The 50,483-nt window shown below is 66.0% G+C and carries 63 protein-coding genes (1 of these 63 running past the window's edge); 28 read left to right on the forward strand and 35 right to left on the reverse strand.

Annotated features, from left to right (window positions below; translation table 11 throughout):
* Positions 1–434, reverse strand: partial view of an amidohydrolase gene (locus tag AC0QDI_RS11495; RefSeq protein ID WP_474668221.1) — the 5' end (the start) only. It extends 847 nt beyond the left edge of the window; 434 of the gene's 1,281 nt are visible here — the first part of the coding sequence; the start codon lies at positions 432–434; its stop codon lies beyond the left edge, outside the window.
* Positions 435–888: 454 nt separating this feature from the next.
* Between AC0QDI_RS11495 and AC0QDI_RS11500 the strand changes: the two genes are divergently transcribed.
* Positions 889–1,491, forward strand: coding sequence for a hypothetical protein (locus AC0QDI_RS11500; RefSeq protein WP_474668359.1), 603 nt, complete (start codon positions 889–891; stop codon positions 1,489–1,491).
* A 47-nt stretch (positions 1,492–1,538) separates the two neighbouring features.
* Positions 1,539–1,991, forward strand: coding sequence for a magnetosome magnetite crystal formation protein family (locus tag AC0QDI_RS11505; RefSeq protein WP_474668222.1), 453 nt, complete (start codon positions 1,539–1,541; stop codon positions 1,989–1,991).
* A 31-nt stretch (positions 1,992–2,022) separates the two neighbouring features.
* On the opposite strand, the gene AC0QDI_RS11510 is transcribed toward AC0QDI_RS11505, so the two are convergent.
* Entirely contained in the window at positions 2,023–2,412 is a 390-nt protein-coding gene (locus AC0QDI_RS11510; protein ID WP_474668224.1) for a Rid family detoxifying hydrolase, read from the reverse strand.
* A gap of 188 nt (positions 2,413–2,600) precedes the next feature.
* Complete coding sequence (locus AC0QDI_RS11515) at positions 2,601–3,983, reverse strand: aspartate aminotransferase family protein (protein WP_474668226.1); 1,383 nt, start codon at positions 3,981–3,983, stop codon at positions 2,601–2,603.
* Between the two features lie 663 nt (positions 3,984–4,646).
* Between AC0QDI_RS11515 and dnaG the strand changes: the two genes are divergently transcribed.
* Positions 4,647–6,077, forward strand: a complete 1,431-nt coding sequence (gene dnaG / locus AC0QDI_RS11520) for a DNA primase DnaG (protein ID WP_474668228.1) — start codon at positions 4,647–4,649, stop codon at positions 6,075–6,077.
* A gap of 141 nt (positions 6,078–6,218) precedes the next feature.
* Here the strand turns inward: dnaG and AC0QDI_RS11525 are convergent, their stop codons facing one another.
* A complete protein-coding gene (locus AC0QDI_RS11525; protein WP_474668230.1) occupies positions 6,219–7,541 on the reverse strand; it encodes a DUF92 domain-containing protein in 1,323 nt (440 codons plus the stop codon).
* 159 nt (positions 7,542–7,700) lie between these two features.
* Here AC0QDI_RS11525 and AC0QDI_RS11530 point away from each other — a divergent pair, with 159 nt between their 5' ends.
* Positions 7,701–8,306, forward strand: a complete 606-nt coding sequence (locus AC0QDI_RS11530; protein ID WP_474668232.1) for an undecaprenyl diphosphate synthase family protein — start codon at positions 7,701–7,703, stop codon at positions 8,304–8,306.
* Here the strand turns inward: AC0QDI_RS11530 and AC0QDI_RS11535 are convergent.
* Both AC0QDI_RS11535 and uppS read right to left on the reverse strand, forming a co-directional pair.
* Complete coding sequence (locus AC0QDI_RS11535; RefSeq protein ID WP_474668234.1) at positions 8,303–8,698, reverse strand: DUF7344 domain-containing protein; 396 nt, start codon at positions 8,696–8,698, stop codon at positions 8,303–8,305. The genes AC0QDI_RS11530 and AC0QDI_RS11535 overlap by 4 nt on opposite strands.
* 158 nt (positions 8,699–8,856) lie before the next feature.
* Positions 8,857–9,789, reverse strand: a complete 933-nt coding sequence (uppS, locus tag AC0QDI_RS11540; RefSeq protein ID WP_474668236.1) for a polyprenyl diphosphate synthase — start codon at positions 9,787–9,789, stop codon at positions 8,857–8,859.
* A 249-nt stretch (positions 9,790–10,038) separates the two neighbouring features.
* Here uppS and AC0QDI_RS11545 point away from each other — a divergent pair, with 249 nt between their 5' ends.
* The 4 genes from AC0QDI_RS11545 (at position 10,039) to hemA (ending at position 13,654) form a co-directional block, all read left to right on the forward strand.
* Positions 10,039–10,455, forward strand: a complete 417-nt coding sequence (locus AC0QDI_RS11545; RefSeq protein ID WP_474668238.1) for a DUF5778 family protein — start codon at positions 10,039–10,041, stop codon at positions 10,453–10,455.
* Positions 10,456–10,548: 93 nt separating this feature from the next.
* On the forward strand, positions 10,549–11,625 hold the full coding sequence (gene ahbB / locus AC0QDI_RS11550; RefSeq protein WP_474668240.1) for a siroheme decarboxylase subunit beta: 1,077 nt from the start codon (positions 10,549–10,551) through the stop codon (positions 11,623–11,625).
* A 29-nt stretch (positions 11,626–11,654) separates the two neighbouring features.
* The gene (locus tag AC0QDI_RS11555) at positions 11,655–12,311 is read left to right on the forward strand and encodes a precorrin-2 dehydrogenase/sirohydrochlorin ferrochelatase family protein (protein WP_474668242.1); all 657 of its coding nucleotides are present in this window, start codon (positions 11,655–11,657) and stop codon (positions 12,309–12,311) included.
* The gene (gene hemA / locus AC0QDI_RS11560; protein ID WP_474668361.1) at positions 12,311–13,654 is read left to right on the forward strand and encodes a glutamyl-tRNA reductase; all 1,344 of its coding nucleotides are present in this window, start codon (positions 12,311–12,313) and stop codon (positions 13,652–13,654) included. Before AC0QDI_RS11555 ends, hemA begins: the two co-directional genes overlap by 1 nt.
* Positions 13,655–13,803: 149 nt before the next feature.
* On the opposite strand, the gene AC0QDI_RS11565 is transcribed toward hemA, so the two are convergent.
* Positions 13,804–14,136 carry a hypothetical protein gene (locus AC0QDI_RS11565; protein WP_474668244.1) on the reverse strand — a complete coding sequence of 111 codons (333 nt, stop codon included), beginning with the start codon at positions 14,134–14,136 and terminating at the stop codon, positions 13,804–13,806.
* 161 nt (positions 14,137–14,297) lie between these two features.
* Here AC0QDI_RS11565 and AC0QDI_RS11570 point away from each other — a divergent pair, with 161 nt between their 5' ends.
* Positions 14,298–14,558, forward strand: a complete 261-nt coding sequence (locus tag AC0QDI_RS11570) for a glutathione S-transferase N-terminal domain-containing protein (RefSeq protein ID WP_474668246.1) — start codon at positions 14,298–14,300, stop codon at positions 14,556–14,558.
* Between the two features lie 28 nt (positions 14,559–14,586).
* On the opposite strand, the gene AC0QDI_RS11575 is transcribed toward AC0QDI_RS11570, so the two are convergent.
* The 7 genes from AC0QDI_RS11575 to AC0QDI_RS11605 all read right to left on the reverse strand — a co-directional run bounded on the left by AC0QDI_RS11575 (position 14,587) and on the right by AC0QDI_RS11605 (position 19,576).
* A complete protein-coding gene (locus AC0QDI_RS11575; protein ID WP_474668247.1) occupies positions 14,587–14,784 on the reverse strand; it encodes a hypothetical protein in 198 nt (65 codons plus the stop codon).
* On the reverse strand, positions 14,781–15,107 hold the full coding sequence (locus AC0QDI_RS11580) for a HalOD1 output domain-containing protein (RefSeq protein WP_474668249.1): 327 nt from the start codon (positions 15,105–15,107) through the stop codon (positions 14,781–14,783). The genes AC0QDI_RS11575 and AC0QDI_RS11580 overlap by 4 nt, the downstream gene beginning before the upstream one ends.
* Positions 15,108–15,251: 144 nt before the next feature.
* On the reverse strand, positions 15,252–15,734 hold the full coding sequence (locus AC0QDI_RS11585) for an Lrp/AsnC family transcriptional regulator (RefSeq protein ID WP_474668251.1): 483 nt from the start codon (positions 15,732–15,734) through the stop codon (positions 15,252–15,254).
* A 94-nt stretch (positions 15,735–15,828) separates the two neighbouring features.
* On the reverse strand, positions 15,829–16,467 hold the full coding sequence (locus AC0QDI_RS11590; RefSeq protein WP_474668253.1) for an HAD family hydrolase: 639 nt from the start codon (positions 16,465–16,467) through the stop codon (positions 15,829–15,831).
* Between the two features lie 155 nt (positions 16,468–16,622).
* Complete coding sequence (locus AC0QDI_RS11595; protein WP_474668255.1) at positions 16,623–17,612, reverse strand: ABC transporter substrate-binding protein; 990 nt, start codon at positions 17,610–17,612, stop codon at positions 16,623–16,625.
* Positions 17,609–18,637: an ABC transporter substrate-binding protein gene (locus AC0QDI_RS11600; protein WP_474668257.1), complete on the reverse strand. Its 1,029-nt coding sequence runs from the start codon at positions 18,635–18,637 to the stop codon at positions 17,609–17,611. The genes AC0QDI_RS11595 and AC0QDI_RS11600 overlap by 4 nt, the downstream gene beginning before the upstream one ends.
* A 45-nt stretch (positions 18,638–18,682) precedes the next feature.
* Positions 18,683–19,576: an ABC transporter substrate-binding protein gene (locus AC0QDI_RS11605; protein ID WP_474668258.1), complete on the reverse strand. Its 894-nt coding sequence runs from the start codon at positions 19,574–19,576 to the stop codon at positions 18,683–18,685.
* Between the two features lie 83 nt (positions 19,577–19,659).
* Between AC0QDI_RS11605 and AC0QDI_RS11610 the strand changes: the two genes are divergently transcribed.
* Together AC0QDI_RS11610 and AC0QDI_RS11615 are read left to right on the forward strand one after the other, a co-directional pair.
* Positions 19,660–20,028 (forward strand): cupin domain-containing protein, encoded by a 369-nt coding sequence (locus tag AC0QDI_RS11610; protein WP_474668259.1) that lies wholly within the window; start codon positions 19,660–19,662, stop codon positions 20,026–20,028.
* Positions 20,029–20,118: 90 nt separating this feature from the next.
* Positions 20,119–20,547 (forward strand): VOC family protein, encoded by a 429-nt coding sequence (locus AC0QDI_RS11615; RefSeq protein ID WP_474668260.1) that lies wholly within the window; start codon positions 20,119–20,121, stop codon positions 20,545–20,547.
* Positions 20,548–20,625: 78 nt separating this feature from the next.
* On the opposite strand, the gene lwrS is transcribed toward AC0QDI_RS11615, so the two are convergent.
* The 4 genes from lwrS to AC0QDI_RS11635 form a co-directional block, all read right to left on the reverse strand.
* Entirely contained in the window at positions 20,626–21,018 is a 393-nt protein-coding gene (gene lwrS / locus AC0QDI_RS11620; protein WP_474668262.1) for an LWR-salt protein, read from the reverse strand.
* Positions 21,019–21,036: 18 nt separating this feature from the next.
* A complete protein-coding gene (locus tag AC0QDI_RS11625; protein WP_474668264.1) occupies positions 21,037–21,318 on the reverse strand; it encodes a 4a-hydroxytetrahydrobiopterin dehydratase in 282 nt (93 codons plus the stop codon).
* A gap of 105 nt (positions 21,319–21,423) precedes the next feature.
* On the reverse strand, positions 21,424–22,083 hold the full coding sequence (locus AC0QDI_RS11630; RefSeq protein ID WP_474668266.1) for a helix-turn-helix domain-containing protein: 660 nt from the start codon (positions 22,081–22,083) through the stop codon (positions 21,424–21,426).
* Positions 22,084–22,453: 370 nt separating this feature from the next.
* Entirely contained in the window at positions 22,454–22,606 is a 153-nt protein-coding gene (locus AC0QDI_RS11635; protein WP_474668268.1) for a hypothetical protein, read from the reverse strand.
* A gap of 197 nt (positions 22,607–22,803) precedes the next feature.
* Between AC0QDI_RS11635 and AC0QDI_RS11640 the strand changes: the two genes are divergently transcribed.
* Together AC0QDI_RS11640 and AC0QDI_RS11645 are read left to right on the forward strand one after the other, a co-directional pair.
* On the forward strand, positions 22,804–23,211 hold the full coding sequence (locus AC0QDI_RS11640) for a hypothetical protein (RefSeq protein WP_474668270.1): 408 nt from the start codon (positions 22,804–22,806) through the stop codon (positions 23,209–23,211).
* 108 nt (positions 23,212–23,319) lie between these two features.
* The gene (locus tag AC0QDI_RS11645) at positions 23,320–23,592 is read left to right on the forward strand and encodes a hypothetical protein (protein ID WP_474668272.1); all 273 of its coding nucleotides are present in this window, start codon (positions 23,320–23,322) and stop codon (positions 23,590–23,592) included.
* A gap of 199 nt (positions 23,593–23,791) precedes the next feature.
* Here the strand turns inward: AC0QDI_RS11645 and AC0QDI_RS11650 are convergent, their stop codons facing one another.
* The 4 genes from AC0QDI_RS11650 to AC0QDI_RS11665 form a co-directional block, all read right to left on the reverse strand.
* The gene (locus AC0QDI_RS11650; RefSeq protein WP_474668274.1) at positions 23,792–23,998 is read right to left on the reverse strand and encodes a glycine zipper domain-containing protein; all 207 of its coding nucleotides are present in this window, start codon (positions 23,996–23,998) and stop codon (positions 23,792–23,794) included.
* Between the two features lie 62 nt (positions 23,999–24,060).
* On the reverse strand, positions 24,061–25,497 hold the full coding sequence (locus AC0QDI_RS11655) for an MATE family efflux transporter (RefSeq protein WP_474668276.1): 1,437 nt from the start codon (positions 25,495–25,497) through the stop codon (positions 24,061–24,063).
* 248 nt (positions 25,498–25,745) lie between these two features.
* Complete coding sequence (locus tag AC0QDI_RS11660) at positions 25,746–26,837, reverse strand: geranylgeranyl reductase family protein (RefSeq protein ID WP_474668278.1); 1,092 nt, start codon at positions 26,835–26,837, stop codon at positions 25,746–25,748.
* 131 nt (positions 26,838–26,968) lie between these two features.
* The gene (locus AC0QDI_RS11665) at positions 26,969–27,151 is read right to left on the reverse strand and encodes a hypothetical protein (RefSeq protein WP_474668280.1); all 183 of its coding nucleotides are present in this window, start codon (positions 27,149–27,151) and stop codon (positions 26,969–26,971) included.
* Positions 27,152–27,296: 145 nt separating this feature from the next.
* Between AC0QDI_RS11665 and AC0QDI_RS11670 the strand changes: the two genes are divergently transcribed.
* From AC0QDI_RS11670 to AC0QDI_RS11685, 4 genes are all read left to right on the forward strand, one after another.
* Positions 27,297–28,121 carry a cyclase family protein gene (locus tag AC0QDI_RS11670; protein ID WP_474668282.1) on the forward strand — a complete coding sequence of 275 codons (825 nt, stop codon included), beginning with the start codon at positions 27,297–27,299 and terminating at the stop codon, positions 28,119–28,121.
* The gene (locus tag AC0QDI_RS11675; RefSeq protein WP_474668283.1) at positions 28,118–29,113 is read left to right on the forward strand and encodes a fumarylacetoacetate hydrolase family protein; all 996 of its coding nucleotides are present in this window, start codon (positions 28,118–28,120) and stop codon (positions 29,111–29,113) included. Before AC0QDI_RS11670 ends, AC0QDI_RS11675 begins: the two co-directional genes overlap by 4 nt.
* A 151-nt stretch (positions 29,114–29,264) precedes the next feature.
* Positions 29,265–30,626: a hypothetical protein gene (locus AC0QDI_RS11680; RefSeq protein WP_474668285.1), complete on the forward strand. Its 1,362-nt coding sequence runs from the start codon at positions 29,265–29,267 to the stop codon at positions 30,624–30,626.
* A 277-nt stretch (positions 30,627–30,903) separates the two neighbouring features.
* Positions 30,904–31,509 carry a DUF6230 family protein gene (locus tag AC0QDI_RS11685; RefSeq protein WP_474668287.1) on the forward strand — a complete coding sequence of 202 codons (606 nt, stop codon included), beginning with the start codon at positions 30,904–30,906 and terminating at the stop codon, positions 31,507–31,509.
* A 106-nt stretch (positions 31,510–31,615) separates the two neighbouring features.
* Here the strand turns inward: AC0QDI_RS11685 and AC0QDI_RS11690 are convergent, their stop codons facing one another.
* From AC0QDI_RS11690 to AC0QDI_RS11710, 5 genes are read right to left on the reverse strand one after another with little or no spacing between them, the layout of a single operon-like run.
* The gene (locus AC0QDI_RS11690; protein WP_474668289.1) at positions 31,616–32,203 is read right to left on the reverse strand and encodes a GTP-dependent dephospho-CoA kinase family protein; all 588 of its coding nucleotides are present in this window, start codon (positions 32,201–32,203) and stop codon (positions 31,616–31,618) included.
* A 5-nt stretch (positions 32,204–32,208) separates the two neighbouring features.
* On the reverse strand, positions 32,209–32,406 hold the full coding sequence (gene spt4, locus AC0QDI_RS11695) for a transcription elongation factor subunit Spt4 (protein ID WP_098725680.1): 198 nt from the start codon (positions 32,404–32,406) through the stop codon (positions 32,209–32,211).
* Positions 32,407–32,408: 2 nt separating this feature from the next.
* Positions 32,409–32,978 (reverse strand): DNA-directed RNA polymerase, encoded by a 570-nt coding sequence (locus AC0QDI_RS11700; protein ID WP_474668291.1) that lies wholly within the window; start codon positions 32,976–32,978, stop codon positions 32,409–32,411.
* Positions 32,979–33,371 carry a PIN domain-containing protein gene (locus AC0QDI_RS11705; RefSeq protein ID WP_474668293.1) on the reverse strand — a complete coding sequence of 131 codons (393 nt, stop codon included), beginning with the start codon at positions 33,369–33,371 and terminating at the stop codon, positions 32,979–32,981.
* Between the two features lie 4 nt (positions 33,372–33,375).
* Positions 33,376–34,608 carry a translation initiation factor IF-2 subunit gamma gene (locus AC0QDI_RS11710; RefSeq protein ID WP_474668295.1) on the reverse strand — a complete coding sequence of 411 codons (1,233 nt, stop codon included), beginning with the start codon at positions 34,606–34,608 and terminating at the stop codon, positions 33,376–33,378.
* Positions 34,609–34,773: 165 nt separating this feature from the next.
* Between AC0QDI_RS11710 and AC0QDI_RS11715 the strand changes: the two genes are divergently transcribed.
* Entirely contained in the window at positions 34,774–35,772 is a 999-nt protein-coding gene (locus AC0QDI_RS11715; RefSeq protein ID WP_474668296.1) for a DUF5787 family protein, read from the forward strand.
* A gap of 25 nt (positions 35,773–35,797) precedes the next feature.
* Here AC0QDI_RS11715 and AC0QDI_RS11720 read toward each other — a convergent pair whose 3' ends face one another.
* Positions 35,798–36,622 carry an MBL fold metallo-hydrolase gene (locus AC0QDI_RS11720; RefSeq protein ID WP_474668298.1) on the reverse strand — a complete coding sequence of 275 codons (825 nt, stop codon included), beginning with the start codon at positions 36,620–36,622 and terminating at the stop codon, positions 35,798–35,800.
* A gap of 90 nt (positions 36,623–36,712) precedes the next feature.
* The gene (locus AC0QDI_RS11725) at positions 36,713–37,042 is read right to left on the reverse strand and encodes a hypothetical protein (protein ID WP_474668300.1); all 330 of its coding nucleotides are present in this window, start codon (positions 37,040–37,042) and stop codon (positions 36,713–36,715) included.
* Between the two features lie 335 nt (positions 37,043–37,377).
* Between AC0QDI_RS11725 and AC0QDI_RS11730 the strand changes: the two genes are divergently transcribed.
* The gene (locus AC0QDI_RS11730) at positions 37,378–38,637 is read left to right on the forward strand and encodes a digeranylgeranylglycerophospholipid reductase (protein ID WP_474668302.1); all 1,260 of its coding nucleotides are present in this window, start codon (positions 37,378–37,380) and stop codon (positions 38,635–38,637) included.
* A 135-nt stretch (positions 38,638–38,772) separates the two neighbouring features.
* Positions 38,773–39,570, forward strand: coding sequence for a ZIP family metal transporter (locus tag AC0QDI_RS11735; protein WP_474668304.1), 798 nt, complete (start codon positions 38,773–38,775; stop codon positions 39,568–39,570).
* 24 nt (positions 39,571–39,594) lie between these two features.
* Here the strand turns inward: AC0QDI_RS11735 and AC0QDI_RS11740 are convergent, their stop codons facing one another.
* The 4 genes from AC0QDI_RS11740 to AC0QDI_RS11755 form a co-directional block, all read right to left on the reverse strand.
* Positions 39,595–40,062, reverse strand: a complete 468-nt coding sequence (locus AC0QDI_RS11740; RefSeq protein ID WP_474668306.1) for a phosphopantetheine adenylyltransferase — start codon at positions 40,060–40,062, stop codon at positions 39,595–39,597.
* Between the two features lie 91 nt (positions 40,063–40,153).
* Positions 40,154–40,756: a cysteine hydrolase family protein gene (locus tag AC0QDI_RS11745; RefSeq protein WP_474668308.1), complete on the reverse strand. Its 603-nt coding sequence runs from the start codon at positions 40,754–40,756 to the stop codon at positions 40,154–40,156.
* Positions 40,753–41,550, reverse strand: coding sequence for a YqcI/YcgG family protein (locus AC0QDI_RS11750; protein ID WP_474668309.1), 798 nt, complete (start codon positions 41,548–41,550; stop codon positions 40,753–40,755). Before AC0QDI_RS11750 ends, AC0QDI_RS11745 begins: the two co-directional genes overlap by 4 nt.
* A 92-nt stretch (positions 41,551–41,642) precedes the next feature.
* The gene (locus AC0QDI_RS11755; RefSeq protein WP_474668311.1) at positions 41,643–42,107 is read right to left on the reverse strand and encodes an MOSC domain-containing protein; all 465 of its coding nucleotides are present in this window, start codon (positions 42,105–42,107) and stop codon (positions 41,643–41,645) included.
* Positions 42,108–42,244: 137 nt separating this feature from the next.
* Between AC0QDI_RS11755 and AC0QDI_RS11760 the strand changes: the two genes are divergently transcribed.
* A complete protein-coding gene (locus tag AC0QDI_RS11760) occupies positions 42,245–42,937 on the forward strand; it encodes a hypothetical protein (protein WP_474668313.1) in 693 nt (230 codons plus the stop codon).
* Between the two features lie 241 nt (positions 42,938–43,178).
* Here the strand turns inward: AC0QDI_RS11760 and AC0QDI_RS11765 are convergent, their stop codons facing one another.
* The gene (locus AC0QDI_RS11765; protein ID WP_474668315.1) at positions 43,179–43,919 is read right to left on the reverse strand and encodes an SDR family NAD(P)-dependent oxidoreductase; all 741 of its coding nucleotides are present in this window, start codon (positions 43,917–43,919) and stop codon (positions 43,179–43,181) included.
* A gap of 122 nt (positions 43,920–44,041) precedes the next feature.
* On the opposite strand from AC0QDI_RS11765, the gene AC0QDI_RS11770 reads away from it, so the two are divergent.
* Positions 44,042–44,503, forward strand: coding sequence for a universal stress protein (locus AC0QDI_RS11770; RefSeq protein ID WP_474668317.1), 462 nt, complete (start codon positions 44,042–44,044; stop codon positions 44,501–44,503).
* A 216-nt stretch (positions 44,504–44,719) separates the two neighbouring features.
* On the forward strand, positions 44,720–45,184 hold the full coding sequence (locus AC0QDI_RS11775) for a universal stress protein (RefSeq protein ID WP_474668319.1): 465 nt from the start codon (positions 44,720–44,722) through the stop codon (positions 45,182–45,184).
* A 55-nt stretch (positions 45,185–45,239) separates the two neighbouring features.
* Here AC0QDI_RS11775 and AC0QDI_RS11780 read toward each other — a convergent pair whose 3' ends face one another.
* Complete coding sequence (locus AC0QDI_RS11780; protein WP_474668321.1) at positions 45,240–45,671, reverse strand: hypothetical protein; 432 nt, start codon at positions 45,669–45,671, stop codon at positions 45,240–45,242.
* 146 nt (positions 45,672–45,817) lie between these two features.
* Here AC0QDI_RS11780 and AC0QDI_RS11785 point away from each other — a divergent pair, with 146 nt between their 5' ends.
* The 5 genes from AC0QDI_RS11785 to AC0QDI_RS11805 all read left to right on the forward strand — a co-directional run bounded on the left by AC0QDI_RS11785 (position 45,818) and on the right by AC0QDI_RS11805 (position 50,389).
* Positions 45,818–46,795, forward strand: coding sequence for an ROK family protein (locus AC0QDI_RS11785; RefSeq protein WP_474668323.1), 978 nt, complete (start codon positions 45,818–45,820; stop codon positions 46,793–46,795).
* A 114-nt stretch (positions 46,796–46,909) separates the two neighbouring features.
* Positions 46,910–48,247: an LVIVD repeat-containing protein gene (locus AC0QDI_RS11790; RefSeq protein WP_474668325.1), complete on the forward strand. Its 1,338-nt coding sequence runs from the start codon at positions 46,910–46,912 to the stop codon at positions 48,245–48,247.
* Positions 48,248–48,307: 60 nt separating this feature from the next.
* Positions 48,308–48,673 carry a NifU family protein gene (locus AC0QDI_RS11795; protein WP_474668327.1) on the forward strand — a complete coding sequence of 122 codons (366 nt, stop codon included), beginning with the start codon at positions 48,308–48,310 and terminating at the stop codon, positions 48,671–48,673.
* Between the two features lie 199 nt (positions 48,674–48,872).
* Positions 48,873–49,442: an amino acid-binding protein gene (locus AC0QDI_RS11800; RefSeq protein WP_474668329.1), complete on the forward strand. Its 570-nt coding sequence runs from the start codon at positions 48,873–48,875 to the stop codon at positions 49,440–49,442.
* On the forward strand, positions 49,442–50,389 hold the full coding sequence (locus tag AC0QDI_RS11805; protein WP_474668331.1) for a homoserine dehydrogenase: 948 nt from the start codon (positions 49,442–49,444) through the stop codon (positions 50,387–50,389). The genes AC0QDI_RS11800 and AC0QDI_RS11805 overlap by 1 nt, the downstream gene beginning before the upstream one ends.
* Positions 50,390–50,483 lie beyond the last annotated feature (94 nt).

Here is a 50,483-nt window from a genome sequence, read left to right on the forward strand (position 1 = left end):
TCGTGGCCACAGGCGTGCATGTAGCCGTCGTGCTCGGACCGAAATCCCTCGGCGGCCGGTCGGTGCTCGCGCTCGTCGGACTCCCGCATCGAAATCGCGTCGAGATCGACGCGCAGCCCGATGCAGGGCCCCGCTCCCTGCTCGAGGGTCGCGATAACGCCCGTGTGACCGTCGGCCGTGCGCTCGAGAACGTCCGATCGAACGCCCGCCTCGCGAGCGCGCTCGATCCACGGCTCGAGTTCCGCCGCCGGCGGCACGGCCATGCGCTCGTCCGTCGCCAGCGCGTCGCGGCCCACGGCGATCTCGTCGACGCCGATCTGCTCGAGTTCCTCGACGACCCGGCCGGTCGTCCGAAACTCGCGCCAGCCCGGTTCGGGATGACGGTGGAACTCCCGCCGTAATTCGCGCAATCTGTTTCGCGCCTCGTAGGACATTCTTGCCGGTTCTACGCGTGGGAGATACTTAGTCGTAGCCGATACTCGCAGACCGGGTACGAACGATCGGTGGCGATAGTCAGGGATCGAAGGGGATTCGAGCGGTTCACGCGAGCGATCGACGCGAAGACCGCGACGCGCCCAGCGCGGAGACGGTCGAGGGGAACGGCGGTCAGAGAGGCGTGCGAAAGGCAAGACCGGCCGCCGCGTGGAATCCGCGCTTGGTCCCGGTCGTGATTCGCGTCGCCGAACGGATCGCACGCGGGGTCCACTCGAGACGAAATCGCCATCGAACCGAACCCGCGGGGTTGTAGACGCGTTCCCATTCGATTCCGTCGAGCCAACCACACGTTCCAAGGATAAAAGCGCCGTTTTGCGGGCGCACATTCGCGTTTGGTGCCCGCCAAATCCATCACGGGATTTAATTTACAACCCCTCGATGGCTGGACCATCGATGCCGCCCCTCCCACCGTGGATCGACGATCGGATCGATCCCGCGCTCGACAAGAAACTCACGCAGCGACACGTCGTCGAGGTCATGCTCGAGTCCGAGCGGCCGTTCTTTTCGATCCAGCAGCTCCGTGCTCGAGTCAAACCGACGGTCAGTAAAGAGACGGTCCGGAACCGGCTCGACGAACTCCGCGAGATCGACGTCGTCGCCGCGGAAACGTATCCGGACACCGTGACGTTGTACTACGTCAACCATCCCGAATCGCGATGGCCGCTCTCGCCGGAAGGGAAGCGAGCGCTCGCTCAGGATTCGCCCCTCGAGACGCTGTCGGCGCGTGACTTTCTCCGACTCCGGAACCCGGCCGGGATCAGGACGCTGGTCCTGGCGGGCTTCCAGCTCAGCCTGGTGCTGTTCTGTGTCGGCGTCGGGATGAGCGTGCTATCGATAGAGGCCCCCGTCGACGCGAGTCACGGGCTCTGGGCGGCCGCCGGCAATCTCTTCGTCGTCTGTCTGGTCCTCCTCTTCGCTGAACGCGCCGTTCGCAACCGTCGCGACGACGGCGCCGACGGAGCGATTCCGACGCCCGAACGAACCAGTCCGAAGTGACGCGACGTGATCGACCGACACCAACTGATACCCCAGAATACGCACCCATGTCAACTGACTCGACCCCGAACGAATCGCCGTCTCACGAATCGACTTCGACCGAACCCGGCCCGTCGATCCTCACGGAGCGGACGCTCCTGGGGATATTCATCCACTTCATCGCGATCCTTCCGATTCTCGGATTCGTCACCGCCGGGATCGTCTACGCGGTGTCGGAACACGAATTCACGCGGGCCAACGCGCGGAACGCGCTCAACTGGCAGCTGCTGGTCAGCGGATCGTTCCTCGCGGTGTTCGTCCTCGTGTTCGGGGTGGGAACGCTGTTCGAGTACGTCGCGCTTCCGGGGGTGATCGAAACGGTCGTCTTCGTCCCCGTCTTCGCGCTGGCGACAGTCACGATCCTCCTCGGATTCCTCAATTTCTTCGTCTGGATCGTCGCGACGGCGAAAGCCATCTTCGGCGACGCGTGGCGCTACCCGTTCGCGCCCGAGTTCGTGTGATCGAGCCGGCGGTCCCCGGATGTCTGAGCGCTCATCCGAGGAACGCCGTGGCGTCCAGTTCCACGCGAACGTCTTCGGGAAGTCGCGAGACTTCGACGCAGACTCGAGCCGGCGGCTCCTCGCCGAATCGCGCGCCGTAGGCCTCGTTGACCCGCTCGTAGTCCGCGAGGTCGGTCAGGTAGACGGTGACTTTGACGACGTCCGCGAGGCCGTCGCCGCCGGCTTCGTCGACGACGGCGGCGATGTTGTCGAGCACCCGTTCGGTCTGGGCCTCGATGTCGCCGTCGACGACTTCGTCCGTGTCGGGGTCGACGGGCCCGTAACCGGAGACGTACAGCGTGTCCCCGGCGCGAACCCCCTGCGAGTAGGGGTTATCGTTGCTCGGTGCGTCGTCGGTTTCGATGGAATCGATGTCGGACATAGGATCAGTCTCGGGCGTGGTGGGATCGGTGTCGGACGTGGTGGGATGGTGTCGAACGCGGTGGGATCGGTGTCGGACGTGAGACGGTCGGTCTCACCGCTCGAGTCATGCGGTCTGCTGTACCGATGTACCGGTGCGACCGCAGGCCGTCTCGCGGTCGCACCGGAACGGACCGACAGCAGTCCGTATCAGGCGGTCTGCGTCGCTTCGGCGGTCACGTTATCGATCGCCTCGACGACGACGTCGAGCGCCGTCTCGGCCAGGTCGTGCGTGAGCACCAGCGGCGGGAGGAATCGGAGGACGTTGCCGTGGCGGCCGGCCGTCCAGATCAGGACGCCGCGCTCGAAGCAGTACTGCTGAATCGCGTCGACGAGATCGCCGTCCGGCTCGCCATCGCTATCGACGAACTCCGCGCCGATGAACAGCCCCTTGCCGCGGATGTCGGCGAGGTGCTCGTTGTCGTTGGCAGCCTTGCGGAGCCGGCCTCGAATGTACTCGCCGAGGTCTCGAGCGTGCGCGAGGAGGTCGTGCTCCTGAATGTACTCGATGGCGCGGGTCCCGGCCCGCATCCCGACGACGTGGCCGCGGTAGGTGCCGGCGTGGTCGCCGGGACCCCACGTGTCCAGATCCTCGTGGTAGATGGTCGCCGAGAGCGGGAAGCCAACGCCACCGAGGGCCTTCGCGGAGGTCATCACGTCGGGAGTCACGCCATCCCAGTCGCTGGCCCACCACTGCCCGGTGCGGCCCAGGCCGCTCTGGATCTCGTCGAAGACGAGGACGACGTCGTTGTCGTCGGCGATGTCGCGCAGCCCCTGCAGGAAGCCCGCCGGTGGCGTGACGATGCCGCCCTCTCCCTGGATCGGTTCGACGATCATGCCGGCCGGATTGGCCAGCCCGCCGTAGGGGTCCTCGACGATGGCTCGGACCTCCTCGAGCGCGTGATCGACCGCTTCCTCGGGCGATTTCCCCTGCCGGAACGGATGCGGGTAGGGAGCGTGGACGACGTCGGCGAGCAGCGGCGTGTAGTGGCCCTTGAACTTCTTGTTCGACGTGACGCTCATCGCGCCGGTCGTCGCGCCGTGGTAGCCACCGCGGAAGGCGATGAGGCCGTCGCCGCCGGTGTTGTACTTGGCGAGTTTGATCGACGCCTCGATGGCGTCGCTGCCGGTCGGCCCGCCGAAGACGACCTTGTTCTGGCCCTGCAGACCCTCGGGAACGATCTCGTCGAGTTTCTCGATCAACTCGAGGCGCGCCTCCGTCGGGAAGTCGACCGTGTGGACGAATTTGTCGGCCTGTTCGTGAACCGCCTCGAGCACGTAGGGGTTCGAGTGACCGACGTTGAGCACGCCGATGCCCGCGAAGAGGTCGATGTAGGTGTTGCCGTCGGCGTCGCGAACCGTCGCTCCTTTCCCCTCCTCGAAGGCGATCGGAATGTCGTCCGGATAGGCGACCGCGCTACTGTCGATCTCGCGTTGTTTCTCGAGCAGCGCCCTGGTGTTGGGGCCGGGAACGGAGTCGACGTCCGGTGCGTCCTCGAAGTGGAGTTCGTCTATCGGCGGACCTGCCGTCATACGTACTGGCAGGTGAAACAGTTATAAATAACTTGTCCACAGTTTCCATGAAGAACGTATACAAATACTGAATACGCAGCTCGTTTCGAACACCGATACGGGTGACACCGGTGACGAAAGTCGTAGACGAATTCGCGAGATGAGGGGGAATCATTCTCGAAGCAGCGGTGACGAGCCACATCCCTCTGACCGAAGCGATAAACGGGTAAATCGCTCTGTACAGGAGAACCACGTCTCACTCCAGACCGACCATCCGACGTGCGGTGGCGCGCGCTGGGCCGCGGTGAATGCCAATGAACCGCGGCTCGAAGCCGTGCGAGGGATGAGCGAGCGACGGCAGGAGCGAGCGAATCGGCTGGGGAGGGCGTGGCGATTCCCTGTTGCCACGATAGCAGGTCGTTTCATCACACAGTCACTAGCAGAACCCACGACTCCATTCACTGTCTGTAGTGAACGGTCGTTCAAATCGTTGCTTTCGAATAGAGAATAACGATCGGACACGACCGAAGACGCCGAATCGATATCGAACGTCCATCGGCGAACCGAACCGAGCCGACGCCTGCGGAGGTCAACAGCTATTTGCCCCCCACGACCGAAATTGTATATAAATCGGTCTCTGGACGCGATACCCGCGTCACCGCCCCTCCCGGGGACAGATCTCTCATGGAAGACACCTCGAAATATCTCATCCACGCGGACGTGACGGCTGACGGGATCGTCGAGCGAAGCGACGTCGTCGGCGCGATCTTCGGCCAGACCGAAGGACTGCTCGGCGACGAGCTCGACCTCCGCGACCTCCGCCAGTCGAGCAAAGTCGGTCGTATCGACGTCGAAATCACGAGCACCGCCGGTCAGTCTCACGGGCAGGTGACGATCGCGACCAGCCTGGACAAGGTCGAAACCGCCACCCTCGCCGCCGCCCTCGAGACGATCACCCGGGTCGGTCCCTGCCGAGCCACCCTCGAGGTGCGGGAGATCGAGGACGTGCGCGCGGCGAAGCGAAAGGAAGTCGTCGACCGCGCGAAGGAACTGCTCCGGACGGGGTTCGACGATACGATCATGTCCTCCGACGAGATCCTCGCGGAGGTGCGCCAGCAGGTTCGCGTCGAAGATATCACCGAGTACGAGGGGCTCCCGGCCGGCCCCCGAGTGACGGACAGCGACGCGATTATCGTCGTCGAGGGCCGAGCCGACGTCCTCTCCCTGCTCAAGTACGGCATCAAAAACGCCATCGCGGTCGAGGGGACGAGCGTCCCCGACGCCGTGGCCGAACTCACCCGTCACCGCACCGTCACGGCCTTCCTCGATGGCGACCGCGGCGGCGACCTCATCCTCGAGGAACTCGCGCAGGTCGGCGACCTCGACTACGTCGCCTTCGCGCCCGCCGAGAGCTCCGTCGAGGACCTGAACCACCACGAACTGTTCGCCGCCCTCCGGAACAAGGTGCCCTACGAGACCGTCTCGGAGCTGAACGAGCCCCGGGACGCGATCGCCGCGACCGACGGCAGTACGACGCCGGCACCGCCGCCGTCCGAACTGTCGACCGCGTCACCGACGACCGCGGAGTCCGACGAGGAGGGCGATCTCGAGTCGAGCGATCGAACGGCGTCGGCCACCGACTCGAGCGACGCCCTCGAGACGCCGGCGGCGGTCGATCCGGAACGAGCAACGGCGGGCCGAGCGCAGTCGAGCGCGTCCGGCGGTGAGGCGGAGACGGATCCGGAACGGACCCAACGCGGCGAGGCCGGGACCGATGCCGAGTCAGATACCGATCGCGCCCCCGAGACGGTCTACGGGCACGCGACCGCGGTCATTCGGGCGGGCACCGATCGCGTCCGCTTTCTCGACGCCGAGGCCGAACCGATCGACGACGCCGATGCGAGCGAGGCCTACGGGACGCTCGAGGCCCTCGAAACCGTGCCGACGACGGTCGTCCTCGACGGGATCCTCGACCAGCGACTTCTCGATCTGGCGGCCGACCGCGGCGTTGACCGAATCATCGCGCGCTCGCTCGGCCAGTTCACCAAGCGGCCGACCGACGTCCGGATCCACGCGGTCGACGACGTAGCCGAGCAGCGGCCGGACGCGGAGTGACGCGGCGACTTTCGGCAACTGAACCCGGCCGTCGAGCGGACAGTCAGTTCGGGGCCGCACGATCCGTGTCCACGGACCGAACGGTCGCGGCGTGGCTGTCGGCGTCGTCGGACGCATCGAAGCTGAGATCGGTTTCGACCGTCAGGAAACGGCGACCCCGAGCACCAGCAGGGCGCTGACGAGCGCGCCGGAGAGCGTCGCCAGGAAGTTCACGCCCTGATTCCCCAGAATCGTCCCCTCGAGGGTCGCCCCGAGCAGGCTGTCGACGGTCATGCCGGCGATACCTGCGGCGACGATGATCGCCGCGCCGACGAGTCCGATGTCGGGGAAGAGCCCGTACGCGATCGCGGCGACGACCGCCGCGCCGGCGACGCCGGCGAGTTCTCCCTGCCAGGTGACGCCGCCGTCCGTTCCGGGATCGACCGGTTCGAGGGTGGTGATCAACCGCGGCCGGTCGAAGACGCTGCCGATCTCGCTCGAGAGGGTGTCGCTCATCGCGGTCGCGATCGAGCCGGCGAAGGCGAAGAGGAACAGTTCGGGCTCTCGAGGGAGGAAACCGGCGTCGCTGGCCGCGTAGCCGAGCACCGCGACGAGCGCGACGGCGGCGTTGCCGAGGACGTTCCCGCTCCCCCGAGCCCCGTTGTTGTCCTCGGCGACGCCGAGTTCCGTCTTCCGCTCGTAACGGAACTTCGTCGAGAGGCCGCCGATGGCGAAAAAGGAGATGAGGACGGCGAACCAGCCGTAGCCGCCGAGGACGATTGTCAGCAGCCCCAGCAAGATTCCGGTGAGCATCCCCGCGATGGACGCCGTCTCGAGGGCGTAGGATGCGTAGCCGAAGGCGACCGTGACGGCGAGCGCGATGACGATCTCGCCCGTCCCGATAGCCGGCTCGAGTTCCGCGAGCAGCCAGAGCAGGAGGCCGACCGAGAGGACGATGATCGGGTCGTCGGAGGGGAGCAGTACGTCGCGAAGGAGCGCGGCGAGGAATGCGCCGCTGGCGGCCAGAAAGACGACCAGCGGCAGTGCCGACGTGACGGCGTCACCGCCAAGCGAGTGGGTGAGCGCCTGTCCCGCGACGGCGGCTGTGAGCGCTGCGAGACAGAAGCCGCCCACGCGAACGACGTCGGTATCCGTTCGCAGCCTGACGAGTTGCGCGCCGAGGTTGCCGTAACCGACCAGCAGTATCGTCCCGACGAAGACGGCGATCGGCATCGACGCCGCGGACGCCATGAGTCCGAGCGCGACCGCCGCGAGGACGAACGTGATGAGACCGTAGAGTCGCGAGTCCTCGTAATCGCCCGGATACGCCAGCAGATCGAAGAGCGGACCGTCGGTGATCACGTAGGCCCCCAGGAGGACAACGCCGGCGACCGCGGCCGCCACCCGCGGTTCGACGAGCGGAACGGCCAGCGAAAGCGTACAGAGAGCCGCGAACACGCCGGCTCGCCGAACGGGTGCTGTCACGATATCGGTCCCTTTCTGTGGCGATTACTTCAAGGTTCGTGAACGCGCCTCGAGTCGGTTTTCACCCCGTTCACCGGCTCATTCGGACCGTACGCGTCGTCGCTGGGCGACCGATAGAAACCCGTAACTCGTATCACAGTTGCCGGGAAACTCACGCGTGTGGGATTGTACGAACGGTACCTCGCCCTCCGGATCGCCCGTCACGACGGCGACCCCCCGGACCACGTCGCGCTCGTGATCACCGAACGCGATCTGTTAGAGCGAGGCGCCTACGAGACGCTCACGGATTTCTTCGGGTGGGCCGTCGAGTACGCCTCGCAGGTGACCGTCTACGTGAGCGTCCTCGACGCGGCGGCGGTGCCGGCCTTACAGCGCGAACTCGAGACGATAGACGCACCGCGGCCGGTCGCCGTTCGCGGCCCGGAGGACAGGGCGCGTGCGGACGCGCCGATCCGGATCGGGATCGGTCTCGGCGGGAAACACGAGTTCACCAGCGCGGTGCGGACCCTCGCGGAACGGGTCGAATCGGGCGAACTCGAACCCGACGAGATCGACGACGAACACGTCGAAGGCCACCTCGTGTTCCCGTCGGAGCCGGATCTGGTGATCAAGACCGGCGCGGAGCGGCTCTCCGATTTCATGATCTGGCAGTCGGTCTACTCGGAACTGTACTTCACCGACATCAACTGGCGGGACTTCCGTAAGCGAGACTTTCTCCGGGCGGTCCGCGAGTACTGCAATCGGTCGCGACGATACGGCCGTTAGTCGGCAGAGTCGCGCCGCTGTGAGGTGTTCGTCCCCGTCGACTCGACCGTCCCGGCGAGTTCCGCGACCCGATCGTCCGCGACGACGACGGGACGTTCCAGATGGACCGTGTCCGTCTCGCGGTCGTACTCGAGGACGTCGCGCGTCTCGAGTTTCGGCAGGACGACGTGGACGAGCGAGACGCGAACGGCGCGTTCGTCGGCGTCGTCCCGACCGGCGACGGCGTCGGTTAGTCTGTCGATCGGGAGCGGTGGTTCACACGTCGAGAGCACGTGGAGGGTGAGACGCGTCCTGGGGTTCGCGAGAAGCACGTACGCCTCGTCGAGCGGGACGTTCGTGAGCCGAACGAACCGCTCGACGTCGACGACGGGCGCACTGTTTGGAGCCGGCATCGCAACTTGTGTTGTTCTACTGATGGATAAATGTCTTGGGGTGGGAACAGCTAGCAATCCACAGGAACCAGTGCTACCCGATGGCTAGGCAGCACCGCGATCGCTGCACAAGCGGGTATGCAGAGTCGGCGGCCCCGGTAGTGGCCGTACAGCGGGGGTTAGTCCGCGGCCCGACTGCTCGAGTCCCCGCTCTCGAGTTCCCCGGCGTCGGGCCGTTCGCTCGAGGGCAGCGAGTCGCGGAAGCGATCGACGATCGAGCGGGCTTCGGAGAGTTCGGGATCGCTGACGGCGCCGAGCAGGGCCAGCGCGCGGCGAGCGCGGGTCCGCCGCCAGGATTCCTCGCGATGTTCGTAGGTTCGAATCCCGCGGAGGAAGTCCGTTTTGGAGAACTCCGGCCAGAAGGGCGTACAGAAGAAGACGGCCGCCTCGTTGCCGTTGGCGTGCCACGGGAGGAAGTTCGACGTTCGCTCGTCGCCGCCGGGTCTGATGATGAGGTCGACGTCTCGAACCGGTTGATCGTACAGTCGGCGCTCGATGTCTTCGACGTCGATCTCGTCGGGCTCGAGGTCGCCCGTTTCGACGCCCGCCGCGACCCCGCGGGCGGCCTCGAGCAACCGCGAGCGACCGCCGTAGGCGAGCGCGATGTTGAGGACGAATCGATCGTAGCCGCACGTACGCCGTTCGGCGTACTCGACGGCGTTTTGAACCCGCTCGGGAAGCATCTCCGTTTCGCCGATGGCGCGGATGCAGACTTCGTTCTCGTGGACCCGGTCGGCGTCCGCGAACTCGTGGAGTTTCTGACAGAGGAGGTCGAACAGCGCCTCGTTTTCTTCGGCCGGCCGCTCGAAGTTCTCCGTCGAGAACGTGTACAGCGTCAGCTCTTCGACGCCGATGTCCTGACACCACTCGAGGACGCGTTCGGTCGTTTCGGCACCGGCCCGGTGGCCCTCGTGGGCGTCGCCACCCCGGCGACGGGCGTACCGCCGGTTCCCGTCCTGAATCACCGCGACGTGCGTCGGCGCGCCGGAGACCTCTCTGGAGAGCAGTCGCTCGTAGGCCGAATCGACACGTTGGCGGAGCCACCGCTTCATTACTCGTGGAAAAGTCACCGAGGCCCATGATTCTTGCGTGTCACTCCGTCAGCGAAACGCAGCGACACTTTCACTGTCCCGGGCGTGGGACGGACCGCTATCAGTCGGCGTCGGCGTACCTGGAATCGTGGGGTTACGCAGGATCCGCGACGGCAATCCGTCCGAAAGCGGATTCGGCCGCTCCGAGACGCGTCACTCTCGCCGTCGGAATCGTGACGGCTATCAGGCCGGCCCCGTACGATTCCGATAATGACGAACACGAACTCCGACGCGCTCGACGAGGATCTCTACCAGCGTACCAAGGCGCTGCTCGAGCCCGGCGACATCGCCCTCAACGGGGCGATCGTCCACACCGATTACGACGGCAGCGAGGACGTCCAGATGATGCAAGCGACGATCGACGTCGGCGACATCATCGCCGAACAGTCGGGGTACGACCCGCAGGACTGCTACGTCTACTCGGGCAACGACGACACCGATTTCTCCTCGAACCAACACCAGGGGTTGACCCTCGAGGACGAAGCGTTCGTCTGGGAGTGTCAGCAACTGCTGCGCGAGGGCAGTTTCGACATCGTCATTTACTACGAGGCGAGCGCGGACCACGAGGCGATCCTCGAGGGGATTCGAGCGCTCGGGTTCGACGTGACGGGCGTCGAAGGGGAGTAAGCTCGTCCGTCGGTGGCTCGGACGGAAAGCGCATCGGCGAGACGAACCGCCAGTTCCAATTCGCTTATACACCGCCAGTCCCGAGAATCCCGTATGACCACGGACGTCGACCTCACGGAGCGCGAGCGGGCGGTCGTCAACGCCTTCCAGGGCGGCTTTCCCGTCGTGGAACGGCCGTTCGAGCCCGCCGCCGCGGCCATGCGCGAGCGCGGGGTCGACATCGGCGCGACGGAACTGATCGAGACGATTCGGGACTTGGATGAGCGCGGCGTTCTCTCGCGGTTCGGCGCCCTCGTCAACGCCCAGGAGATCGGCGGCGCGGCGACGCTGGTCGCCATGCACGCCCCCGAGGACCGGTTCGACGAGATCGTCGAGCGGGTCAACGACCACCGCGAGGTGGCCCACAACTACGAGCGCGAGCATCCGCACCTGAACGTCTGGTTCGTCGTCTCGGTAGCCGATGAGGATCGCGTCGAGAAGGTACTGGCCGAAATCGAAGACGAGACTGGACGAGAAACGTACAACCTGCCGAAGCAGCGGGAGTTCCGCGTCGAGGCCAAGTTCTACGTCGACGGGCCGTTCGACGGCGACGGCGACGCGGCCGGTATCGACTGTTCGGATCTCGGCCCGGATATCACGCCGACCGACGAATCCACGCTCACCCCGGCCGAGCGCGACCTCGTCCTCGAGATACAGGACGGCTTCCCGCTCTCCGAGACGCCGTACGCGGACGTGGCCGATGCGATCGATCAGGAACTCGAGTGGGTACTCGAGACGATCAAACGGTTCGAGCGGGAGGGGAAAATTCGGCGGATCGGCGTCGTACCAAACCACTACGCCTTGGGCTACACGGAGAACGGGATGACGGTCTGGAACGTGCCGAACGAGGTCGTCCCCGAGGTCGGCCCCGAAGTCGCCGCGTTGCCCTTCGTTACCCACTGCTATCAGCGCCCGCGCCACGACGGCGTCTGGCCGTACAACTTCTTCGCGATGACCCACGGCCGCAGCGAGGCCGAGAGCCAGCGGCGTATCGAACAGGTCCGCGAGACCATGGCCGAGTACTGGGACGTGACCGACGACGACTGGGACTCCCTGTTTTCGACGCAAATATTGAAGAAAACCGGTATCCGGATGGAAGAGCGCGCCGATGCCAACACCAGGGAGCGGTGACGACGGACATTCATGTCCGAACTACACCAATGATTCCACTCCTGCACGATTTCACGGACGCCACGGTGCTCGTCTTCGGCGGCGGCCACGTCGGTGCCCGAAAGGCCCGCCGGTTCGGCCGCGAGGCGCGGGTGCTCGTCGTCAGCCCCGAGTTCGCCGACCGGGACTTCGGCGGAGCCGAACTGATCCGCGCCGCGCCCGGTCCCGACGATATCGCGGGGTGGCTCGAGCGCGCGACGCCCGCCCTGGTCGTCGCCGCGACGGACGACGAGGGGATCAACGAGGCCGTCGCCGAGGCGGCCCGCGGGCGAGGGGTCCTCGTCAACCGGGCGGATCGGTCGGGCGAACGCGATCCCGGGAGCGTCGTCGTTCCCGCGACGGTCCGCGAGGAGCCGGTAACCGTCGCGATCGCGACCGGCGGAACGGCACCCGCACTGAGCAAGTATCTCCGACAGGAACTCGACGAAACGCTCGAAGGGGCCGGCGAGATGGCCCGCGTCTGTGCGGGGCTGCGCGAGGAACTCAAAGCGCGCGACGTGCCGGCCGACCGACGCCGACGGGTCGTCACCGACGTCGTCAATTCTCCGGATCTTTGGACAGCTTTACGTACGGGTGCTTCCAACTGTCCCCAAGTGATCGAGGACGTGCTCGGCGAACAACCGTCTACTGGTGGTGATCGGCCGTGATTTCGACCGGGGTCGTTACGGCAGCGCGGGTGACACACGACAGCGGGAGCGTCGACCAACTCGCCGCCGCAAGCCCCGAGAGTCAGGAAGCCGCCGTGACGGAGCTGCTGACCGTGCCCGACATCGAGGAAGCGTACGTCCTCTCGACGTGTAACCGGGTCGAAGCGTACGTCGTCGGTTCCGACCACGCCGTCGGCCGGGCCGCACTCGCGGAATGTTTCGCCGCGATCGACGACGAGGCCGTCGTCACCACCGGCCACGACGAGAGCCTGCGCCACCTGCTGCGGGTCGCCGCCGGCCTCGAGTCGGTGATCCTCGGGGAAGACCAGATCATCGGCCAGGTTCGGACCGCCTACGAGGACGCCCGCGACGCCGGCGGCATCGGCTCGATGCTCGAGGCCGCCGTCACGAAGGCCATCCACGTCGGCGAGCGCGCCCGCACCGAGACGGCGATCAACGAGGGCGTCGTCTCGCTGGGCTCGGCCGCGACACGACGGGCCGCCCGGGAGATTCCGCTCGAGGGGGCGACCGCGCTGGTCGTCGGGGCCGGCGAGATGGGACGACTCGCCGCTCGCAGTCTCGCGACCGCCAGCGTCGACGAGCTCGTCGTCGCCAACCGGACCGTCGCCCACGCCGCCCACCTCGTCGACGACATCGCGGACGAGACCGACGCCACCGCCGCGCCGCTCGAGGCGCTCGATACCGTCGCGACCCGCGCCGACGTCATCGTCACGGCGACCGGGAGTTCAAAACCGATACTCGAGCCCCGCCATTTCGAGGGCCGGCCGAGCGAGCAGGTGATCGTCGATCTCGGCCAGCCGCGTGACGTCGCACCGGCGACCGCCACGCTGCCCGCGGTGCGGGTCTTCGATTTAGACGACCTCGAGTCGATCACCGCGGAGACCCGCGACCAGCGAGCCGACGCGGCTCGCGAGGTCGAATCGATGATCGACCGGGAGTTCGACCTGCTCACGGAGCAGTACAAGCGCGCCCGCGCCGACGAGGCCATCGCCGCGATGTACGAGTCCGCCGAGCGGATCAAGGAACGGGAGGTCGAGACGGCCCTCTCGCAACTCGAGGGCGACGAGGCGTCCGACGAGCAACGCGACGTCGTCGAGGCGATGGCCGACTCGCTGGTCAATCAGTTGCTCGCACCGCCGACCAAGAGCCTGCGGGAGGCGGCGGCGGAAGACGACTGGAACACCATCCATACCGCGCTCCAACTATTCGATCCGGAGTTCGGCGCGAACGACGGGCCGATCGCACCGCCGTCGATGGCCGCCGTCGTCACCGGCGACGCGACGACCGGCGATGCGAGTCTCGGCGCGACCGACGACGACTGAACGGCTGCGTGACTGCGCTCGCGCCGGTCCCGCCGCTCGAGTCCGTGTTTCGGCTCGAGGAATGCTCCGCCAGCACAGACGCGTCGCTCGGTAGATAGCGTGTACGGACCTCCTCACCCAGGCCGTCTGTCGATCGAGTCGTAGCTGCGTTATCGGTCCGGCGCGCCGTACTCGACGTGGACCGTCGGGACGCTCGCGGAGTTGAGCGCTTCGTTGCCGTTCCAGTCGACGAGTCGAACGTTCGCCATCTCGCCCGAAAAGCGGAACCGCTGGACGCCGACGTCGATCGCCCCTTCGGCGACGCCGCCCGAGAGGATGGTTCCCTCGGCCATCGGATCGTCCGCCAGCATCTCGAGGTCTCCGTCGACGGCGATCTCGTAGTTCGAGGGGACGCCTCGACCGACGATAGTCACGAGATTCGGCAGTTGAGCGTCGGTTGCGGCTGAGTCAGTTCGATTTCGTCTGGGCGTGTCGCGTGCCATGCTCGATAACCCGAGTATCCCGGCATAAGCTTTCCTGTCGATATAATGGTAAGATTGCGTGAATGCTGACGTATTGTTCGCCGGAGATTGCGCCACGGGGACGATCGGCGTCAGGTGCACGGCCAACGTTTACGGGAAACGGTGTGGTCGGCGTGCATAGAATGCTCGAGCTCTACCAGGCGGAAGGCTGTCCGCACAGCGCTGACGTCCGCGAGAAACTGACGGATCTCGGCGTCTCATACGTGGTTCACAACCCGCGCCGACCCGGCGGCGACGGCGAGATACTCAACGAGTGGACCCACCAGGCGATGCTCGATCTGGGCGGCGAGGACGCGACTCCGTTCCTCGTCGACACCGACCGCGAGGAATCGCTCTACGAGAGCGACGAAATCGTCGATTACCTCGAGAAACACTACGGATAGCGACGGTGAGACGCCGACTACCCGACGCTCAGTCGCTCGAGGGAACGAGATCCCGAACGAATAGCTCGCCGGCCAGGTCGGGCGTCGCCGGGCGGACGATCGATTCGCTCGAGTCGATCGTGTGTCCCGTCTCGACGTAATGATCGATCGCCGCCTGCGAACGAGCGTGTTGTGACGGTTCGGTGGCGGCGTTCAGATGCCAGTCGCAGTCGAGGCAGTACTTCATCGTGACTCCGTCTTCGACTGGACTACTGAATTTTTTGTGGTCTGCCTGTCTCCCTCACGCTCGGTCTCGAGGGAGACCTGCCCGTCGCTGTCGACGCGTATCCTGTGCCCTCGATAGGTGAACGAAACGGTGCCGGAGGTCCGGTCTCCGGATCCGGTCGGCTCGAAGAGCGCGTCCAACGCGGTCGGATCGATCGCGTCGTGGAGTGGCGGCGAGAGCTCGAGCGGGTCGACCCCGTCTCGGGCTGCGACTGCTTCCACGACGCGGATCGAGACTGGGGCCGCTGCATCGACGGACGATCGGTCCGATGACTGGGAATCCATTATCCGAGTAAGGTCGGTCAGATGTATAAGTACAATGGTATATCCCGTTGCCGATGTCCAGCAGGAAAGATTCGTTCTGGCTACGCCCCACACAATATCGGTTCGTTCTTTCGACGGGCCACCGGAACGAGCGCTCGGCGACGGTTACTCTGCTGCGGAGTCATCTACCACTTCGGATCCGAAGTGATCGAACGGGCGGCTGTACTCCGTTCTGAGTATCTCCGATCCATTGATTTCGAGGCCGAGAGCGTCCAAATCCTCCGTAACGGCTTCGATATCTTCGGCCGTCATTCCGACGGCCTCGACGTGGAGGTTCTGCGATCCGGTCAACAACTCTCGGGTATTGACCACGTTCGGTACCTCGATCACCTCCTCGCAGAGCGTCTTGCGCTCGGCGATCGGTGCCGTACAGATGAACAGGATATGGTGAGGTGCACCCGCCGCTACGTAGTCGATCACCGGATCGAACTTCTCGAGGACGCCCTCCGCTTCCAGCCGCTGAATGCGGTTACTGACGGTGCTCGAGGAGACGTCGATCCGCTCGGCGATGTCGTCGTGCGTGAAATCCGCCCGGCTCTCCGCCTGCAGGAGATAGAGGATCGCGCGATCCGTACTGTCAATTTCCATACGACAGCTCAGACGCCCACCAGAAAGGGCGCTCGCCTTGAAACGTCAGCCAATCGCTGATCGATGGGCGTCATCGAACGGCGAGCGGACCCGATCAGTCCAGTTCGTCGAACGACCGGACGCGGTGATCGCCGAGCACGCACCGCCCCCGCCGCTCGTGGCCGACGCGTTCGACGTGGATCGCGTCGAGTCCGGCGTTCCACGCCGCGCCGACGTCACAGGCGCCGTCGCCTGCGAGCACGCCTCGGTGGCCGTTGTAGGCGACGCCGAGGTCAGTCATGACGCGCTCGACGGGGCCCGGGTCGGGCTTCCAGCCCGTCTCCTCGGTACAGCACAGGCGCGCGTCGAACCAGTCGCGGATCCCGACGTGTTCCAACACCGGCTCGGCGAGGAACTCCTGACAGTGCGTGACCAGCCCGACCGGTGCCTCGAGGTCGGCGACGAACGCGGCGTCCTCGTGGAGGTAGGTCTGTTCGGCTCGCACCAGCGGGTCCTCCTCGTCGTGGAAGACCTCCCAGAACGCCTGCGGATCGACGCCCCACTCCTCGAGCTGGCGGTCCCGGGAGCCGGTCAGGCCGCTCCAGAGGATGTCGGCCTCCCGGTCGGTGAACTCCCGCCCCAGCCGGTCGCCGACCCGGTCGAACACCTCGCGGGTGTAAGACCACTCGACGTCGACGAGGGTCCCGTCGAGGTCCAGCAGCCAGAAGTCGTACTCGGATTTCTCGAGGGCCATTCGGACACAGATGTACGGGGTTCTCCAGTAAATGCCTGTCGACCGTCGCGAAACGGTCGATGGCGGGAACGCGGGGATCGCGGGGATCGCGGGGATCGCGGGGATCGCGGGGATCGCGGGGATCGCGGGGATCGAGACGGAACTCGTCGACGCGATCACTCCGCCGTCGGCCGGATCCGATCGGCGTACTCGGCGACGAGCGGCTCGTTGGCCGGCCGGAACTCGTCGGTCCACACCGCGTCGGGATCGATCGCTCCCTCGAGCAGCGCCGTCTCCGAGAGCGTCTCCCCGAGTCGCCGCCAGCGGGCCGGATCCTGCACACCCCAGCCGTGATCCCGAACGGACGGGGTGAACTGCAGCCGGTTCGCGGCGGTTTCGAACTTGCGTCGCTCGATCTCCCGGTTGCGCTCGAGCGTAGCGTTCCGGTCGACGAGGACGTCGATCGCGCGCTCGGGGTCGCGGGTCGCGACGGCCCACCCGCGGGCGGTCGCCCGCAGGAAGGATCGAATCGTTTCCGGGTTCTCGTCCGCGAACTCGGGGCCGGTGACGAGCGTCATCCCGTAGATGTCCAGATAGTCGCCGATCGGGAGTTCGTCGGCCGTCCGATCGTGTTCCCGGCCGATTTCGATCCCGTTCGTGACGACGCCGACCGCCGCGTCGACCGTCCCGTCGATCACCTTGTGCTGGACGCGGTGGTGCGTGTGCGGGTCGACCTCGAGGAGTTCGACCTCGTCGCGAATGCCCGCGTCCTCGAGGAGCTGGGCGGTGAGAATCCGCGTCTTCGTGGCGGACGGCGCGACGGTCCGGCCCGCGAGCTGTTCGGGCTCGGAGAGTTCCTCGCCGAAGACGTCCCGCAGGGTGTAGACGGCCGCCGGCGTCTTCTGGGTCACCGCCGCGACCGCCAGCGGCTCGAAGCCCTCGCTCTGCTTCGTCAGTACGGCGCTCGCACCGGCGAGCGCGATGTCGCTCTCGCCGCGGGCAGCGCGCTCGGCCGCGAACGGCGAGCCGTGGCCCTCGACGAACTCGACCGCGAGGCCCTCGGCCTCGTAGAACCCCGCTTCGCGGGCGAGGAAGTACGGCGACTGGAAGCCGTTGGGTTCCCAGTTGAGCTGGAACGAGAGGGACTCGGTGTCCGTCGCGGTCATGCGTCCACCTCGAGGGTCGGTCGGAACAGTCCGTCCGGCAGTTCGTCGACGCCGAGTGCGTCCGCGCCGGCGACCGCATGCAGTTCGTCGAACAGCCGTTCCATCCCCTCGACCGTCGACTCGTCCCAGTCGGGAACGACCATCTCTCGCCACCGATCGCGGACGGCTCGGACGACCGCGGGGTCGTCCTCGTACATGAGCTGTGCGCCGATTTCGTCCCAGAGTTCGTCGTCGCGTTGCAGTCGTTCGACGGCGTCCCGAAACGCGTCCCGGAATCCGCGGATAGCATCGGGGTGATCGGCGAGATACCCCTCGCTGGTCAGGAATGTCGAGACCGGAATCGGGCGATCGCCGTCGGTGTCGGTATCGCTACCGGCGTCCGCGAGGCGGTCTACCAGCCGCGACATCGGCAGTAGCTCGCGGTAGGGTCCGGTCTCGACGATCTCCGGGATAATCTGCCAGAACTGGAGGATCGCGTCGACCTCGCCGTCCTTCAGGAGCCGGGTGAGCTCGACCTTCGAGCCGGCCTCGATCGGCGTGGCCGTCTCGTCGGGGTCGAAGCCGTGGAACTCGCGGCAGGCCGCCCGGACCAGGATCCAGTTCTTGTCGAGGCGTCTGACGACGCCGATCCGGTGGCCCGAGAGATCCGCGAGTCCGTCGATCGGCGAGTCGTCGGGGACGACCAGCCCGCCGACGGTCTGGCCGTAGGGGTGGACGGCGACGATCGACGCGCCGTCGGCGCGCTCGCGGGCCGTCGAGATGTAGTCGATGTCGATCAGGTCGGCGTCGCCGTCCTGCAGTTTCGCCTCGACGGTCTCGCGGCCCGCCTCGAGTTCGTCGGAGACGAGTTGCAAGTCGAGGTGAAAGCCGTGGTCGTGGTCGTAGCCGAAGCGCTTGATCGTATAGAGCATGTACCGCGGGCTGCCGTTGTGCTCGAACCGCGCCCGCAACACGGGACGGTCGCCGGGGTCGCCCTGGAACTCGTCGATCGCGGCCTGTTGGGAACTGATGTCGATATCGGTCATGAGTAGGTCGTGAGTGTGGGTGTTTCTGGGGATGTTCGGAACCGATCACAACGGCGCGACGATGTCGTCGATCGTCGCGTCCTCGCCGATCAATCCGCGGGCTTGCATCCACTCGAGGTGGTCGTCGAGTTCCGCGCGGTCGGCGGGCTCGGGGACCTCGTACTCGGGAACGGTAATCGCTTCGCGGACGGCGTCGACGTCGACCTCGTCGAACAGGTCGGGCGCGACCGCCGCGTCGGCCTCGAGCAACTCGAGATACGTCCCGCGGAAGGCGTCGGGATCGGCGTTGATGTCGTCGACCGCGCGGCCGTAGGCCTGCAGGAACGCCTCGAGCACGTCGCGGTCGATCTCGGCGCTGCCGACGATGCCCATGTGGTTGTCATACTCGAGGAGCCGCCGGAAGCCGAGGTGGTCGGCGAGGGTGCTGTGGGGGTCGATGAGCGTCACGGCGTCGACGCGTCCCTCGCGAAGGGCCCGCAGCCGGTCGGTCGGCATTCCGCAGCCGACGAGGTCGATCTCGTCGGGCGGAACGTGTTCCTCGAGGGCCTTTCGCGCGGTGTACTCCTGCCCGGTCCGCAGGTTGACGCCGACGGGGACGTCCGCGAGGTCGGCCGGCGTCTCGACGGCGGAGTCCGGTCGCGTAAAGACGGTGTAGGGGAGGTTCGCGAAGGTGCCGTTCGCGACGATGCGGCCGTCGTCCATCTCCCACGTCCGGCGGAGGCTCTCCCACTTGCAGATGGGGTAGAGGTCCACGTCGTAGCCGTCCGTCAGCGTTTCCGCCGCCGGGATGTACTTGACTTCGACGTCGCGTCTGTCCCGTTCGACCAGTTCGACCGCGAGCCCCGCATCCCGGAAGTAGCCTCTTTCGGCCGCCACCCGCTGGGGCAGCATGAACGAGAACGGGAGGTGAAACAGCCGGACCGATTGGTATGTCAACATGTGACAACCAACACCGCTGAGGTGCTTAAAGCGTTTTCACGATACGTTTATCAGTGCCGGCGTGGGGAGTGTTGCCTGCTCACATGGAGAAACGATCGACGGACCGGGCGGCGTTCGAGGAGGTCGCCGACGGCGTCCACCTCGCGGCGCTCCCCGCCGGGGAACGAGCGGGGATGGTCTACTGGCGGATCGAAGCCGGGGCGACGCTGCCGGTCCACGCGCACGACAACGAACAGATCGGGTTCGTCCTCGAGGGGGAACTCACCGCGCTCGTCGAGGGCGAAGCGTACGCGCTCACGGCCGGCGACGCGTACCGATTCGCGAGCGACGAACGCCACGGCGCGGAGAACCGAAGCCGCGAGGACGCGTTCGGGCTCGGGGTCCTCGCGCCGCCTCGGGAGGAGCCGGAGTGGCGGCAGACGCCGTCACCCTCGCGGGCTGATAGTTCCTGAGGGACGACCGCTCGTTGCGAACTCGCTCAAGGCCGGTCCGACGCTACTGCCACGGCTAGCCTCTTGTCCCCTCCCGTGATACTCTCTGGCATGGACGCTGTCGATCACATCAACGTCGACGTCGACGCGCTCGAGCCCTGTTACGAGTTCTACCGCGACGCTCTCGATCTCGAGTTGGTCAGACCCCCCGAGGACTTCCGGGGCGCACACGCGATGTTTCGGGCCGGCGAGACGGTCGTGACGCTGGCCGAAACCGGCCGCGCCGAGAACTGGGACGAGCGCGGGCTCGACCACCCCCTCGACAAGGCCCACCTCGCGTTCGCGACCGACCGCGAGCCCTACGAGGACCTGCTGGACGATCTGGGCGGGCAGTTCCCGAAGCAAGGTCCGTATGATTGGGGCGAGTTCGAGGGATTCTACTTCCTCGATCCGGACGGCAACCTCCTCGAGGTCGTCACCTACGATCCGCTCGAGGGCGAGCGAACGCGCCCGTTACTGACGCACGACGACGTCGAGTGACGAGTGACTGTCCATCTCGAGTGACCGAGCCCCTCGAATCTCGAGCGCCGGACGGAACGCGGTCAGCTCACGGCACGGTCACGACGCATCCGTCACTCGAATACTCGAGCCCAGATACTTCGGCAACACCTCGGAAGCGTCATCGGCGTTAAACGCTTCGAGATCCGCCTCGATCTCCGATTTCAGCGCCTCGAGATATTCTTCGTCGGCCTGCAGTTCGCGGAAGTCGACCGATTCGACGGTCAGTTCGGGACCGCCGAGCCACTCCGCGGCGAGCCGGCGGGCGTAGTCCTCGTCGGATAGCTCGCCGCGCCACAGCGTATCGCGGAAAAACAGCCAGCCCTCGGTACCCGGCTCCGGGGCTGCTCGAAAGAGCGTGACCGTCGTCTCGGCGCTACTCGGCTCGAGGGAGACGCCCTCCCCGGCGGGCTCGAGGCGGACGCGAACGCGGAAGACGTAGCGGGCGTCCATCGTTTGGGGACCGGGATTTCAGTCGCCGCGTTCGGACTCGATCAGTTCCGCCATCTCGATGTCGTCTTCGGTGATGCCGCCTTCCTCGTGGGAGGTCAGCCGGATCTCGACGCCGGCGTAGCGGATGATGATCTCGGGGTGGTGGAACTGCGCTTCGGCGATCTCGCCGACCATCTGGGCGAAGTTGACGCCGCGGAGATAGTCGTCGAACTCGTAGACGCGGACGATCTCGTCGCCCTCGCGATCCCAGTCGTCGGGGAGTTGCGTCTCGATCTCCTCGTCGGAAAGCAGGTTAGTCATGTGGTGCCGAACGCAAGCCACCCAAATAACGATTGTGCCGCGTTCCCATTCGACCGCTGCCTCGCGATCACAGTCCGTCGCAGCCGATCGCCGATCGATCGACGGTCACTCGAACTGTGACTCCTCGCCCGCGGGCTGGAGTTCGGCGTCGACCAGCGTCTCGTAGGCCCGTCGGAACCGCTCGGAGAGCGCCTGATGAGAGATGCCGAGCTCCTCGGCCAACTCCTCCATCGACACCCCGCGGGGAATCTCGAAGTAGCCGTATTCGAGTGCGGCCTCGAGGGCTTCCTGCTGTTCGGGCGTCAACCGGGTCTCGTGGCCGTCGGCGTCGGTCACGTCGGTCACGCGGCGGAGATCGGCGTTGATCCCGCGGCCGACCAGCCGTTCGTAGGCCTCGGTGAGCAGGTCGCGGTCGCGGTACCGAACCGTCACCTGCCACCAGCCGTCGGTCGCTCGCGCCTCGAGCAGCGAGCCGCCGTCGATAAGCAGGTCGTTCCAGAGGATCTCGGTTCCCGTCTCGTCCGCGAAGGTAACGTCGTACAGCAGCCGCGAGTCCGTCTCGACGAGGAGTTCCGCCGCCTCAACCGAGGGATCGGCCACGAACGCGTCGTCGACCGTCTCGCGATCGACGCCGGCGACCCACAGCGACGGGCGCGTCTTCGACACCGAGGACTCGAGTTCGAACGTGGCCGCCGGCGCGCGCTCGAAGGCAGTCGCCAACGCCGTTTCCGCCGCCGGCAGTCGAAGGTCTGCTATCGTCGACATCGGGCTTCGTACATCGCCGTCGCGTAAAAACTACTGCTGTGGCGCGGTTGACTGTCCGATTCAGTGATATCGATCCGGGGAGACGTGACTCGTGTCGAACCGTTCAGTGCACTCTTTTCGCTGTTTCTCCATACTGGTAAACGACCGTACGGTGGCGCGCGCTGAGTCGCGGCGAACCGATTGGTGAGCCGCGACCCGACGCTGCGCGAGGGATGAGTGAGCGACGGAAGGAGCGAACGAATCGGTTGGTGAGGGCGTGGCGATTCCCTGTTGCCAGTAGAGGGAGGACACTCGTCTTTACAGTAGTTAGTGGTACGGATTCTTTATTCGGAGTTGAGCGTGAAACTCGTGAGAAGTACAGGTGAAACAACTATCGGCGTTCACTCCTCGGATGTTCCTGATATTCGTCCCCAAAAAACTCCTTCAGTGCAAGTGTTGTTCCGGCGTATGACGCAGCTAAGACGCCTATGAGGAACAATACTCCGAGAAGGGTTGTGTAACTGAGTAGAACTTGTACTACCATATTCGGTAATCGTCACCTTTTGATAAAAAGGGTAGTGACCGTTCTGTTCGCAGACGTAGTTACCGAATCGCTCGGTTCATTTCCGAGCGTATTTCTTTGCCATCACTGATCTATCTGATCGACTCACTCAACCACTACTCTCGAGTCCCGGAACTAGCCGGCCACACTATCAAACATCGTGATCCCCGAACGCGGGTATGACCGCACGTCTCGACGCCGAAACGGACTTCGAGGAACTGACCGCCCGCATCCGCACACAGTCACAGCAAGCGCCCGGCTCGGACACCGAACGGGTGACGATCCGCTCGCTCGAGGCCGTCAGCTCCGACTCGCTCGCGACCCTGCTCGAGGCCGCCGAGAGCGAACACCTCGAACCGGGGGCGCTCGTCTTCGTCTGCTCGCGGGCTAACGCCGAGCTCCTCTGCGAGCGGGAGTTCGACATCGACGACGTCGACGACCTCGAGACGGTACTCGACTGCCGCGTTCGCGTCGAGGACGAGATGCCCGACGACACGATCCTCCTGTTGCATCCCGACGCGGTCGAGGGCGAGGAGCTCGTCGAGCCCGAGGCGATCGCCTGCGGGATCCTCGGAACGGAGGAGTGATTGCCTCGAGCGGCCCGTCACAGCGGTCGATAGCCTCGTTTGGAAACAGTTTGATGCGTGAGCGCCGCCTCCGAAAACGCTTTACTATTGGATGTTTAACCATTTCGTATGGCTTGCGCCCGAACGCGGGACCGGTACGTCCCCCAGTCGACGTGGTTCGCGCTGAGCTGTTCGACCATGCAGATAGTGACGACAGTCGCGCTACTCGCACTTTCGGCGTCCCTCCTGACGGTTCAGTTGGGGACCGTCGACGACGCGATGGTCGTCGCGCTCGCGACCGTCGGCGTGATCGTCCTCGGACTCGCGCTCGTTCGACTCTTCGTCTTCCTCGAGACGAACGGCATTCCGCTGTTCGAATCCGAATCCGTCTCGATCACGTAGCGGCTGTCCTGCCGGCGTTCTACACTGATGTGTGCTTCGGGATCGGTAGTCTCCGGAGTAATAGGGGCTGTTGCAAGTCAGTTCCGGAGTGAGCGCAGGACGGTTCGCGGTTGCGCCGGGAGATCGTTACAGCAGCCCGCATACCTGTCGTCTCGAGGCGGGCCGCGGTCGAGTGGACCGCTCGATCCGTGTCCATCCGCTACTTCCGCTCCAGCGCCGCGCCGAAGCCGGCGCCGATCGCGACGCCGATGGAGAGCCAGACGGCCAGATTGTCCGTGGCAACGCCGATCGCGACGCCGAGGCAGATCCCGATCGCGATACCGATCCCCATACCGTCGCCGCGTTCGTCACCATCGTCGCCGTCACGACCGCGCGCGGCGGCCGGTTCGTCGTCTCGGTCGGTCATAGAAGCCGAATGGCTGTCACTACTGATAGTCGTCAGTGATCCGCTCTTCGGACGACCGCGTTTCAACCGGGTTCCGAGGACGGACGGTACCGCCGGCTCACGGCTTTCCACCGCCCGCTTCGGAACAGCCAGTAGTTGATTCCGCCCGGAACCGACGTCTCGAGCAAGAGCGCGAGGTAGAGACCGCCGGCGCCCAGCGGCGTTACTAGTCCGAGCGCGGCTGCCGGGAGCGCGAAGGCGTACCGGCCGAGCAACGAGGCGACGAACGGCCATCGGGTGTCGCCGGCACCCAGCAGCGCCCCCGCTGCGGCTCCGTCGATCCCGAACCCGATCGAGCTGACGGCGCCCACGGCGACGAAGACGGCGGCCTGTGCGATCGCCGCGGGCTCCGAGACGAATACTCCCGCGATCGGTCGTGCGAAAACCACGACCAGCACCGCGACCACGGTGTAGAGTAGCAACGAGAGCCGGATGATCGCCGCGCCGTACGTCCCCGCCTCGTCCTCCTCGCCGGCACCCAGATGCTGTCCGACGAGGGAACTCGAGGCCAGCGACAGCCCCCAGTTGACGCTGTTGATCAGACCGCGGACGCGCCGTCCGACCTCGAGGGCCGTCACGACGACCGGCCCGAACGAGGCGGCGATCCACAGCAGCGGGAAGACGACGATACCCTGTGCGAGTCGTCGACCGATCTCCGGCGTCGCGATCTCGATCAGCTGCCGGAACAGGGTCGGCTCGAGCCACGGCCCCGACCGCGCGATCGGCACGGGACTGGGCTCCATCCCGAGCCAGCCGTACGACCGGCCGAGCATCCCCCACGCGAGGACGAGGGTGACGAAGCCGCTCGCGAGCGTCGTTCCGATCGCCGCACCGGCGGCGCCTAATCCGAACCCGAAGATGAGCACGCCGCTGAAGACCACGTTGAGCACCGCGCCGCCGGCGCGGGCGACCATCTCCGTGAACGTGTCGCCGACGCCCGTGTAGGTGCGACTCGCGATGAGATTGAGGAGCTCGAAGACCACCGCAGGCGCGACGAAGACGAGATAGGCGCTACCGTGGCGAACCGCGTCCGGACCGGCGCCGAGCACTGCGATCAGCGGATTCGCAAACGCGAGAAAGACGGCCGCGATCGGGAGGGCGAGTCCGATCGCGAGCAGAACGCTCTGGGTGACGGCCAGCGACGCGCGGGCGGGCTCCTCGCCCCCGTAGTTCTGCGAGACGAGCGTGACGGTCCCGCCCGCGACGCCCAGTCCCAGTAGCGTCACGATCTGCCAGTAGCCGAGCGCGAACGCCAGCCCCGCGGTTCCCGCGGTCCCGACCGCGATTCCGACCATCGCGAGGTCCGCCGTCTGCTTGGACATGATCGCGAAGCCGGTGACGATCCGAGGCCACGCCAGTTCCATCGTCGAGCGAAAGCGCTCGGCGTCGATCACCCCGTAGCGCTCGAGGAGCCCCGCGACGAACTCGACCCCGGACGACCGCAACTGCCGTCCCGTCATCTATCGCCCGTTTCGCTACCGGCACCTTCGGTCTGTCGGCTCCGGTACTCGAGACGGTCGACGCCACAGAGCGGTGCGGGAAAGATCGCACGCGAGTCGGCTCACTCTCCGCTGGAGGTGCGAGCGGCTGGTCTGCGGGACCGCGAGTTGTCGTGGCTCGACTGAGACGGATTGCTGTACCGATGTACCGGCGCGACCGCGATCCGGCTGGGGTCGCATCGGAACTGACTGATAGCGGACCGTCTGAATTAGCCGCGGAACCGCGAGAGAACCGCCTTCAGATGCGGCGGCGAGAGCAGCGACGTCGGCCGGTCCATGTGAACGCCGATCTCGCCCGAGAGCTCTCCGAGGCCGAGCCGCTGGACCGGCTCGGGCAGCGAGTAGGCTCGCCGAATCCAGCGCCCGAGTTCCTGTTCGCGCTCGAGGTCGTCGCGCCAGGCGCGCTCGTAGGCCGCGAGCGTGGTCGGCCGGTCGGGATCGATCTCGCGGGCGGCGTGGTCGGCGCTGGTCATGCTATAGAGGATGCCGCCGCCGGTGAAGGGCTTGGTCTGGGCGGCCGCGTCGCCGATGAGGAAGGCCCGGCGGGTCGTCACTCGGTCGGGCGATCCGATCGGGATCGCCCCCGAACAGCGATGGGAGACATCGATCTCGTAGCCGTCGATCAGCTCCTCGAAGTGCTTGGACACCTGGACGCCCGGCGGAGCTGCGAGCCCGTACTCGACGCCGGCGTCGCCGCGGGGGATCCGCCACGCGAAAAAGGTCGGCGGCGTGAGGTGGACGTCGACGAAGTCCTCGTGGTCTTCTTCCTCGGAGAAGGCGAGCACGCCGTGGAGGAACTCCTCGGGCTTTGGAAGTGCGAGTTCGTCTCGCACTCTCGAGCGCGGGCCGTCGCAGCCGGCGAGCATCTTCGCCTCGAACTCGACGGTGCCGTCGGGGCCGTTTGCGGAGATTTCGACGCGATCCCGGTGTTCGGTGACCCCGGTGACGGTGTGTTCCTCGCGGACGTCCGCGCCCGCCTCGCGGGCGAGCGCCGCGAGGTGGCGGTCGAGTCCGACGCGGTCGATGACGTTCGAGGCGACCGATTCCTTGTAGAACGGGTAGTCGTCGCTGTCGGGCCCGCCGACGTGGAATCGCGCGCCGTAGATCTCGTTCTGGAACAGTTCCTCGCGAGCGCCGTCGCCGGTAAACGCCCAGATGTCGGTACTGACGTGGCCCGAACAGGCGAGGGGCTCGCCGATCTCTCCTTTCTCGAGGGCGAGCACGTCGTAGCCTTCTTCGGCCGCTCGGCGTGCGAAGCGCGCGCCCGGCGGGCCGACGCCGACGACGACGAAATCGTACATGCTCGTCACGTTCACACCGGTCGGTAAATAGTTTCTCGAGACGAGTCGATCGGGATCTCGGTGCCGCCGAGGTGTCGATAGCGGCCGCTCGGAGGGGTGGCCGTTAGCCACTCCGTTTCCGGAAATCCCCCTCACTCCGCCCGTGATTCGGCAGATATCAAGCGATACACTGCGATACCCACGAGGACGACCGACAGCCCCAACGCGGCGTACTGGACGTACCATGCCATCGCATCCAAGAGGAGCAGACCGACGACGTTGAGCGACATCCCCACGGTGAAAAGAGCGACCCACGACTCGGATTCCGTCTCCATGCCCGAAACTGCACTACCGGGCACATACTGATTTTCGCTTTTCATGTTTCTCGTAACAGTATTGGCCGCGGCCACCGGAACTGGCCGGTGTAGAATCCAGCGAATCGCAGTCACTGTTAACTGGGCTCCCCGAATCGTGGCGACCATGCGCGACCTGGTAACAGCCGACGATACCGCGCTGATCGACCTGAGCATCGGCCTCGAGGACGGCGTCGCGAGCGAGCCCACGCCGCCGAGCATCGACGCGTTCGACCACGAAGCCGGCGCGGAGCGCCTCGCCGAGACGCTGCAGGCACAGGGGTACGACATCGAGGCCGACGACTTCCCCGACGGGATGGGGCTGGCGTGGGAGGACCTCGAGGTCATCCCCCACGCCGGCACCCACCTCGACGCGCCCTGGCATTACGGTCCCGAGGTCGACGGCGAACCGGCGAAGACGATCGAGGAGGTCCCCCTCGAGTGGTGCCGGGGGTCAGCGGTGGTCCTCGACTTCCGCGACAAGGAACCCGGCGACGAGATCTCGGTTTCCGATCTCGAGGACGCCCTCGACGAACTGGCCCACGACCTCTCGCCGGGCGAGATCGTCCTGATCCAGACCGGAGCCGACGAGCTGTGGGGTCAACCCGAGTACCTGACCGAGTTCCCTGGAATGAGCGCCGCGGGGACGAAGTACCTCGTCGAGCGGGGCGTGAAGGTGATCGGCACCGACGCGTACGGCTTCGACAAACCGTTTACCGCGATGGGTGAACGCTACGTCGAATCGGGCGACGAAGACGAGCTCTGGCCGGCCCACTTCGCCGGCCGCGAGGTCGAGTACTGCCAGATCGAGAAGATGGCGAATCTCGACGCGCTGCCGCGCAAGACCGACGTGCCGATCGTCGCGTTCCCCATCAAGATCGAGAACGCGAGCGGCGGCTGGGTGCGACCGGTCGCGCTTATCGGAGAGGAGACGGAAGGTGAGACCGCATGAAACTCGCGACCATCGAAGTCGATACGCCGGTCGGTCCAGTCGAACGCCTCGGTGCCGTCGACGAGTCGACAGAACCCGACAATTCGCCCGCCGGCGGCGCGACGCTCGTCGACCTCACCGCCGCCTACGGGGCCGCCCTCGAGGCCGAAGGTGAACCCGCGCCGGCCGACCTCGCCCGCGCACACGTTCCCCCGGAGATGATCGCGTTCCTCGAGCGCGGCGACCGGGCGATCGAAGACGCCAGGGAAGCGCTCGAGTACGCGGCCGAGACCGACGCCGAGCGCGGTCCCGGCGGCGCGACGCTCCGGTACGAACCCGGCGAGTACGACCTGCTCGCACCGCTTCCCCGGCCGAACTCGCTGCGCGACTGCATGGCGATCGAAGAGCACGTGCAAAACAGCATGGACGGCGAGATCGCGGACGTCTGGTACGACCTGCCGGTCTACTACAAGGGTAACGCCGACAGCGTGGTGTCCCCCGGCGAGACGATCCAGTGGCCGGACTACTCCGAAATCATGGACTACGAACTCGAGATTGCGGCCGTGATCGGGAAGCGGGGCCGGGACATCTCGGCCGCCGAAGCCGAGGCGCACATCGCCGGCTACACCGTCTTCAACGATTTCAGCGCCCGCGATATCCAGGGGCGGGAGATGGAGGGCCGATTGGGTCCCGCGAAGGGCAAGGACTTCGCGAACGGGCTCGGCCCCTACTTCGTCCCGCGCGAGGACATCGACGTGCTCGAGGCCCCGATGACCGCCCGAATCGACGGCGAGGTCTGGTCGGAGGGCACCGTCGACGAGATGTACCACTCCTTCGCCGAGATCGTCGAACACGTCTCACAGTCCGAGACGCTCCACCCCGGCGACGTCATCGGCAGCGGCACCGTCGGCGAGGGCTGCGGGCTGGAACTGGGGCAATGGCTCGAGGACGGCGATACGGTGGCGCTCGAGGTCGAGGGGATCGGCACGCTCGAGCACACCGTCGTGGAGTGACGTGCGAGGTTTCGACGCCGTCCGATTCGCCGACGCGCGACCGCTGGGGCGGCCGTGGCTCCGGCGACGACCTCTTATAAAGAGCCCGGGATACGCCAGTCAATTTCTATTACGGGTGATGACATTGCGATAGATACGACAGTCAGTACCAATGATCGACCGCAGCACCTTCGTGGCCGCCTTCCTCGTCCTCGTGGTCATCGCGAGCCCTCCGGCCGCGGCCTACTCCGGGGCACCGGGCTCGAGTTCGTCGTCGAACGAAGCCGCACAACTGGACGGAGACCCCCTCGACTCCCTGGCGTGTCTCCCGTCGCCGACGCTCGAGAATATCTCGATGAACGCCTACAAGCAGGAGGCGACGAATCTCCGGACGGAATCGGGAGATGTCTCCGCGACCAGTACCGGCCCGTCCGACGGGCAAGAGACGTTCGGAATCGAATCCGGCGTGATCGCCGCGAGCACGATCTGTTTTAGCGGATCGGATCACGAGAAGGAGAGCATCGAACTCCAACTCAACGACGTCGAGTTTCAGGACACCGCGCTTACCGGCCCTTGGACCGACGTCGAGTTCGAGCAGGGTGAGGCCGACTCGATGACCGTCGTTCTCTCGCCGGAGGCGGTGCTGGAGCTCCTGAAACAGCTTCCCGAGTCGATCAACGCGATCAAGACCATCAAAAGTCTGTTCGGGATAGAAGACTACGGGATCGACGAAACGGACCCCGCGGCAAACGAAACCGACGATAACACGACGGACCCGAACGAGACGACCGGGGAGAACAACACCGGTTCGGACGGCGGTACCGGGGACGACGACACTGGCTCTGACGGCGGTACTGGGGACGACAACACTGGCTCTGACGGCGGTACCGGGGACGACAACACTGGCTCTAACGGCGGTACCGGCGACGACGACACGGGTTCGGACGACGATACCGGGAACGATGTCGTGCGGAATCCGATCGACGACACTGACGACAATATGACGGATCCGATCGACGATCCCACGAATGAGACGACGGATGCGGTCAATGATACCGTGGACAATACGACGGACGCAGTCGATGATACTGTGAACGATACGACGGATGCGGTCGATGATACCGTGGACAATACGACGGCTGCGGTCGACGATACCACGAACAATACGACGGACGCGATTGACGACACGACGAACAACACGACCGACGGGGTCGACGGTTCCGTCGACACCACGACGGATGCGGTCGGCAATACTACGAATAGTACGACGGATGCAATCGACGAGACCGTAAACGACACGGCGCTCGACGAACCGGTAGACAATACGACGGACGCGGTCGACGAGACCGTAGACGGGACTACCGACGTGGTCGACGATACCGTGAACGGAACCACTGACGTGGTCGATGAAACGGTAGACGGGACCACCGACGTAGTCGACGGTACCGTGGATGGGACGACGGACGTAATCGGCGGTATCACGGACGGAACGACAGATATACTCTCCGCCACGACCGATTCCGCTATCGGCTAGCGACCCACGGAGTCTGCGACTGATCGTTCCGCTGGTCGACCGAAACTCCCGGTCGATACACGACGTGGTCAGTGCCGTCCTGCCGTCGCTGCGTATCGATAACTGCTGATCGAATCACGATCCGTTCTCGGAGCGATTCGCGCATCGATCGCGGACGGTCCACCGTTCTGACGGCGATAGGCTTCCGGAGACGAGCGAACGCGCCCGGGCCGTTTTATAGGACCTCGGATACGCGTGCAAATTTATAACTACCCGTTCGATGGAATACGGGACACTCGTGCCAATCGATCGCAAACGATTTCTCGTCAGTTTTCTCGTCACGAACGTCGTGCTGGTCTGCGTCTTGACCGGCATGATTACGGCCGGCGTCGGCGCCGCGGTTCCGACCGCCGGCGTCGGAACGTTCGCGATTACGTTCGACGAACTCCACGGGGAGGGGTTCGAACAGCGGTCGACGATGGGGAGCACCGAAACGTGCGGAGAGTACTCCGTCAACGTCGCCCAGATCGACAACGGGACGATCGAGGGACTCCACCTGTTCAAAGACGTCGAGATGCCCGTCACCGGTGAGACGGTCAGGGTGTCAATACGATCCGATGACGTCGAGTTCCAGGGACTCAGCCAGAAGTTCACTCACCTCGAGGGAGATCTCTCGTTCGGCGAAGACCAGGTCACCGAATACGACACCGAAGGCACCCAGGACCAGATGCGAATCTCGGCGTCCAGTATCACGATCGAGGAGGGGACGATCCACACCGATCGCCAGTTCATCACCAAACTCTCGCTCGACGACCTCGAGGTCGATACGGTACGGAACCCCGACGACGGGGGACTCGAAACTCGAGAAAACGATTGCCTGACGGGGAATAATTCTGACGGATAACGGATCCGAATCGATACGTCGTTTGCGACGGTGGCGTCGAACCCGGCCCGTCGCATCGTCGACGTGAGTCCGTCGTTACGCGGTTGCTCCCGTCTGTTGCAACGATTTACGCGTCAGTATCCGATTCGAGCAGTTCCCAGAAGCGCTCGGTGTCGCCCTCGAAGCGCTCGAGCAGGTCGCGCATCTCCGCGCGGTGGTCGTCGGTGACGGTCACGTGGACCATCCCCTCGTCGGGCTGGCCGTAGACGACGCTCGCGCCCTCGGGCGCGGCGGCGATCGCCGGCAGGGCGACGAGATCCTCCTCGCCGTCGACCAGAATCGTCGTCGGTTCGTCCGTCGCGAGCGCGCGTCGAAGCGCTCGGACGACGGGCGCGGAGAGTTTGGCCGGCGGATTCCGAACTTCGATGCTCGCGCCGGACGTGACCGCCTCCCGGATTTCCTCGTCGACGGCGCTGCGTTTCGTCCGGCCGTCGACGAGCGCGACGTCGGGACGGCGACCCGCCTGCAGGAAGTGGTAGGTGACGACGTCGCCGACGGCGATCAGCGGGCCGTCGACGGTCTCGAGGAGTCGCTCCGCGTCGGTCTCGATCGGCCCCATCGGCTCCTTGAGCTCGCGGCGGAGGTCGTCAGGTAACACCAGCAGCTGCTCGTCGGCGTCGGCGAACTCCGGATCGTGTTCGTCGTCGCGGGTCACGCCAATCAGCGAACCTTCAGGGCGTACGCGCCCGATTCGGTGATCTGCATCTCCGTCGCGATCTCGCTTTCCTCGGGGTGGGCGATGATGACGTAGCCCGCCCAGTCCTCGGTCAGCGACGAGGAGTTGCAGGCGTCACAGGTTTCGTTGTCCGGTTCGTTGACCCGGTGACACTCGCGACAGACGAGGCGGTCGGATGCCATGGTTATTCACCTGCGGCCGCTTCGCGTTTCTCGCGTTCTTCCTCGAGCCAGCCGTGTTTGCCCAGCCCCGGCTGTTTCGCCGTGAGGCCGATCTTCGAGTCGCGCGGGTTGCGCTCGTCGATGCTCTTGGTGACGATGCGGGCCCGAACGGCGTCGTCGACGCCGAGCGAGCGGGCGGACTCGTTCGAGGCGAGTCGCTGGTTCTCGCCGTCGAAGGCGAGGTACTCGTCACTGATCTGGGAGACGTGCAACAGGCCGTCGACGGGACCGATGCCGACGAAGGCACCGAACTCGACGACTTCGACGACGGTGCCGTCGACGACTTCCTGCATCTGCGGATCGAACGTCACCGCGTCGAACTCGGCCTCGTAGTAGACGCCCGGCCGATTCGGCAACACCGTCCCCTCTCCGATATCGTGGACGTTGGTGACGGAGACGATGCTCCCCACCTCCTCGTCCATGCGCCCCTCGAGTTTGTCCTGGAGCAGTCGTTTGACTCGATTCGGCGAAACGTCGCCGAGTTCTTCCGGCGGTACTTCTACCGTGTCCTTCAGCCTGACCCGTTTGTACATCTATGGTTGAGTGATCGCTAACTTGTTTCTCCCGCGTAATGCAATTACCGGTCTGCTCGCCTCGAGCACCCGGTCGCGCAGCGGGCGGTCGTTCGTGACGACGTAGTCGACGGTGCCCTCGCGAGCGAGTTCGACCAGGGCGTCGTCCGCGTACGACGCCTCCGTGTCGACGGCGAGACAGCGCTCGGTCGCCAGATCGTGGCCGACGGTCGCTGCCGTCCCCTCCTGGCCGCCCTTCTCGGACAGCCGCCGAAGCTCCTCGAGGACGGCCTGCGGAATCGTCGGCTCGAACGAATCGAGCAATCGTTCGAGTTCCTCGAACAGCCGCACGTCGAGTTCGACCGGCATCATGAGCGCGCTCGTGTCGAGGGCGACCCGCGTCCGCGTGCTCATCGCCTCAGTCCGTGAGCGTTCCCAGCCCGATCAGCCGCCAGCGCGCGCCGATGCGGCGGTTGATCGCGATTTTCGTTCCCGGATCGGCGGCGACGGGTCGCTTGAGATTGACCTCGCACTCGCCGGTTCGGGCGCTGGTGACGGCCCCGACGGTCGTCGCCGTGCCGACGGTCATCATCAGCGGTTCGCCGGTGCTGATCTCGTCGACCGTCTCGCCGCTCTCGGCACCGACGACGCGCTCGAGCAGGTCGACGTCCATGGTGAACTCGTTCCACGTCGGCGGGAGCGTCCCCGGCGGGCCGGCCATCCGGCCCGCCAGCGCGTCGCCCTTCGTCAGCGAGGGGTCGAGCTTGGTTCCGACGCCGAGCAGGCCGCCCGGCGTGACGGTGTCGACGGTTTCGCCGCCGGCCTGCAGCGACCGAATGCTCGTCTCGATCGGGACGTACTCGCTCTGGCCGCCTTCCTCGACTTCGCGGCCGGGTCGGATCTCGATCTCGTCGCCGACCTCGAGTTCGCCTCGGACCAGACTGCCGCCGAGGACGCCGCCGGCGAGGTCTTTCGCCGTCGTTCCGGGTTTGTTGATGTCGAAACTGCGGGCGACGTGCATCCGGGCGTCGGCGTCGGGATCCCGGTCGGGAGTGGGGATCTCCTCCTCGATGGCCTGAATCAGCAGGTCGAGATTGACCTCCTGTCCCGCGGAGACGGGGACGATCGGAGCGTCCTCCGCGACCGTGCCCTCGACGAACTCCTTGATCTGTTCGTAGTTGTTGCGAGCGGTGTCCGCGTCGACGAGGTCGACCTTGTTCTGGGCGATGACGATGTTGTCGATGCCGATGATGTCCAGCGCCATCAGGTGCTCTTCGGTCTGGGGCTGGGGGACGGGTTCGTTGGCGCTGACGACCAGCACCGCGCCGTCCATCAGTGACGCGCCCGAGAGCATCGTCGCCATCAGGGTCTCGTGACCCGGGGCGTCGACGAACGAGACGGTCCGAAGCGGCTCGCTTTCCGAGCCGTCCGGACACTCCTCTTCTACGGTGTAGCATTCGGGTTCGTCCGCTCCCTCGCAGTAGCGGAAGGTCGCGTCGGCGTAGCCGAGTCTGATGGAGATACCGCGTTTCATCTCCTCGGAGTGCTGGTCCGTCCACGAACCGCTCAGCGCTTGCACCAGCGTCGTTTTGCCGTGATCTACGTGACCGACGAGCCCGATGTTCACCTCCGGTTGTCGATTTCCTACCATAAGACGATGAGTAATCTTGGGTAGTGATTCCGCTGTGCGACTGATAAAGGTTGCGAGCTATCCCTTGGATTCGGGCAACGGCGAAGGCTAGAGTCTCTCACCCATATCGCCGCCGGCACGGCGTCGACCCGACGACTTATTTCGATTCCGTGCCTCCCTCCCACCGTGTCAGAGTTCGCGTTCGAACTCGAGTTGTGCGCTCACCTCGAGTCGCGCCGGGAAGGGATCGTCGCCCGCCAGCTCGGCGGCAGCGTCGCCGATCCCGGCGGACGAATCCTCGACGCGGTCTGCGTCGAACCCGGTCCCGAGTTCGACGACCGCGTCGCGATCGCGAGCGAGTCGATCCCCGACGCCGCCATCGAGTCGGCCGTCGGCACCGGCCGGGCGCGCTACTGGAAGGACGCCTTCGACTGCCATCCCGAGCGCGCCCGCAGCGCCCTCGAGCGAGCGCTCGAGATCGGCTTCTTCGAACGCGATCACGGTGCGAGCGCCACCAGCGGCCGCGACTACGTCAGACAGGTTGTACGCTACCCGAACTGGTACGACCGCATCGTCGGCATCGAGAACAAACCCGACCTCGGCCGGCCGGGCGACCTCGAGGCGCAACTGCGGACGGACGCGAGCCTCGCGCTGGTCGACGAGGCGATCCTCGCGACCGAGAGCTACGTGACGCGCGCGCACCTGCACCGAATTCCCGAGGAGATCGGCGTCTGGCGGGTCCACCGCGACGAGTCCGATCCGGACGCCGAACTCGAGATCGAGGTGATTCGCGAGCCAGCGTCGCTGCCCGTCGCCGAACCGGGGATCGAACCGCTCGCGTTCCGCCCCGGCCGAACGGAGATCGAGGTCGTCTCCCCCGCGGCGAAGGCTCGAGCGCGCCGCCGGATCGCCGAACGCGCCTACGGCAAGGGGTGGCGAACGTACGGGTTTCCACCCTGTGCGGCCTGTCGGTCGGACGACGCCAGCGGCGCGACGCTCCCCTACTGCGAGTGGAAAGACCGGGTGGTCGACGCCGCGTCGGAGTGCGGACCGTCGTGTTCGGGCCACAACGCGGCCGCAGCGCCGGACGTTCACCTCGAGGCGGAACGCGACCGTCGAACCGCGTGGACGGCCGATCCGGGCGGCAAGCGGCGGCAGCAGTCCGGGCTCGGCGAGTTCGACTGACGACGGCGCTCCCTGCCCGAACTCCCTAGAGTTCGTACTGCTCGCCGTCGATCGCTAGCGGCTCTTCGAACGCCTCCTCGGCGGGGTAGAAGTGCGCGAGGTGAACCAGCCGCGTCCGGTCGGCGTTCAGTTGCTCGGCCATCGCGAGCGCTCCCTCTCGTGTCATGTGTTTCGTGCCGAACGTCCGAGGGGTGCCCTCGCCGTCCTCGTGGCGACCGCCGAGGGGGTGGTACTCACAGAGGCTCGCGGGGACGATTCCGTCGGCGAGCAGGAGGTCGGCGTCGGCCAGTACCGCGCGTGATTCCTCGGGAACGTCGTAGCTCGTATCGCCCGTGATCGACAGCTTCGCGCCGGTCTCCGGATCCTCGATAGCGAGTCCGTAACAGACCAGCGGCGGGTGTTCGACGGGAACCAGCGTCACGTCGAGCCCGCAGATGCGGACCGTCTCGAGGGGCGTCGTCGGAACGACGGTGACGGGCTCGAGATAGTGGTAGTCGTCCCGGACCGTTTCGGCGACGCTCTTGCCCGTCTCGGGATCGGTCTCGTCGGCAGCGTAGACCTCGAGCGAGTCGAGGACGCGAAAGACGTTGCCGAGCCCGTCGAGGTGGTCGAAGTGAATGTGGGTGATGACGGCGGCGTCGGGTAACGGGACGCCGTCGCGAAGGAACTGATAGCGAAAGTCGGGGCTGCAGTCGATTAACAGTGACTCTCCCGTGCGCTCGTTTTCAACGTGGACCGAGAACCGCGTCCGCTCGACGTCGCGCTCTCGAGCGGCCAGACAGGTGTCGCAGTCGCAGCCGACGGTCGGCGTCCCGGTCGTATCGCCGGTTCCCAGCAGGGTAACCAGCATGCTTACGCAGCCCTCCCGCCGGCGCTCACCGTCCCGTCGGTGCTCATCAACCGGTTCGACGCTCCTTCGAGGCCGTCCGAGAGCCCCACACTACACATACGCGGTCCCTTCTTCGAGCGCCGTCCGGACGAACGGGTGATCCCGTTTCGCTTCGAACCGATCCGCCGGAAGCACGTGCACCGAGAAGACGACGCCGTGCTCGATCCCGACCGTCTCGGCGAGCGCCTCGAGTTCCCGTTCGATCGCTTCGTCGTCCTCCTCGAGGACCAACAGGATCTCGGTCTCGGTGTGGACGCCGCGGTCGTCGCCTCGGACGGCGGCCCCGAACGCGACGAGGTGACGGATCGACTCGCCGTGGGCCGCCTCTGCCCGATCGGCGAACGCCGACGCGGCGTCCCCCGCTGTCGCTCCATCGCTCATGCGTCGTGGTAGGCAGCCGTCGCATAAAGGGTATGCTGTTCACTGACCGTCACTGAACGGATTCGGCCGCTGCAGTTGATAGCCAGCTCGTGGCCGTCGATCGTCGTTTCGCCACCCGTATTGGCATGGCCGTCAGCCGTTCGCTCGGTACCCCGTCCGGAAACTCGTCGGTCGCTATGGTAACTATGAGCACGACGATACGACGAACGCGTAAATTCGTTCCGTCGATTCCTCGCGTCCGGTCGTCTCTGTCGGGTTAGCGCTCAAGGGCTTCGAGTCCGTACTAGCCGTCGTAACTGGACAAACTAATTAAGGTCCACTACAGTCTGGATTACATGAACGACCGCTACGACGTAGTCATCGCCGGTGCCGGTCCCGCCGGCGCACAGTGTGCCCGCGACCTCGCCGCCAGAGGGTACGACGTCGTCGTCCTCGAGACCGAGGCCGAAGAGGAGTTCCCGCGACAGAGCAACAAGTCCACTGCGGGAACATTCCACTCCATGATGGCGTCGTTCGGCATCCCCGACGACGTGGTCATGCAGTACACCGACAGCGTCGTCCTCGAGTCGCCGACCGAACACTACGTCCGCGATCAGACCGGCGCGGTGCTCGAGTTCGCGGATTTCAAACGCTATCTGGTAAAAGACAGCCGCGACCGCGGGGCCGAGTACCGATTCGACGCCCGCGTCACCGCGCCGATCACGGAGAACGGCGAGATCGTCGGCGTCACCTACAACGGCGACGAGGAGGTCTACGGCGATATCACGATCGACGCGACGGGGCCGAGCGCACCCCTCGCGAAGAAGCTCGGCGTCGTCGATCTCAAGCGGGAGAACCACGCCATCGGCATCGAGTACGAGTTCGAAGGGATCGACATCGATCGCCCCGGCTTCGCGGACCTGCGCGGCGCGATGATGTTGCGACTCGACCACGAGATCGCACCCGGCGGCTACTCCTGGATCTTCCACACGGGCGAGGACACCGCCAAGGTCGGTCTCTGTTACATCCAGAACGGCAGCCACGAGCGGTACAGTCGCGACGATTTCACCATCGACGACTACCTCTCTCACTGGCTCGAGACGGACCCCCGGTTCCGGGACGCCGAACCGATCGAGGGCAAACAACACCGCGGCTCGGCGCACATTCAGGCGCCAGAGAAACTCCACACCGATCGGTTCATGGCCATCGGCGACACCGTGCCGAGCCTCGACCCGCTCTGGGGCGAGGGGATCAACAAGTGCATGCAGTCCGGTCGCGCAGCCGCCGCCACCGCCGATAGCATCCTCAAACACGCCAGCGTCGAGCCGACCGCCGAGAACCTCGAGGTCTACGACACCCTCTGGCACCGCGACGTCGCCCCCAACGCGAAGAGTCGGCTGCTGATGACCCAGCTCCTCTATCTCGCGTCGAACGATCGCTACGACAGGCTCATGCGGGACCTCCAGCGCCTCGGCGACGATACGCTGGCCGAGGCGAACAAGGGGAACGTCCGCGCCATCGCGAACCTGATCGAACTCGAGGACGCGCCGTTGCTCGCCCGCTTTGCGAAACAGCAGCTGGATCTCGGCTCCCTGCCCTCATTCGGGAGCCAGTAATCGCGGCGTCGCCTCTCGAGCGGATTACTGAACGTCAGCATCGGCCACCCGCATACGACGGGGTTCGCCCTGACGAAACGGCCAGAGACGCCGCCTTCGCCGTCGGTTTATGCGTCCGTTCCGATCGTCCGACAGATGGCGCTCCTCGAGAATCTCGTGCTCGTATTCGTCGCCGGGCTGATCACGGCGCTGGCGACCGGCCTCGGCGCGCTCCCGTTTTTCTTCTTCGAGGGGATCAGCGATCGGCGAAACGTGGTCCTCTGGGGACTCTCGTCGGGAATCATGGTCTCGGCGTCGCTGTTCGGTCTCGTCGAGGAGGGACTGGCCGAAGGGACGCCCCTCGAGATCGCGATCGGGATGGCGGCCGGGGTCGCGCTCGTCGTCGTCGCCCACGACGTGCTGATGGACACCGAGATCGACCCCCAGCAGTACGAGGAAGCCGATTTCAAGAAGCTCGTCCTCATTCTCGGGATCCTGACCGTCCACAGCTTTCCCGAGGGCGTAGCCATCGGCGTCTCCTTCGCCGATCTCGGCCTCGAGGGCGGGACCCAGTTCCTCGGCTTTACGATCCCGGTACTGGCTATCTTCATGACGGTCGCGATCTCGATTCACAACGTTCCCGAGGGGACCGCGATCTCGATCCCGCTGCGCTCGATGGACGTCGCGAACTGGAAATTAGTCTGGTGGGCCGTCTTCTCGAGTCTGCCACAGCCGATCGGGGCCGTCATCGCGTTCGGGTTCGTCCGCTACGCCCGCGAGTTCCTGCCCTACGGCTTCGGCTTCGCCGCCGGCGCGATGATCTACCTCGTGCTCACCGAGTTCGTCCCCGAAGCGCTCGACATCGGGGACCGACTGCCGCGGGGCGGCAAGCCGGAGCTGGCGGGCGGTATCGTCGTCGGGATTCTCGTAATGGTGCCGCTGGCGTTCGTGTAGCGGCTTTTGGGGCCGTCGTCGCTCCTACTCGAGCACGCGTCCGTGCTCGTCGATCTCCCCCGCGACGATTCGGGTCGAGGAAATCCGCTCGCCGTCGGCGGCGTAGACGTACGGCGCGACGATTCCCGTCAGCGACTCGTACCCGCGCTCGCGCCGCAATCCGTTGATCGCCTCGAGTTCGGGGGCCGTCTCGGGGGAGACCACCAGCGCGTCGATCGACGGCTCGTCGGTCGCGATCCCGTACTCGGTCTCGAGCGTTCGGATTTCGACGTCGCGGTCCCACCCGTCGATCTCGGCGATCGCGTCGGTCACGGTCCGGGTTCGCTGCTCGAGCGACGGGACCGACCGGGGCTCGTGGCGCGTCTCGACCGCGAGGTCGTCGCTGGTCAGCGCGACGACGACGCCGTCCTCGCCGAAGCGCAGTGCGTGCTCGAACAGGGTTCGATGCCCGTCGTGGAGCGGCCCGAACGTCCCGGCGACTGCGACTCGCATAGGTAGTCGTGAGAGAAGGCGACACATAACTGTGCTGCGAACTGTCTCGGATCGGGACGGCTCCCGCTCGAGTCGGTTGGAAGCGAGCGACTCAACCGTCACCGAGAAGTTCGGCGGTCGTCGCCGCGTCGGCGAACTCGCCCTCGAGGTGGGCTAACGCCGTTCGGTGGGTAGTCTCAGCGTCGAAGGTCTCGCCGTCGAACGCTCGCTCGAACGTCGCGGTGGCGTCGCTGACCACGATCGGGTCGAAACCGAGGTTCTCCGCCATCCGCGTCGTCGTCGAGACGCAGTGGTCCGTCGTGAGTCCCGCGAAGACGACCGTCTCGAGGCCGCGGTCGCGGAGCCACTCCTCGAGGGTCGTTCCGATGAACGCGCTGTTGACAGACTTCACGACCGTCGGCTCGCCCTCGAGCGGTGCCGTTTCGGACTTAAATGCGAAGCCGGGCTCGTCGCCTCGGAGCGGGGAACCGGGTTCGGTCGAATCGTGGCGAACGTGGACGATCGGCCGGCCGCGCTCGCGCCAGCGCTCGAGCAGGCGCGCCGCGTTCGCCTCGGCGTCGGGGTTGTTTCGATCGCCCCACGAGGGGTCGTCGAACCCCCGCTGGAAGTCGATCGGGACGAGGACGGCGTTCCGGAGTCGGTCGCGGCCGAGGGTCGCGTCGTCGGCCGCCACCTCCGCTCCGGCGTCCGTCATGGGAGCTGTGCGGCGGGTTTCGGGTGGGTCCGGGTGATCGTGATCGGACACGTCGACGGCGCTTGCGCGTCGTTCGCAGAGAGCATGTACTGGGGCCACTCCCGGTCGCCCTCGACGCCCCAGTCCCCGAGATCGGCGTGCGGACAGACGCCGTCGTAGCCCTCGAGGCGACCCTGAATGACGTCGCGAGCGTGCTGGCCGGCCTCGGTGTCACCGGTCACGCCGAGGCTCTCGAACAGCGTCCGCGGCTGGAACGTGATCTCGAGGCCGACGGGACAGTAGCGGCTCTTTCGGTGCTCGTAGAACGGGGCCCGGCAGGTCGGGAACATGGGCTCGCCGCCGAGGCAGAACTCCCAGTAGGGGTCGTCGGGGTCGGTGGGGATCTCCTCCGGCCAGGGCTCGGGATCGTGGAGGTGCAGCGTCTGCAGGATGTGCCACAGCGATCGGTGGTACTCCCGCTCGGATAGCGGCCGTTCGGGCGGCTTGAAGAAGGTCACCAGCGACGCGCGGTCCGAGTATTCCTCGCGGACCGCGAGGTACTCGAGGATTCGATCGCGCAGCGTCAGCAGCGCGTCGGCGTCGCTCAGCGACGGCACTGCGGTGTAGAGCGGGTCGCCGTTTTGCACCGACTCGGCCCCGAAAAAACAGGGAAACGGCGTCTCGTTACGCTCGCCGAGCAGTCCCTCGCGAAACGACTGCCAGTGATCGGCGACCCACTCGGGGGCTTCTCCGGTCCGAACGCGCCGATCGAGCGTTTCCTGCTCCATCAGCGACTGGATCCCAGACTCGTTCATTGGTTCTCACTTGTACTCCGAGGAAATGTAGGTTTTGTTTTCGTTTGTTGGATTCTATCGGCACATATGTGGAGTGTTCGGGCCGAGAAGCGCTAGATGCGTTCGACGCGATCATCGGTCGTCACGGTCCCGCTCTCGAGGATCCGCGCTCGGAGGCCACCGCGGTGAACCAGCGCCTCCCGGACCCCGTTCTCCGCGAGGTGGGACTCGAGGGACGAACAGGGCTCGCAGAGCTCGACTCCCTCGCAGACGACCTCGCCGATCCGGAACCGCACGTCGACCAGATGATTCAGGGCGATGCCGTCGGTCGTGATATTCCGGCGGTGGACGCCGGGCTCGAGGTCGATATCGTAGTCGCGCTCGACCCCGGTCAGCGCCTCGCCCTCGATGAGCGTAACGTCGCTGCCCTCGCGGTCGGCGAACGTGCCGTCGGCGCTGTAGTAGCGATCGCCCTCGAGGCCGCACCCGGCGGCGGCTCGGACGCGGTCGACTCGCTCCGGCGGTGCGCCCTGTTCCGGTGCGACGTGGATCGCCCGGACCGTTCCCGTCGATGACATGTGCACGGAGACGACCGCGGTCGAGGTATAGTATTCGATCGGGCTCCGCGAGCGACCGCGACCTCGGGCCGAGTATCTCGAGCAGTGGTTGGTCGGCGGGAGAACTATGGACGCGGCACCGAGAGGAACCGATACTGATGTTCGATCGCGGCGAATCGGCGGGCGCGCAGCTCTGCAACGACTGGTCCGGCGGGGTGAGTTGGATGGCCCATCCCGGGGAAGGCGGCCAGCGCGTGAGCCACGCGATTCGAACGGCTGACGGGGTCTGGCTTCTCGATCCGTTAGACACCCCCGATATCGATCGCGTGCTGGCGAACTTCGGTGAGATCGCCGGCGTAGCCGTCCTCTCGTGTTGGCATTCCCGTGACGCCGACGTGTTTGCAAACCGGTACGGCGTTCCCGTCTCCGTTCCCGACTGGATGGGGCGCGTCGAACGGCGCATCGACGCGCCCCTCGACCGGTACACCGGCTCGTTTCCGGCGACGGGTATTCGCGCGATTCCCAGTCGACCGTTTTCCGTCTGGGACGAGGTCGTCCTCTTTCACGAGCCCAGTGGAACCCTCATCGTTCCCGATTCGCTGGGGACGATCGACTCGTTCCTGATCGGTGAGGAGCGACTCGGACTGCAGCTGCTGCGGCGGCTCAGGCCGCCGCGTCAATTGAACGACCTCGAGCCGGAGCGAGTCCTCGTCGGCCACGGGGCGGGGATCACGGAAAAGGGGAGCGCCGTCCTCCGGGCAGCGCTCAGATCGCCTCGGAGACGGTTTCCGCGCGCGCTCGTCGAGAACGGTCCCGCGACCGTCCGGAATATCATCAGAACGGTCGGTTGAACGCCATTCTACCGTGACCGGTTACGCCGTCTCGGGCAACCAGCCGCCGTCGGCCTCGAGGTTCTGCACCCACCTTTTTACTACGTCGGGGTCTCTCGCCACGCTCACGGGCGACCGCCCGTTCGCGTTCCCGCGGCGCGCGGTGCAGCGCGCCGCTCGAGACCCGCTCCGTGCAAAAACCTGGACCGAAAACCACCCGCGGCGCTTCGCGCCGCGGTTCGATCCTCTCACTGACAACCGGCTACACCGTTTCGGGCAACCAGCCGCCGTCGACCTCGATATTTTCCCCGCTGACGTAGCCGCTGTCGGGGTCGAGGTAGAAGTACAGCGGCGCGATCAGGTCCTCGAAGTTCGCGGGCCGGTCGCGGGGCAAGTCGTCGGGGAACTCGTCGGAGTTCTCGACGACGTACGGCGAGATCGCGTTGACCGTGATCCCGTCGTCCTGGGTGTCGGCCGCGAGCATGCGCGTGAACATCAATACCCCCTTCTTGGCCACGAAGTAGGGGAAGTTCTCGGGGCTGACGAGCCCCTGCTCGCTCGAGGCGTAGCCGACGTTTACGATCCGGCCGTACTCGGTCTCCCGCATCTCGGGTAGCGCCCGCTTCGAACAGAGGTAGGTCCCGTTGAGGTTCGTCTCGAGGACGCGGTTCCAGGTCCCGAACTCGAGGGCGGCCCAGTGGGCGGGCGCGAAGTCGCCGACGTTGTTGACCAGCACGTCGACGCTCCCGAGTTCGGCTTCGACGGCGGCGAAGAGGCCGTCGACGCTCTGGGGATCGGTGACGTCGCCCTGAACGGTCATCGCCGCGCTCGTGCCGCGATCGCGGGCCGCCTCGGCCACGTCGCGGGCCGCCTCGGCGCTGGTGTGGTAGTGGACCGCCGTCGCCGCACCGCGCTCGGCCGTCGCCAGCAGCAGTTCGCGACCGACGCCTTTCGCGCTCCCCGTGACGAGTACCGTCTGCCCCGTGAGGTCTGGTCCCTCCATACGTCCGTATGCGGCGAGGGCGTGGAAAAACCGTCCGGACCGTCCCTCACTGGTCCGCGACAGCTGGATCCCGCGGGTTACCACCCGCGGATTTACGGTGGTGTGCGAGAAATCCGTCGTTCATGTTAGAGACAGTGTTGCTCGCAGTCGGACCCGGAGACGCAGATCGCAGCGACCAGCTAGCCGAAGCGGTCCTCGAGGTCGCGAAACCCGCCGGGGCGACGGTCGTCCTCGCACACGTGTTCACCAGCGACGAGTACGATCAGGTGCTCGACCGCCTCGACTTCGACCGGACCGTCGACGAGATCGACCCCGACGCGGTCGCGTCGCGCCACTCGACGATCCACGATCTGCAGGCCGTCCTGGACGAACACGATGTCGACTACGAGATTCGCGGCGCGGTGGGGGAACACGGGCCGTCGATCGTCGATCTGGCCGCGAGTACCGATGCCGACCGAGTCATCGTCGGCGGACGGCGTCGATCGCCGACGGGGAAGGCCGTCTTCGGCTCGACGGCCCAGGAAGTACTGCTCTCGGCGCCGTGCCCCGTTACTTTCGTCCGGAGCGAGGAATTCGAGGACTGATCGATCGCCGACGGCCAGCCCTCGAGCGACGGCGCGCCGGCGGAGGGCGGCGGGTTCCGGTCACTCAGACGGTCTGCTGTAACGATGTACCGGTGCGACCGCGGGTCGTATCGCGGTCGCGTCGGAACTGACTGACAGCAGTCCGTATCACGCCTCGTTCCTCGAATACTGCAACGACGAGAATACTTAAGCGGATGGCCCGAACAGTGTGCCGGTATGGCAATCGATACGGTACTTCTCGCAGTCGGACCGATGGACACAGTTCGCGCGCCGGAGCTCGCCGAAACGGTTCTCGAGATCGCCGACCCCCTCGGCGCCACGGTCGTCATCGGCCACGCCTTCACGGCAGACGAGTACGAGGACGTCCACGACGACCTCGGCCTCGAGGCCCGCGTCGACGACGTCGATCCCGACGAAGTCGCCGCCCGGCGCGCGCCGGTTCCCGAACTCGCCGAGCGCTTCGAGGAGGCCGGCGTCGACTACGAAATCAAAGGTGCGCTCGGCGAGGTCAGTACCAAGGTCGTCGACATGGCGATCGACGTCGACGCGGATCGAATGGTCGTCGGCGGTCGGCGACGCTCGCCCGCCGAGAAGGCCGTTCTCGGTTCCGTCTCCCAGGAAATCATCCTGCAGGCCCCCTGCCCGGTCACCTACTTCCGCGATCTCGACGTAATGGAGTAACTCCCCGCAGCGCGGTACTCGCCGCCTATCCACCGAACCGCGTTCTTCGTTCTCGTCACGGCTCGTCAGCGCGTCGCTTCCACGCTCGCTCCTGTCGGCGCTCGCGGACGTGGCGCTCCCCGTCAGCCAGCTCCCGCCGAACCCGCCGCTCGAGCGATCGCGTCTCGGCCAGCAGGCTCTCCTGGAAGTTCTCGAGAACGTCGTAGGACCACCGGTCATCGTCGACCACGCCGTGCGGAAGGAGGTCGGCTCGAATCTCGTTTGCGAGCTCGTCGCGGCCGGCCGCCCTGAGCAGTTCCTCGGCCCGTGAGAGGTGGTCCATGCCGTGGCCCGTCGCGTGGTAGAACTCGAGCAGACAGCCCTGGGCGCGCTGGGCCCACTCGAGCCCCAACTCGACCTCGTGGAGGGCCTCGAGTTCCGTCTCGGACAGCGCGGGAGTCGGCTCCGATTCGGCCGCTGATTCCGGAAACGTGTCGTCGGTGGCCATATGATAACATATGTCTCGGAGCGACATACGTATGTTGCCGGATTATCGAGGGAAACGCTATCGAGGCCGCAACGTATCGAAATCGCTACTCGTTGTCGAGTATAATCTGGGTAGTTAAGTACGGCCGCGGTCGTCCCTAGGACAGCATGGTCTACTATGCGGGCGTCGACCTCGGCGCGACCAACGTCCGGGCCGTCGTCGCCGAGGCCGACGGGACGACGATCGGTGCGAGCCGCCGGTCGACGCCGCGCGGGCCGACGGGAATCGACGTAACGGAAGGGGTCCTCCGAACGCTTCGCGACGCCTGTGACGAGGCCGAGGTCGATCCCAAGCGGATCGCCGCCGCCGGGATCGGCTCGATCGGCCCGTTCGATCTCGCGGAGGGGACGGTGATCGATCCGGCCAACCTGCCCGACTCGATCGATCGAATTCCGCTGACCGGACCGATCGCGAAGCTGATCGACAGCGACGACGTCTACCTCCACAACGACACCACCGCGGGCGTCATCGGCGAGCGGTTTCACGCCGCCAGCAACCCGGACGACATGGTCTACATCACCGTTTCCTCGGGGATCGGGGCCGGCGTCTGCTCCGACGGCCGGATCACGAGCGGCTGGGACGGCAACGCCGGCGAGGTCGGTCACTACGTCGTCGATCCCCGCGGCCGGCTGACCTGTGGCTGTGGCCACGACGGCCACTGGGAGGCCTACTGCTCCGGCAACGCAATCCCCGATTACGCCCGACTGCTCGCCGACGACGATCCGACGATCTCGACCGATCTCCCGCTCGAGGGACCGGATTTCACGGCGAAGGACGTCTTCGATCTCGCCGGCGAGGACGAGCTGGCGGATTACGTCATCGAACAGCTCGCCCACTGGAACGCGATCGGCGTGACGAACGTGGTCCACGCGTTCGCGCCGATCGTCGTCTCCGTCGGCGGCGCGGTCGCGTTGCACAACGAGGAACTCGTCGTCGACCCGATCCGCGAGCGCGTCGCGGAGATGGTGATGACGAACGTCCCCGAGATCCGGCTCACCGAACTCGGCGACGACGTCGTCGTCGAAGGGGCGCTCGCCAGCGCCATGACCGAGGGGACAGGCGACCGACGGCGGCTCCGAGGGTGAGTCGCTCGCGGGCGCCCCCCGTCCGAATTCGCAACCGACAACCGACCCGACAGCCGTCTGCGCCCGCGCGCTCGAGTGCCACCTTCTATGTAGCTGTGCCCCCCTGTGTTAGCCATGAAGCGGCGAGCGGTGCTGCGAACGAGCGGCGTTGCCGGTCTTAGCCTGTCCGCCCCGGGGCTCGTGGGGCTCGCCCGAGGGCAAGCGACGATCGAGCCGCTCGGTCGGATCCCCATCACCGGCGCTGCGGAAGCCGTCGTCGGGGACGACGGCGAGACCGCCTACGTCGCCGCGACGAGCGGCTTCGCGACCGTCGACGTGAGCGATCCCGCCGAGCCGGCGCTCCTCGCGGTGGAACGCGGCATCCAACTCGACGGCGAGACGATGACCGAGATCCTCGACGTCTCCGTCGACGGAGACCTGTTGGTCGTCGCGGGGCCGGCCAGCCAGAGACCCAGCGTCGCCGGATTCCGCTGTTACGACGTCAGCGATCCCGGCAATCCCGCGCCGGTCGGCGAACATCGGACCGGATATCACGTCCACAACTGCTATCTCGACGGCGAATCCCTGTTCGTCGTTCAGAACACGAGAGAAACGAATCGGCTCGCCATTTTCGACGTCGGCGGCGGCGAGATCACGCTGGACGGCTCCTGGTCGCTCCTGGACCACGAGCCCGGCTGGCGCGACGTCCACTGGCTCGCCCGCTATATCCACGACGTGTGCGTTCAGGACGAGATCGCCTATCTGCCCTGCTGGAACGCCGGCACCTACCTGCTCGATGTCGGCGAGCCGAGCGAACCCACCGTCGTCTCACACGTCGCGGACACCACGCTCGAGGAACAGCGCGCGATCGACGACTGGCGGGAGGCCGTCTTCGGATTGCCCGGGAACGACCACTACGCTGCGGTCGACGACGACGGCGATCTCATGGCGGTCGGTCGGGAGGCCTGGGCGACCGGCGGGGCGGAACCGGATCGGCCGGGTGGAATCGACCTCTACGACGTGAGCGATCCCGCCGATCCCGCCCACAGGGGATCGATCGACGCTCCGCGGGCGGACGACGAATCTAAACCCGGCGGCATGTGGACGACCTCGCACAACTTCGAGCTTCGCGACGGTCGGCTCTACTCGTCGTGGTACCGAGCCGGCGTGAAGATCCACGACGTGTCCGATCCCGCGGCTCCCGAACCCATCGCCGAGTGGCGAAACACCGACGAGACGGGGTTCTGGACGGCCCGCGTCCTCGAGCCCGGCGAGACGTTCATCGCGAGCAGTACCGAGGCGATCACAGGGGCGTCGCTCGAGGGGGCGCTCTACACGTTTTCCACGGCACCCGACGACCGAAGCGGGACGGGCGAGAGCAGTCCGATCCCCGGCTTCACCGGTGTGGCCGGCCTCGTCGGTGGCGGGGTCGCGCTCGAGTGGCTTCGCCGGCGCGGAAACGTTCAGGATTAATTCGCCGGATTTCGGCGGCGCGACCCAACTTATTCACCGTTCGAGATCCTAGCACGACTCATGACTGACTCCGAGGACGAGCCGTCGCTCCGGGAACGCGTCGAGAAGTGGTTGGCCCGAGAGATGCCGATCATCCAGATGCACGGCGGGACCAGCGCGGTGCGCGCGGCGGATCCCGAGACCGGCGAGGTCGTCATCGAACTCGGCGGCGGCTGCAAGGGCTGTTCGGTCAGCGACGTGACGACGGGCAACATCGAGGCCGAACTCATCACGTGGCCCGAGATCAACGAGGTGACGATTCGGGTACCCGACGCGCGCGACAGCCTCGGCGGCCCCGACCAGCCCGAGTCGATCATGGGCGTCGACCGGACCGAGGGCGGCCGTGGCGACTGGGGCTCGTCGAATCCGGGCAAGGATCATCTCTGAGCTGCGGAACCGACGGACTCGGACACGCGTGGATGGCCTTCGTAACTGCCACTCCGCGGTCTCCGTCCTCCGCTCCTCGGTCGTCCGTGGTCCTCGTTGACAGGGGCGGAGAGTTTTGGGAAGTCCTATACCCTTTTACGCACCTATTACGGTGCATACACCATGACGAGTAGATGCCCGCAAGCAGGAGGTGTCGGCGATGGGTAACTCACCCGAGTCCGACGACGAGGACGAACCCGACGCCGAAACCGACGGCGGCGTCCGCGCTTATACCGTCCGGCTCGAGCTCGTCGACGAACCCGGTGAGCTGCTTCGCGCGCTCTCGCCGATCGCCGACAACGGCGGCAATCTGCTGAGCATCCACCACGAACGCGGCAACATCACGCCTCGCGGGCACATCCCCGTCGAGGTCGACATCGAGTGTCCGCCCGATCGATTCGACGGCATCGTCGAGGCGTTGCGCGACGCCGGCGTCAACGTCATCCAGGCCGGCGAAGAGCACTACGGCGAGGAGATAAACGTCATCCTGATCGGCCACCTCGTCGAAACCGATCTCTCGAACACGCTGTCGCGGATCGAGGACGAGGCCAACGCCGTCGTACAGGACCTCTCGCTGGCCGCGCCCGACGGGACCGAAGCCGTCGCGAGCGCTCGAGCCCGTCTCGCGATCAACTCCGGTCGGTCCACGGAGGCGCTCGCAGCTATCCGTGCGATCGGGACGGACAAGGAGCTAACCGTCGTCGAACCGCTGCTCGGAGGTGAGGCCTGATGGAACTCGCGATTCTCGGCGCGGGTGACGTCGGCCGCTCCGTGGCAAATCTCGCCGGCGAGTACGGTCACGAGGTCGTCGCGCTCGCCGACTCCACCAGCGCCGCGGTCGATCCCGACGGGATCGCCGTCGACGCGGTCCTCGAACGCAAGGTCGGTGGCGAGGCCATCGGTACGGACGACCCCGAAGACGTCTTCGAGACGGACTACGACGTGCTCGTCGAAGCGACGCCGACGACGCTCGGCGACGCCGAGCCCGGCTTCACGCACGTGAAACGTGCACTCGAGGCCGACCGTCACGTCGTGCTGGCGAACAAGGGACCCGTCGCCGAGCGCTACGAGGAACTCCGCGCGCTCGAGGCCGACAGCGCGGGCTCGATCCGGTTCGAGGCGACCGTCGGCGGTGCGATCCCGGTGCTCTCGACGATCGACGACTGCACGCCACAGGCCGTCACCGCGGTTCGGGGCGTGCTCAACGGCACCGCGAACTTCATCCTCACCCGGATGGCGGCCGAGGGGCTCGACTACGAGCACGTTCTCGCCGAGGCCCAGGATCTGGGCGTCGCCGAGGCCGATCCCACCTTCGACGTCGACGGCACCGACGCCGCCCTGAAGTTCGTCATCCTCGCGAACGTGTTAGCCGACGGCGGCTTCGCACTCGAGGACGCGACGGTCACGGGAATTCAGGACATCCCCGGAAGTGCGCTCGATCTCGCCGCCGAGGACGGCCGCACGATCCGGCTCATCGGGGAGGCCACGCGCGACGGTATCCGCGTCGGTCCGCGACTCGTCCCCGAGAACGGCGCGCTGGCCGTGACCGGCACGCGAAACATCGTCCAGATCGAGACCCGGAACGCGGGATCGCTCCACTCGAGCGGCCGCGGTGCCGGCGGTCCGGAGACGGCCACGGCGGTGCTCTCGGACATCGGTCGACTACCGCCGCTGTAGCCGCGGTTCGTTCGCTACTATAGTAACCGTTAGAACTTTCCGCCCCTATATCGTTATTGTATCCAATGGACCATCTCGACGATATATCCGTCGA

The sequence above is a fragment of the Natrinema sp. LJW11 genome (assembly GCF_056135975.1).

Coding starts and splice junctions, on each gene's coding strand:
- AC0QDI_RS11500 (WP_474668359.1), top strand. CDS start 889: ATGCCGCCCCTCCCACCGTGGATCGACGATCGGATCGATCCCGCGCTC.
- AC0QDI_RS11505 (WP_474668222.1), top strand. CDS start 1,539: ATGTCAACTGACTCGACCCCGAACGAATCGCCGTCTCACGAATCGACT.
- AC0QDI_RS11510 (WP_474668224.1), bottom strand. CDS start 2,412: ATGTCCGACATCGATTCCATCGAAACCGACGACGCACCGAGCAACGAT.
- AC0QDI_RS11515 (WP_474668226.1), bottom strand. CDS start 3,983: ATGACGGCAGGTCCGCCGATAGACGAACTCCACTTCGAGGACGCACCG.
- dnaG (WP_474668228.1), top strand. CDS start 4,647: ATGGAAGACACCTCGAAATATCTCATCCACGCGGACGTGACGGCTGAC.
- AC0QDI_RS11535 (WP_474668234.1), bottom strand. CDS start 8,698: ATGCCGGCTCCAAACAGTGCGCCCGTCGTCGACGTCGAGCGGTTCGTT.
- uppS (WP_474668236.1), bottom strand. CDS start 9,789: ATGAAGCGGTGGCTCCGCCAACGTGTCGATTCGGCCTACGAGCGACTG.
- AC0QDI_RS11545 (WP_474668238.1), top strand. CDS start 10,039: ATGACGAACACGAACTCCGACGCGCTCGACGAGGATCTCTACCAGCGT.
- ahbB (WP_474668240.1), top strand. CDS start 10,549: ATGACCACGGACGTCGACCTCACGGAGCGCGAGCGGGCGGTCGTCAAC.
- AC0QDI_RS11555 (WP_474668242.1), top strand. CDS start 11,655: ATGATTCCACTCCTGCACGATTTCACGGACGCCACGGTGCTCGTCTTC.
- AC0QDI_RS11565 (WP_474668244.1), bottom strand. CDS start 14,136: ATGGCACGCGACACGCCCAGACGAAATCGAACTGACTCAGCCGCAACC.
- AC0QDI_RS11570 (WP_474668246.1), top strand. CDS start 14,298: ATGCTCGAGCTCTACCAGGCGGAAGGCTGTCCGCACAGCGCTGACGTC.
- AC0QDI_RS11575 (WP_474668247.1), bottom strand. CDS start 14,784: ATGAAGTACTGCCTCGACTGCGACTGGCATCTGAACGCCGCCACCGAA.
- AC0QDI_RS11580 (WP_474668249.1), bottom strand. CDS start 15,107: ATGGATTCCCAGTCATCGGACCGATCGTCCGTCGATGCAGCGGCCCCA.
- AC0QDI_RS11585 (WP_474668251.1), bottom strand. CDS start 15,734: ATGGAAATTGACAGTACGGATCGCGCGATCCTCTATCTCCTGCAGGCG.
- AC0QDI_RS11590 (WP_474668253.1), bottom strand. CDS start 16,467: ATGGCCCTCGAGAAATCCGAGTACGACTTCTGGCTGCTGGACCTCGAC.
- AC0QDI_RS11595 (WP_474668255.1), bottom strand. CDS start 17,612: ATGACCGCGACGGACACCGAGTCCCTCTCGTTCCAGCTCAACTGGGAA.
- AC0QDI_RS11600 (WP_474668257.1), bottom strand. CDS start 18,637: ATGACCGATATCGACATCAGTTCCCAACAGGCCGCGATCGACGAGTTC.
- AC0QDI_RS11605 (WP_474668258.1), bottom strand. CDS start 19,576: ATGTTGACATACCAATCGGTCCGGCTGTTTCACCTCCCGTTCTCGTTC.
- AC0QDI_RS11610 (WP_474668259.1), top strand. CDS start 19,660: ATGGAGAAACGATCGACGGACCGGGCGGCGTTCGAGGAGGTCGCCGAC.
- AC0QDI_RS11615 (WP_474668260.1), top strand. CDS start 20,119: ATGGACGCTGTCGATCACATCAACGTCGACGTCGACGCGCTCGAGCCC.
- lwrS (WP_474668262.1), bottom strand. CDS start 21,018: ATGGACGCCCGCTACGTCTTCCGCGTTCGCGTCCGCCTCGAGCCCGCC.
- AC0QDI_RS11625 (WP_474668264.1), bottom strand. CDS start 21,318: ATGACTAACCTGCTTTCCGACGAGGAGATCGAGACGCAACTCCCCGAC.
- AC0QDI_RS11630 (WP_474668266.1), bottom strand. CDS start 22,083: ATGTCGACGATAGCAGACCTTCGACTGCCGGCGGCGGAAACGGCGTTG.
- AC0QDI_RS11635 (WP_474668268.1), bottom strand. CDS start 22,606: ATGGTAGTACAAGTTCTACTCAGTTACACAACCCTTCTCGGAGTATTG.
- AC0QDI_RS11640 (WP_474668270.1), top strand. CDS start 22,804: ATGACCGCACGTCTCGACGCCGAAACGGACTTCGAGGAACTGACCGCC.
- AC0QDI_RS11645 (WP_474668272.1), top strand. CDS start 23,320: ATGGCTTGCGCCCGAACGCGGGACCGGTACGTCCCCCAGTCGACGTGG.
- AC0QDI_RS11650 (WP_474668274.1), bottom strand. CDS start 23,998: ATGACCGACCGAGACGACGAACCGGCCGCCGCGCGCGGTCGTGACGGC.
- AC0QDI_RS11655 (WP_474668276.1), bottom strand. CDS start 25,497: ATGACGGGACGGCAGTTGCGGTCGTCCGGGGTCGAGTTCGTCGCGGGG.
- AC0QDI_RS11660 (WP_474668278.1), bottom strand. CDS start 26,837: ATGTACGATTTCGTCGTCGTCGGCGTCGGCCCGCCGGGCGCGCGCTTC.
- AC0QDI_RS11665 (WP_474668280.1), bottom strand. CDS start 27,151: ATGGAGACGGAATCCGAGTCGTGGGTCGCTCTTTTCACCGTGGGGATG.
- AC0QDI_RS11670 (WP_474668282.1), top strand. CDS start 27,297: ATGCGCGACCTGGTAACAGCCGACGATACCGCGCTGATCGACCTGAGC.
- AC0QDI_RS11675 (WP_474668283.1), top strand. CDS start 28,118: ATGAAACTCGCGACCATCGAAGTCGATACGCCGGTCGGTCCAGTCGAA.
- AC0QDI_RS11680 (WP_474668285.1), top strand. CDS start 29,265: ATGATCGACCGCAGCACCTTCGTGGCCGCCTTCCTCGTCCTCGTGGTC.
- spt4 (WP_098725680.1), bottom strand. CDS start 32,406: ATGGCATCCGACCGCCTCGTCTGTCGCGAGTGTCACCGGGTCAACGAA.
- AC0QDI_RS11700 (WP_474668291.1), bottom strand. CDS start 32,978: ATGTACAAACGGGTCAGGCTGAAGGACACGGTAGAAGTACCGCCGGAA.
- AC0QDI_RS11705 (WP_474668293.1), bottom strand. CDS start 33,371: ATGAGCACGCGGACGCGGGTCGCCCTCGACACGAGCGCGCTCATGATG.
- AC0QDI_RS11710 (WP_474668295.1), bottom strand. CDS start 34,608: ATGGTAGGAAATCGACAACCGGAGGTGAACATCGGGCTCGTCGGTCAC.
- AC0QDI_RS11720 (WP_474668298.1), bottom strand. CDS start 36,622: ATGCTGGTTACCCTGCTGGGAACCGGCGATACGACCGGGACGCCGACC.
- AC0QDI_RS11725 (WP_474668300.1), bottom strand. CDS start 37,042: ATGAGCGATGGAGCGACAGCGGGGGACGCCGCGTCGGCGTTCGCCGAT.
- AC0QDI_RS11730 (WP_474668302.1), top strand. CDS start 37,378: ATGAACGACCGCTACGACGTAGTCATCGCCGGTGCCGGTCCCGCCGGC.
- AC0QDI_RS11735 (WP_474668304.1), top strand. CDS start 38,773: ATGGCGCTCCTCGAGAATCTCGTGCTCGTATTCGTCGCCGGGCTGATC.
- AC0QDI_RS11740 (WP_474668306.1), bottom strand. CDS start 40,062: ATGCGAGTCGCAGTCGCCGGGACGTTCGGGCCGCTCCACGACGGGCAT.
- AC0QDI_RS11745 (WP_474668308.1), bottom strand. CDS start 40,756: ATGACGGACGCCGGAGCGGAGGTGGCGGCCGACGACGCGACCCTCGGC.
- AC0QDI_RS11750 (WP_474668309.1), bottom strand. CDS start 41,550: ATGAACGAGTCTGGGATCCAGTCGCTGATGGAGCAGGAAACGCTCGAT.
- AC0QDI_RS11755 (WP_474668311.1), bottom strand. CDS start 42,107: ATGTCATCGACGGGAACGGTCCGGGCGATCCACGTCGCACCGGAACAG.
- AC0QDI_RS11760 (WP_474668313.1), top strand. CDS start 42,245: ATGTTCGATCGCGGCGAATCGGCGGGCGCGCAGCTCTGCAACGACTGG.
- AC0QDI_RS11765 (WP_474668315.1), bottom strand. CDS start 43,919: ATGGAGGGACCAGACCTCACGGGGCAGACGGTACTCGTCACGGGGAGC.
- AC0QDI_RS11770 (WP_474668317.1), top strand. CDS start 44,042: ATGTTAGAGACAGTGTTGCTCGCAGTCGGACCCGGAGACGCAGATCGC.
- AC0QDI_RS11775 (WP_474668319.1), top strand. CDS start 44,720: ATGGCAATCGATACGGTACTTCTCGCAGTCGGACCGATGGACACAGTT.
- AC0QDI_RS11780 (WP_474668321.1), bottom strand. CDS start 45,671: ATGGCCACCGACGACACGTTTCCGGAATCAGCGGCCGAATCGGAGCCG.
- AC0QDI_RS11785 (WP_474668323.1), top strand. CDS start 45,818: ATGGTCTACTATGCGGGCGTCGACCTCGGCGCGACCAACGTCCGGGCC.
- AC0QDI_RS11790 (WP_474668325.1), top strand. CDS start 46,910: ATGAAGCGGCGAGCGGTGCTGCGAACGAGCGGCGTTGCCGGTCTTAGC.
- AC0QDI_RS11795 (WP_474668327.1), top strand. CDS start 48,308: ATGACTGACTCCGAGGACGAGCCGTCGCTCCGGGAACGCGTCGAGAAG.
- AC0QDI_RS11800 (WP_474668329.1), top strand. CDS start 48,873: ATGGGTAACTCACCCGAGTCCGACGACGAGGACGAACCCGACGCCGAA.
- AC0QDI_RS11805 (WP_474668331.1), top strand. CDS start 49,442: ATGGAACTCGCGATTCTCGGCGCGGGTGACGTCGGCCGCTCCGTGGCA.